Origin of the sequence: Legionella sp. PATHC035, from assembly GCF_026191115.1 — a bacterium.
Taxonomy (GTDB): domain Bacteria; phylum Pseudomonadota; class Gammaproteobacteria; order Legionellales; family Legionellaceae; genus Legionella.
This window is the reverse complement of sequence record NZ_JAPHOT010000001.1, coordinates 1,488,530-1,546,200: the sequence shown is the minus strand read 5'-3', so window position 1 is coordinate 1,546,200 and position 57,671 is coordinate 1,488,530. Positions and strand designations below refer to the sequence as shown.

The following is a 57,671-nucleotide window of genomic DNA, read 5'->3' as shown; positions in this document are numbered from 1 at the left end:
GTTGGAAAATACCCTGTTTGGTATTTTGCACTATTTAGGCGTTGTATTTGTGATGGTGGTGTATTACTTATGCTTAATCCCATCCATCTCTTTGATTAGCTATTACTATGATCAAAGTCATTATTTTACCACGATGTTTTTTGCCATACCTTTGGGCGCGATACTCTTTTTAGGATTATATTATTTATGCATAGTAATCTGTAAAAAGATCATTATGGATAAGATAAAACCTGGCGAATACCCTTTGAAGAGTTTTTATTATTTCCGCCATTGGATCATGGTGAAATTATTAGATGGCGATGAAATTTCAGTGATGGCAGATACTTTGTATTTGCCTATGTTTTTACGCCTGTTGGGTGCAAAGCTGGGTAAAGGCGTCGAACTGGGAGAGACCCCTCATATTATTCCTGATCTAGTTACCATTGAAGAAGGTGGCTTTGCCGCCAGTTCAGTCGCTTTGGCTTGGCCCAGCGTCTGTAATGGTTTCATTTCTTTTGCTCCTGTAACTGTTGGGCGAAGAGCTTTTGTAGGTAATGTAAGTTTATTACCAGCAGGTAAATCAATGGGGGAAGGTGCTTTATTAGGATGTTTATCGGTGACACCACCAGGAGACAAAGCAACAGAGCCTTACTCTGCTTGGTTGGGTTCACCAGCTGTCTTTTTGCCAAAACGCGAATTATTTGTTGGTTTTTCTGATAAGGATACATTTTATCCTTCTAAAAAACTGTACTGTATGCGTTTAGCCATTGAGTTTATGCGAATTATTTTACCGTCAACTTTTTCATTGATTGCATTATTCAATATGCTTTACGTTTTAGACTATATGTTAAGCGAATATTCTTGGTTTGCTACCGCGTTGGTTCTACCACCAGCCGAAATGTTCTTTACAGTTTGTCTCGTTGGAGTATTGGTTGCTCTTAAGTGGTTGATGTTGGGTAGATTGAAGCCTTTAACTAAACCGATTTGGGATCCTTTTATTTGGAAAAATGATGTTATTGAGTACTCGTATAACTACTATACAAATCCCCATTTAACGAACAAAGTTTTGGGAACTCCTTTCGCACTTTGGATACATCGTTGTCTTGGAACTAAAGCGGGTAAACGAGTTTTTACTGACAGCGCTGAGTTTTCAGAATTTGACCTCATTACTATAGGTAATGATGTATGTATCAATGCAGAGACCATCATTCAAACTCATCTTTATGAAGATAGAATATTCAAAGTCTCTAATGTGACTATTGGCTCAGGGTGCAATATAGGGGTAGGTTCAATCGTTCTCTACAATACATTAATGGAAGAGAACTCTTGTCTAGGAAGCCTTTCTTTGTTAATGAAAGGGGAGCGCTTACCTGAAAATACTCATTGGGCTGGTATTCCTGCACAATCAACGGCGCTTGGAACCCAGTATCAGCAAGTTGCTCCGCAGCCGGCAATTACGGAAGAAGTTCCAGGCGAGCCGATTCCGGAATTATTGTAGCCTGGTTGCAAGCAACCAGGAACTTCCAGAGGGTTTTCATGGGCTTTGAGCCTTTCTTACCTGTATCAACAAACCTATTGAGCAATAGCGGATATGCAGACAATAATGCGGTCAATCGATTAAAATTCGACTGGTTCTATTCAGATATATTAGTCTTTATGAAGGATTAATTTGAATAAAAACTGGGTTTCGCTGCCGCTCAACCCAGACTGCAGTTTTGAAAGGACTCAAAATTATTCTAAAGAATAATTATCAATTAACCGGATCTGATCAATTCGTATTGCAGCAAAACGACGATTTTGATGTTCTTCAACATATTCTACAGCAATCCCTTTTGCAGTTAATTGTTCGGTGATTTGTGCACAGCTGAGCTCCTTTTGTTGAAATAGTGCGGCAAATTGTTCCGCTAAAGCTTTTTGTTCCTTATTGAGTCGATTGTTACGGGAACTGTAGGCCAAACCACTTGCCTCACGAATGGTGGGGCAGGCTTTAATTTCTATATCCATAAAAAAAGCCTGAACCATGCCTTGAATTAACAGGTATTGTTGATAATCTTTTTCACCGAAATAAGCTCTGTGCGGTTTAACCAGGTTGAATAACTTCATTACTATCGTTAATACGCCATTAAAATGGCCTGGCCTATGTTTTCCTTCCATCAGTTGGCAAAGTTGATTTTCGTGTACCTGGTAATGGTATTGATCTGCATACATTGATTGTTCATTAGGAAGAATACAAAAATCAACGCCAGAATCTTCCATAATCTGAAGATCTGCTTCTAAAGTGCGGGGATAATTCTTAAAGTCGTCTGCTTGATTAAATTGCGTCGGATTGACAAATAAACTTGAAACAGTATGTTGATTTTCCTTTTGGCTCGCTAAAAATAAAGAGGCATGCCCTGCATGTAAATTACCCATTGTTGGTGCAAAGCCAAGAGTTAGAGCGGGAGATAATGTTTTACGAAAGCTTATCCATTCATCAAGGTTGTGGAAAATTTGCATAACTTGCTCCTACAGATTTAACCCTATTAGTTAAATGATTCAACACATTTTTAATTAATGTGGTTCAATATAACAATCGCGGTTGTTGAACAACATAAAAGGCACTTATATGCCTTCTATGTCGGATTCTCGTTAATTAAAATGAATGTTCAGCCGTTGGGAAACTCACTTGCTGTACCTGTTGTGCATAGGCATTTAATGCATTCAGGAGAATGTCCTTGCCTTGGATGAATCGTTTAACAAACTTTGGATTAAAGTCAGTTTGTAAACCCAACATATCATGCCAAACAAGGACTTGACCATCAGTATCAGAGCCTGCGCCTATACCAATAGTAGGTATAGCCAATGACTGAGTTATGGTTTGTGCTAATTTTTGGGGTACGCATTCGATGACAAGAGCAAAACAACCAGCGGCCTCTAAATCAAGCGCTTGTTGGATAAGCTTTTCTGCTTGATCTTGATTTTTTCCTTGCACTTTATAGCCACCCAATTGATGAATGGATTGAGGTGTTAAACCGATATGGCCTATAACAGGGATCCCTGCGTTGACCAAATAGGAAATAGTATTACAGGTATCTCTATCTCCTCCTTCAATTTTCACTGCCTGTGCCCCGGCTTGTAATAGGCGCTTTACATGTTCAACAGTTTGAGCCATTGAGGTTTTATGGCTTAAAAAGGGGAGATCACTGATTAAAAATTGCTGTTTTAATCCACGAGCTACAGCTTGAGTATGCAGCGTCATCATCTCGATAGTCGCCATGATGGTTGTTTCATGGCCATGAACTGCCATCGCGACAGAATCGCCAACGAGAACGCAATCAATATTGGATTCAGCTACAATGCAGGCGGATGGATAATCGTAGCAGGTAATCATGGAAATTTTCTGTTTTTCTTCTTTTTTACGTTTAAAATCATGGATCTTCATGATGCTTTACCCCTTAAAAAATTGAAGCAAGCATAATGATGAAAAGCAAGACACACTCTAGGTACCTGTCGCATGGATCAAGTCCTCCAAAAAAGTTAAAAAAAAGTCACTGCCAACAAGGGTCAGTGCATTTCACCTCGTTCTAAACTTACTGAGAAAGTGAAGGAATGAGGTTTAATAGGAGCAGCGAGTTTGCTGACTCACTGGAGCTATCATATTTCAAATTCAGGAAGTTGAGAAGTAGTTGATTTTTTGGACGGTGGTCTAAGCAAAAACAAAAGTGGAAACGCACATAATACCAACCACATCATGAAGCGAAAATCTTGTAAGTAGGCAAGTAATACAGCTTGTTTGGTTACCGTTGCATCAAGAATGGCCAGTCCTTGTGTAGACTGGAGATTAAATACTCCTAGCTCGCTTGCATGGTTTAAACTGATGTTAAATGGAGTAATAAAATGGGCAAAGGCAGAATGATTTGCCTGGGTGTTTTGGGCTAATTTGGTCATGACTATGGAAATACCGATACTGCTGCCGATATTTCTGAGTAAGCTAAATAATGAAGTGCCGTCATTGCGATACTGAGGGGGTAAGCTCGCGAACGTAAGTGTCGATAACGGAACAAAAATAAAACCCAGCCCCAATCCTTGAATAACTCCTGAACAAATGATGTCGCTATTGCTGATGTTCACATTGAATAAGGTCATAAGCCATAAAGAATAATCCGTTAAAATTAATCCCAAACCAATTTGATAACGCGCATCAATTTTTCCAGATAACTTGCTTACGATCATCATCGCCATCATCGTGCCTACTCCTCTAGGAGCTAAGAGTAGGCCTACGTCAATTACCGGATAATTCATTAAACCTTGCATGTATGGCGGTAGTAAGGCCATAGTAGCCAGTAAAATAATGCCAATAATAAAAATAAAAGTCAGGCCTACGCTAAAATTTCGATCTTTAAACATGGATGGATCAATAAAAGGGGTCCTTGACGTGAGTATATGGGCAATAAACAAATACAAGCAGATAAGGGCCACTAATCCCTCAATAATTATTTCATTACTATTTAGCCAATCCAGCGACTCACCGCGGTCAAGAAATAGCTGCAATGAGCCGATTGCAATACTTAAAAAGGCGAATCCCATTAAATCAAAATGTTTTTCAGTTTTTAGCTTATTTTCCTGAAGAAACATCGTCAAACCAATCCAGGCCAGTGCACCGAAGGGCAGATTAATATAAAAGACCCATCGCCAGTTGTAGTATTCAGTAAGCCATCCGCCTAGAGAGGGGCCAAGAATGGGGCCAACCATAACCCCCATACCCCAAATAGCCATTGCCGAACCGTGCTTTTCTGGAGGATTTGAATCTAAAAGTATGGATTGGGATATTGGAATCAAACTGGCGCCACAAATACCTTGAAGTAAACGGAATAACACAATTTGTGACAAACTCTGCGCCGCCCCACAAAGCATGGAGGCTATGGTGAAACCAATTACGGACCAAATAAAAATTCGTTTTCTTCCAAAGCGGTCACCGAGAAATCCCGTCAAAGGGGTGAATATCGCTGCGGCAACAATGTAGGAGGTAAGAACCCAAGAAATTTGTTCTTGAGTTGCGCCCATCCCGCCTTGCATGCGGGGTAAGGCTACATTAGCAATGGTTGTATCCAATGACTGCATTACTGTTGCAAGCATGACCGACAAAGTAATGAATACTCTTTGTGATCCTTGGGGTGCTTGATTTGTTTTAATCATCGAGTTCACTAAATCTATCGTTAAAATGGATTCCGGTTGCTGCGAAATAATGCTGCGTCATATTAAAACGCTCCTCCCCAATGATGGGCGAGGGGCAAGGTGAGGGAATAGAGTAAATACCCTCATCCGCCCTATCTGGCACCTTCTTCCCATGAGGGGAGAAGGGAATGCAGCAGAGCTTGCTTTGCTTATCCGGAGTACATCGGTTAGTTTTAACCCTCTCCTAATTTGGGCAGAGGAGGATTTTTAAATGAATATCTTTTACGTCCTGTATCAATTTCTACCCAGGAACTGAGTCCCGCACGCAGTGGTGGACTGTTCGGGTCAGGTTGCAGCTGGATTCGGACTGCAATGCGTTGAGCAATTTTAACCCAGTTTCCGGTGGCATTTTGCGCCGGAATAATGGAAAACTCCGAACCGGTTGCAGGACTTAAACTTTGGACAATACCTTCCCATTTTTTTCCGGGATAAATATCGATGGTAGTAATTACCTTTTGACCCGGACGGACATAGGTCAACTCTTTTTCAGTAAAGTTTGCTTCAATCCAGGGGTGATCATTAGCAACCAAAGTCATTGTAATTGAGCCTTTACTGACGAATTGTCCATTTTTGGGAGGAGCACTAATGGTTCCTGCTGCTGGAGCTTTAATTTCAGTACGGAGTAGGTCCAATTTTGCTTGTTCATATTCTGCCTTTGCCACTAAATAAGAAGGATGTGACGCTACAGGTTCGTCAATACTGCCTGCAAGGGATGCTGCCAAACTTTGCAAATTATGTTGCGAAGTGACTATCTGTTGTGCCGCAAGTTCCGCACCTTCATTGGCCTCGTCTAAACTGGATAATGAAACAAAATGTTTCTCTGCAAGATCCATCTGACGCTTTTTATTGCGCAGAGAAAAATTATATTTGGTACGAGCCAGCTCTAATTCCGCCTGCTTTTCACGATAATTGGCTTTCATTGCCAAAATATCAATGCGGACTTGAGCTAACTTCGATTCGGCTTTTGTCAATGCCACTTTAAAAGGTTCTGGATCAATGCGATAGAGGAGTTGATCCTTTGTTACACGCTGGTTCTCGATGACAAAAACCTCTTGAACCACACCGGATACCTGCGGGCTTAAAGGAATCATATCCGCTTTGACATAGGCATTGTCAGTAGCCACATAACGGCCACCAAGCAGATAAAGAATTACTCCGATAAGTACAAAAACTGCCGGAATTATAATTAAAAAAATAAAACGTTTGGAAAAAGGGAGGTTTTTAGTTATTGGCGTTGCTTCTTTTTGCTCTTTATGCATTTTGTTCATCTATAATTCGAGTTATCATTCGGGCTTCACGCAGCTGCCTTCTTGGTGTAGCGGATCAGTAAGGTGGATGTGAATACCCTTACTCTAGACCCTCTTCCAGTGAGTGGCAGAGGGGATTTTGTGTTCTTCACCTCAAACCATGAGGAAAGAAAGATTTGCCTTATCCCTATTAGGGAGAAGGTGCCCATCAGGGCGACGAAGGTTATGCCCCCACTTCATAGGCGTAACTGCATGAAATATGTACTTATGATAACAGGTTTTTTATGCAAATCACTGAAAAATTAACTGTCCCAGGTGAACATGCCTTATTTTTGCAGGGAGCTGTTGGGAAATTAGAAGCAGTTTTAACTGTCCCAGAGCAAAATAACTCGGTCTTTATTGCTTTTTTGGGGCATCCTCATTCACTGCAAGGCGGCACGATGAATAATAAAGTGGTTACCACTTTAGCACGTGTTTTTAAAGAGTTAGGTATTCCTTCGTTACGCTTTAATTTTCGCGGAGTAGGGCAATCTGACGGTGATTATGATGCGGGTCTTGGTGAGAGTGAAGATATGCTGGCCTTAGTTCGTGAGTGGCAAAAAGAACAGCCGGAAAAGAAACTTATTTTTGCTGGTTTTTCTTTTGGTTCTTACGTAGCTTATCGAGCCGCGTCACAATCGGATGCACAATTGTTAATTACAGTGGCTCCTGCAATACATCATTATAATTATGGTGAATTTAATCCGGCACCTCATCCCTGGCTTATTGTGCAAGGGGACGAAGATGAGGTAGTTCCTCCCCATTTGGTTTTTGAGTTTGCTGCACAGGCTCATCCTGAACTCCCGGTGATTCGTTTTGCCAATACGGGACATTTTTTTCATGGGAAATTAATCGAGCTCAAAGCTAAACTCATAGAATACATTCATTCTCAGGTTGTTTTATGATGAATTTGATTCGCCAATATGAAGCGGCAATACATCGTGGTGAAATTGATGATGATCCGTTGCAGCGAGAAATATTAGCACAGATGCAATGTCTAGCGGATGAGGTAAAAAAATCGAACTCATCTTGGTTCTATCCCTTCCATAAAACGCGAATTAAAGGGGTGTATCTCTATGGTCCCGTTGGGGTGGGAAAAACGTACTTAATTGATTTATTTTATGATTGTCTTGAAGAGAAAAAGAAAGCACGTTTTCATTTCCATCATTTTATGCAACAAGTTGACTCACAATTAAGACGAGTGCAAGGACAAAAGAATCCGCTTCGCAAAATCGCTAAGGAATTAGCCAAAACAACGCGAGTGCTTTGTTTTGATGAATTTATGGTTCATGACGTTGCTTATGCCATGATTTTAGCGGAATTATTGCAAGCGTTAATTGCGCATGGGGTTATTTTAGTGATTTCTTCGAACATCCCTCCGGATGAGTTGTATCGAAACGGGGTTCATCGAAATCGATTTTTACCTGCCATTACAGCAATTAAAGAGCATTGCGAGGTATTGCATTTAAATGAACAAAGAGATTATCGGGTCGGGAGAGCTCCTTTACTTGATGCTTATTTATTTCCATTGAATGCGCAGACGGCTTTGACTATGGAGAAGCAATTCATGCTGTTAACCAAAGAATTTAAGGAAAATGGTTTTATTACAATCCAAAACCGTGAAATTCCTTATCTTAAGATTGCGGAACAGTCGATTTGGTTTTCTTTTGATATCCTGTGTAATTTGCCTCGTAGCCAATTGGACTACTTGGAACTTGCAGATAAATTCGACACCATTTTTTTAAGTAACATCCCTTCATTAACCGTAAATCATACCTTACAAGCAATTATGTTTATTCACTTTATTGATGTGATGTATGACCGTGGAATCAATATTATTATTTCCGCGGAAGTGGCCGTTGAAGAGTTGTATGTTGAAGGTGAAATGAAAGATACCTTCAAGCGTACATTAAGCCGTTTGCTGGAAATGCAATCGGTGGATTATTTAGCACGTCATCCCAAAAGAAAACTTAAAGAGTTGATTGATGGTAATTCTTAATAGGGGTTTCGGTAGCGGGAGCAAAATTCCCCGAATTCTGCTTCATTTTGCCCAGGCTATAAGTTGATTCAAAATTGAATTAATGTATAATTTTTTTCTTAATTGAGAATGATTCTCGATTTCATTTGTGCTAAGATTAAAATTATTTCACTATTTGCTGTTAGGACATGATAAAAATTACAGAATTAGTACCCGGTGATAAAGTACGATTAACCAGTTTTGGTACAACTGAGATGCAATACAGACGTAGACTTTTGTCTTTGGGCGTGACCTGTGGCACGGAGCTTTTGGTGGTCCGAATTGCTCCCTTAGGATGCCCTATCCAAATTGAAGTCAGAGGAACTGCCTTAACTTTGCGTAAGGACGAAGCGAGTCAATTGATTTTGGAGCGTATATGACTCATGTGTTATTAGTAGGTAATCCTAATTGTGGTAAGACCACCTTATTTAACGCATTAACTGGTGACAACCAGCGAATAGGAAATTGGCCAGGTGTTACGGTTGAAAAGAAAACTGGACAGTTCTTCGTAGGTCAACAACGTATTGAAGTTACGGATTTGCCTGGGGTTTATTCACTAGTGGCGAATGCAGATGGCGTGAGCCAAGATGAACACATCGCTGCCCACTCTGTGGCAACGATGGAGACAGATTGTATTATCAACGTGATTGATGCCTGTCATTTGGAGCGGCATTTATATCTGACTACACAAATTTTGGAATTAGGCAAACCGGTACTGCTCGCACTGAATATGATGGATATCGCTCAGCAACGCGGTATCTCCATAGATATCAATGCCTTGTCGCAACAATTAGGTTGTCCTGTTATTCCCATTCAAGCACATAAAAAAGTTGGGATTCCACAGTTAATGCAGGCACTAACTCACCTGCCTCAAAAGCATATCCCCTGGATACTGCCTATCCCCCAAGCGGTACAACGAACATTGACAACGCTGGAAAACACTTTAGTTCATGAGGGGTATAGCCAATCTCTTGCGTATTATTATGCGCGTAGGATTGCAGAGGGAGATGAGTTGTTATTCGATAAAAAGCTTACCAAAAACTTGCCTTTACTCAACGAAGCAGAGCCTAGTCTGGATATCTTATTAGCGGATGCTCGATATCAGAAAATACATGCAATGGTGACCGCTGTGCAGAAAAAGCGAAGTGATGCCAGTGAGGATTTTACTGCGAAGCTTGATAAGATTATGTTGCATCGTTTTTTTGCCCTCCCTATATTTTTTGCCATGATGTATTTGATGTTTTTATTTGCGATTAATGTAGGTGGTGCGTTTCAGGATTTTTTTGATATCAGTACGGATACGATATTTGTTCAAGGTACTGCCTGGTTATTGCACCAGGTTCATGCCCCTAATTGGCTGATTGCTTTATTGGCCAACGGAGTTGGTAAAGGCATCAATACCACCTTAACGTTTATCCCTGTCATTGCGGCGATGTTCTTCTTTTTATCCCTATTAGAGACCTCAGGATATATGGCCAGAGCAGCTTTTGTTGTCGATAAAGCAATGCGGATGATGGGTTTACCGGGAAAATCTTTTGTACCGATGATCGTTGGTTTTGGTTGCAACGTTCCCGCGATTATGGCAGCGCGAACTCTGGATTCAGAACGTGATCGGTTGCTCACTGTGATGATGAGTCCTTTTATGTCCTGCAGTGCGCGTTTGGCGATTTATGCAGTATTTGTCGCTGCGTTTTTCCCCTCGGGCGGCCAAAATGTCGTGTTTTCTTTGTATCTGGTAGGGATTTTGATGGCGGTATTAACCGGGTTCATCTTGCGCAAATCCACTTTAAAAGGACATGCTTCCCCCTTAATTTTGGAGTTGCCTGCTTATCATAAACCTGCTCTCAAGCGATTATTTAAAGAAACCTTTATGCGATTACGTTTTTTTGTAGTACGGGCGGGGAAATTAATCGTACCTATTTGTGTTCTTTTAGGTGGTTTAAACGCCATTACCTTGGGCGGTGGAATTAACTCAGGCGAAGCCAGTACTCAATCATTGCTTTCTTTGATGGGACAGTGGATTACCCCGCTATTTGCACCTATGGGAATACATCAGGACAATTGGCCGGCAACGGTGGGATTGTTAACGGGTATGTTAGCTAAAGAGGTAGTGGTTGGTACTCTCAATTCACTTTATGCCCAAGTAGGTCATGTAGGTGAACTTGCCGCCGCACATTTTGATTTCTGGGCAGGCATCAAAGCCGCTTTGTGGTCTGTTCCTCAGAATTTAGCTCAACTCGGTTCTGCTTTGACGAATCCTATATTGGCTAGTGCAGCGGATAATCCCGTCTCTCAGTCGGTATATGGAATTATGGCGCAACGTTTTGATGGAAAAATAGGCGCCTATGCCTATCTATTGTTTGTTCTTCTTTATATCCCTTGTGTATCGACAATGGCGGTAATTCGCCAAGAAGCAAATCGAAAATATATGTGGATTTCTGTGGTTTGGTCTTTTGTGATTGCCTATGCCGCCGCAGTTCTATTTTATCAATCTGCCCAGTGGATACAGCGTTCTGAACAAAGTGTTCTCGAGATCATCGTGTTCTTATTGGTTTTAGTGGTTGTTATCGGGTTACGCCAATACACCAAACGAAATATGCGGAGGAATAATGCTGTTGCAAATACGTGATTACATTTGTCGTCAAGGTGTAGTGAGTACCCAGCAGTTGACTCGAGAGTTTCGTTTGGATCTTCAAGCATTACAGCCTATGCTTGATTTATGGATTGGTAAGGGGGTAATACGTAAATGCCAGGAAAAAGCAAATTGCCAAAGTACATGCTTTAAATGTCATTCTAATGCACCCGAATACTATCAATTTATTTAGGTTTTTTTGCAATTCGATTCATCCGGTCTTGTCATCCCTCGTTGTACATCGGGATGTTGTGTCTACTCTTGCTGGTTACATTTTTTTACAAGTTTTTTACTTCAGCAGATTTAACTTTCGTGCTCATTCATAAAATTTGGGCTAATATAACCATATAAGCTTGATTTATATGTGGTATGCAAATGGCTGATGAACCAGGTTTCCCTACTGCTGATGAAAACCCAGAGTATCTTGAAGATTTGGATAACATTGATAACGAGAACAGTCTCGACTTGCGTAAGCTGCAAATGGAAGAGGATTTAAATGATCCGATAACCTTAGTGGAGCGCGTCTATCAAATCTGGTGGCGTTGGGCTGATTTTGAACTTTATATTGTGTCTCCAACTATAGAGCCTATTTCTCCTCCTGCATTAATCAAACCAGAAATAATTGCAGGGACACAAGAGTTGGAATTTGTGTATTCTATTCTTGATGCGGGATCAAAATTGTCTACTTCCAAAAGTGAAGAAATGTTTTCCGCAGGCATGTCGATGTATAAGCTCTATATGACTATCGAAAAAATGATCTTTATACTGGTTGAGCGTCTGAAAGAGGAAGGTATTGATAAAGAAACAGAAGTGCAAGTTTCCTTTGGCGGACATTTGCTTCCCCAAAGAAAAGCCTTTGAATCAATTATTAATTTACCCTATAACGTGGTAGTCACTAACTTTGATCCCGGTGAATGGGGTGAGCGTTATTTACAAATTGTCAAACAAAATGCGGATAAATACGGATATCCACTTGAGGCCCCGCGTGATACCTATAAGCAGCCTAGAACATCTACGATGCGGCCTAAATAAAAAAAAGCCTCCATTCAAAGGGGGCTTTTGTTCCTATTCAAACTAAGAAAATCACAGTTCGGCTTTTAGTGAAGGAGCCTCTTCGATTTTACCGCAGTGTGCTTTAATGAAATCAACACGGCCTATTAATTCTTTATTATCACCTAAAATTTGTTTTAAGGACTGCACGACATCAAGTACGGCTCTGTTTCTTGCATTTTCATCATGCTCTTGAGCAGTTGTGCGTTTTACTTGCGTAAGGACATTTTTCACCCCTTTCACTTGAGCACTAAATAAACTACTTCCTATAAACGAATGATCAACATAATCTTGAAGTATGGCTTGGGTTAGTGCTAAAGGATCTTTTCCCAAATTATTTTGATGGATTAACTCACAAGCCAGATAATTGGCAATTTCATGATGTCCTGTACGTTTTGCTTCTTTCATTGCTCTTTTAATATTACTCGCATTAGGCATATTTTCTTGAGACAAATTACAAAGCTGTTTCACTGCATCATATTGCCCTGCTTGTACCGCTGAAAAGAGCAGGTTACCGGCCATTTTCCAATCAGGCTCATGATGATTTAACAGTTTCATAAAAACTGGCCAATCATTATGACTTGCCGCGACTCTTAAGGTAAAACTGATTGCAATCTGAGATGGTTTTGTTACCCTGTCGCTTTCAAGATAATCAAAAACTGAATCCCAATCCTCTTTTTTCATTTTATCTTTGATCAAGTTCGTAAATTCGTTATCGCATAAATTTTGATTATACTTTTTATGTTCAGCCAGTGCTTTTGTAACAAGTTTTGCACTAGGTTGCGGTAGCCCTTTGGGTATATTTCATAATAACGTGATAATTCCCCATTGCTTATTAATTCGCTCACCTGGCTCTGCTTCCTTGGAGGTTGCTGTCTTTAATGCACTTTCTGATGCTTTATCGAGAGTTTCTGGTTGAATTTTCTGAATTTGATTTATATCATTAATAATAACTTTTACCGTTTTAACCAGACCTTTTGAGACACAATAAGTCAACCGTTCATTTGGATCGTTAGAGATAGCCATAATTGATGTCCAATACAATGAATGTATATTAATTATACCAATAAAATAACAAGTTGATAAAAATGTAACCAATGAAATATTTTTTATTATTAATTTTAAGAGCTTATCGAGTAGCAAGAGCCTTTTAGAGAATAGAGATAACCGACAAATATATTTGATTTAGAGATAGACAAGTTACATTTTGATTAGAATCCATGCCGACTTAATCTTGCGCGATAACAACAGAGTGCTATACTTCGCATTTGTGCTTTATTTAATTAACTTTTCTAATTAAGGAAGAAACTCACAGTGAACAAAAAAAGACCCGTTAATCTGGATTTGGGTAGTTTAAATTATCCCCCTATGGCGATAGCGTCCATTTTACATAGGATCTCAGGGGTAGTTTTATTTTTACTGTTACCCATAATGCTTTATATTTTTGGCCAATCAATGCAATCTGAAGAAGCCTTTACACAAGTGAAAAGTTTGTTGTCTCATCCTGCTTACAAAATGATCTTGTGGGCATTTGGTGCGGCAATGATTTATCACATACTGGCAGGGATTAGACATCTTTTGATGGATATGGGGTTTGGTGAGCATCTTAATGCTGGTCGGCGTTCCGCTGTTTTAGTCATTATTCTTGCCATTATTTTGTCAATTTTTCTAGGAATCTGGATATGGTAAATAATGTCACCAGCTTAACAGGTAATGGGCTAAAGGATTGGTTGATTCAACGAGTCACCGCGGTTTATTTTGCTGTTTATTCTTTCTTTATTATTGGATTTTTGTTATTGCATCCTGAACTAGGTTTTGCACAATGGCATGCTCTTTTTTCCAATACTTTAGTTCGGATCGCATCACTTATTGCATTGTTTGCTCTCTCATTGCATGCATGGATAGGTATTTGGACAGTAACTACCGATTATATGAAGTGTACTGCTCTGCGTTTATCAGTACAAATGTTAGTCGTTTTATGGCTCCTGAGTCAATTTACTTGGGGCTTAATGATCCTTTGGGGGCGGTAGCATGGCAATTGCACGTAACACATTTGATGCAGTAATTATTGGCGCAGGCGGAGCTGGAATGCGGGCTGCGCTGCAGATGGCAAATTCTGGTTTGAAAGTTGCTCTCTTATCCAAAGTATTTCCAACCCGGTCACATACGGTATCAGCCCAAGGCGGGATTACTTGTGCCTTAGGAAATGCCCATGAGGATGATTGGCGTTGGCATATGTACGATACCGTGAAGGGTGCTGATTATATCGGCGACCAGGATTCGATTGAGTACCTCTGTAAAACAGGCCCAGAAGCTGTCTATGAACTCGAACATATGGGCTTGCCTTTTTCTCGCATGGATAACGGACGAATCTATCAACGCCAATTTGGTGGCCAATCAAAAAATTTTGGTGGCGAACAAGCTGCCCGCACTTGTGCTGCAGCAGATAGAACAGGACACGCTTTACTTCATACCCTGTATCAACAAAATTTAAAAGCCAAAACACATGTATTCAGTGAATGGTATGCTCTTGATCTCGTTAAAGATGCTCATGGTCACATATCTGGTGTAACGGCAATGTGTATTGAGACAGGAGAAGTAGTATTTTTCCAATCCCGGGTATGTATTTTAGCAACCGGGGGCGCAGGCCGTATTTATCAATCCACAACCAATGCGTTCATTAATACTGGGGATGGTTTTGGTATGGCCCTTAGAGCCGGTATTCCTTTGCAAGATATGGAAATGTGGCAATTCCATCCCACCGGTATTGCTGGGGCTGGTGTTTTAGTGACTGAAGGTTGTCGTGGTGAGGGTGGTTATTTAATTAATAAAGACGGTGAACGTTTTATGGAACGTTATGCACCTCGGGTTAAGGATCTTGCTTCTCGCGATGTCGTTGCCCGCTCTATGGCTCTCGAAATACGTGCAGGTAAAGGTTTTGATCCAAAAGGGGTTGATCACGTTAAATTAAAATTGGATCATCTGGGGGCCGATCTTATTAAGTCGCGTTTACCAGGAATACGTGAATTATCGATGAAATTTGCTGGAGTTGACCCAATCATTGAGCCGATCCCTGTTGTTCCTACATGCCACTACAGTATGGGCGGAATACCAACGAATATGTATGGTCAAGTGCTTACTAAAACGAATGGCGTCGAGCATGTCGTTGATGGGTTATATGCGGTAGGAGAATGTGCTTGTGTTTCGGTCCATGGTGCGAACCGTCTAGGTGGTAATTCGTTACTGGACTTAGTTGTATTTGGTCGGGCAGCTGGATTGCACGTTGAAGAGTTATGGCTCGCAAATCAATTGCCTGAACTGACTTATATCAGTGACGATGATCTTGCGCCATCGTTACATCGCTTTAATCGTTGGAATGATTCAACAGAAGGCGAAAGCCCTGCTGTGATTCATGATGAAATGCAACGTGTCATGCAAGAAGACTTTGGTGTATTCCGCACCGGTGAAGTGATGGCCTCTGGCTTAAAACGGTTACAAGCTTTACGTGAGCGATTGGCCCATGCCAAATTAGAAGATAAAAGCAAGATCTTTAATACAGAACGAGTCAGTGCCTTAGAGTTGGATAATTTAATGGCAACTGCATACGCAACAGCGCAGTCTGCAATTGTTCGTACTGAAAGTCGTGGGGCTCATAGCCGTGAGGATTACCCAAAACGTGATGATGAGAACTGGATTAAACATACGCTCTATTTTGAGGAAGGTGAGAAAATTGATTTTCGTCCAGTTAATGCATCACCTAAGCATGTCGAGCCTTTTGCGCCGAAAGAACGCGTTTACTAAAGAGGATAGATTACATGGCAGATAGTAAAAAATTGACCCTATCAATATATCGCTATAATCCTGAGGTGGATGCTAAGCCTTATATGAAAGATTATGAGCTGGAGATCCCGGTTAAAAGTGATCCCATGTTGCTTACCTTGCTTGAGCGTTTAAAGGCAGAGCAGGATCCCTCTCTAACCTACAGACGCTCATGCCGTGAGGGCGTATGCGGTTCAGATGGCATGAATATTAATGGAACCAATGCCTTGGCATGCATTACCCACGTGTCTCAATTGAAAACCGACAAAATTGTGATTCGACCCTTGCCTGGATTTCCTGTAATCCGTGATTTGGCTGTTGATATGTCCCAGTTTTATCAACAGTATGAGCGCATTGAACCCTATTTACAAAATGATGGAGTTGCACCAGCTCGTGAGCGCTTACAATCTCCAGAGGAACGTGCACAGCTTGATGGATTATATGAATGTATTTTATGTGCGTGTTGTAGCAGTTCATGTCCTTCATATTGGTGGAATCCAGAAAAATATGTAGGGCCTGCCGGATTATTACAGGCAAGACGATTTTTAGCAGACAGTCGTGATACCGCAACAGCGCATCGCTTGGATAAATTGCAAGATCCATTTAGTGTGTTCCGTTGCCGAAGCGTCATGAATTGTACCAGTGTCTGCCCGAAAGGTCTCAATCCCATGAAAGCAATTGCTGAGATTCGCCAGCAAATGCTGACAAAAGAAACCTAACGGTACTTTGTCATGATTAATGGTACTTGGTAAAAGTCATTAAAAAATAGGAATATTTAATTCTCTAAAATGAGAATTATCCTGAAATGATCTCGAAACCAGAATAAGGATGGATCCCCGCTCTTGCGGGGATAGCTGTTTTATCCACGGGGATGAGTGGAATAGCCAATTTAAGTAAGGGCTCAGGTCTCCTATGTTAAGATGTATTCGAACGGTTGGATTTGAGCGCAGGTTGTGAGAAAATTTTTCTGATAAGCGCAGCACAATCAGTTTGCGCGTTGATCAGCAGAATGGTCTTGCTCCATGTGTCGAATAGGGTCGTTCCCTGATAGGGGCTGAGTACTTACCAGTTTAATGGTGGTAGTGATTAATACCCCTTTGGAGAAAATGAAAATGAGCAGTTCCGATCTGCAAAAAGAATGGGCTTCCTCCTATTTATCTGGCGGAAGTATGGCATATGTTGATAGCCTATATGAAGATTATCTTGCTGATCCTAGTTCGGTTTCATCGGATTGGCGAGCAGTATTTAGTGCTTTGCCCATGGTTAATGGTGCTGAAAAGGAACGTTCTCACAGAGAGATACGCGACTATTTTTTGCAGAACGCAGATAAAAAAGCAATACCGGTAATCCAATCTTCAGATAGCCAACAATTTCGCATTGCAGATTTAATTAATTCATACCGCGCATTAGGACATCATGCCGCTAAACTTGATCCTCTCGAAATGACCGAGCGTACTCCAGTACCCGCATTGGAATTAGAGTATCACCACTTATCGGATGTTGATCGAAGCCGTAAATTTTTTGCAGGCACTAAATTTAATGGTCCAGAAATGACTCTGGATGAAATATACCGCGCACTGCGGGAAACATATTGCGGCAGTATTGGTATTGAGTACATGCACATTTCTAATACCGAAGAGGTTGAATGGATCCAAGAGCGGATGGAGTCTGTGCGTGGCCGCTTGAAACTGGATGCAACCAAAAAACGACAAATTTTAAAAGACTTAATTGCTGCAGACGGGTTAGAGCGTTATTTAGGTACACGCTATGTGGGACAAAAACGATTCTCTCTTGAAGGGGGCGATTCGTTAATTCCCATGATGAAAGAGCTCATTGAGTGCTCTGGAAGAGATAATGTTAAGGAAGTGGTCATCGGTATGGCTCATCGTGGCCGTTTGAATGTGCTGGTTAATGTGTTAGGTAAAGAACCGAACCAGCTTTTTCAAGAATTTGAAGGGAAAATCAAATATGAACGCACTGGTGATGTGAAATATCATTTAGGGTTTTCTTCAGATATAAAAACAGGTTCAGGCTCCGTAGTGCATTTGGCTTTGGCCTTCAATCCCTCGCACTTGGAAATTATTGGCCCCGTAGTCGAAGGGTCAGTACGTTCTCGTTTAGGCCGACGCAATGATTTAGTGAAAAAGGAAAAAGTTGTCCCTGTGGTTATTCATGGTGATGCGGCATTCGCTGGCCAAGGCGTTGTGATGGAAACGTTTAATTTCTCTCAAGCACGTGGTTATTGTACTGGCGGTACAGTGCACATTGTGATTAACAACCAAATAGGCTTTACTACCAGCAATCCTTTGGATGCACGTTCTACTTTGTATTGCACCGATGTTGCGAAAATGGTGCAGGCACCGGTTATTCACGTGAATGGTGATGATCCTGAAGCAGTGGTATTTGCGACTAAATTAGCGTTTGATTTCAGAATGAAATTTAAACGAGATGTGGTTGTTGATTTGGTTTGTTATCGTCGTCATGGTCATAATGAGGCAGATGAGCCAGCAGTAACTCAACCGTCCATGTACCGAAAAATTAAATCCATGCGTCCATTACGCGAAATTTATGCCGAACAACTCATTCAAGAGGGAATAGTTACCAGCAAAGAGTTTGAAGAATTAGTCGATGCTTATCGTGACTCTTTGGATCAAGGTAAGGCAGTGGTGGATTTAGTTCATGGAGATTATGAGGGGAAATATGCAGTAGATTGGACCCCTTATATGAATGCAAAATGGACAGATAAAGTCGATACCACTATCTCTAAAGAGAACTTAGCTCAATTAGCGAAACAATTAAACGAACTGCCGGAGGGATTTTCCTTACACCCAGTAGTACAGCGCTTGTTAAATGAGCGTGATAAAATGACTGCCGGTGAGTTACCGATGAACTGGGGTTATGCTGAAATTATGGCCTATGCCAGCCTAGTTCAAGAAGGTTATGGTGTGCGTTTGTCGGGCCAAGACTCTGGAAGAGGAACTTTTGCTCATCGACATGCGGTATTACATGATGTCGAGACAGGCGAGACGTGTGTTCCTTTGGAGAAAATAACCAATGAACTCAATCGACCTTTTTCTGTAATCGATTCAGTGCTTTCAGAAGAAGCCGTGTTAGCTTTTGAATATGGTTTTTCAGCTTCTGCTCCGAATTTCTTGGTGCTTTGGGAAGCTCAATTTGGTGATTTTGCCAACGGCGCACAGGTTGTTATCGATCAGTTCATTAGTTCTGGTGAACAAAAATGGGGGCGTTTATGCGGTCTGGTGATGTTATTACCCCATGGCTATGAAGGACAAGGTCCTGAGCATTCATCTGCACGCCTGGAGCGATACATGCAGCTTTGTGCTCAGCATAATATGCAAGTGTGTACGCCAACTACACCAGCCCAAATTTTCCATTTATTAAGAAGACAAGTTATTCGTAATTTCCGAAAGCCATTAATTGTAATGACTCCCAAGAGCCTGTTACGTCATAAACTGGCAGTTTCTCCTTTAGACGACTTATTTAACGGTAAGTTCCATACGATTATTCCGGAAATTGATGCACTGGATGCAAAAAAAGTGACTAAGGTAGTGCTGTGCTGTGGAAAGGTTTATTATGATTTACTGCAAATGCGTCGCGATAAAGAATTAAATCACGTGGCCATCGTGCGAATCGAACAATTATATCCGTTTCCTAAAAAGGCACTGTCGACTGAGCTCAATAAATATCCTCAGGCCAAGCAAGTGATTTGGTGTCAGGAAGAACCACAAAATCAGGGAGTATGGTTCTCTTCTCAGCATAACATAGTAGATTGTTTGCTTCCTGAACAAACCTTGCACTATGCCGGAAGAGAGTTTGCTGCTGCACCTGCTGTAGGAAGTCCCGCACTGCATGCACAGCAGCAACAAGCTTTAGTTGAGCAAGCTTTATTGGGCTGAATTTGAGTTATCGTGGTCTGAGATAAACAATTTTTTTTAACTCAGACTACAGAGTGTTAACGAATTTAATAAAATAAGAAGGTATAACCATGTCTATTGAAGTCAAAGTACCTGTTTTGCCGGAATCAGTTGCTGATGCAACTGTGGCTGCATGGCATAAAAAAGTAGGTGATAAAGTTACCCGTGATGAAAATTTACTGGATCTAGAAACAGATAAAGTTGTTTTAGAAGTTCCAGCCCCAGCAGATGGCATACTGGCTGAAATCATGTTTCAAGAAGGCGACACCGTCAATTCTGGTCAATTATTGGCAAAAATAAAAGAAGGTGCTGGTTCTGAAGCTAAAGAAGAAACGAAAACGGAAACTGCGAAGGGACGGGACGAGGCAGAAACTGATAAGGTAAGTGCGAAGGAAGATAAGTCAACCAGTCCTGTAGTACGACGAATGATGGCAGAACATGATCTGCAATCAGCACAAATCCAAGGTAGTGGTAAAGATGGTCGTATTACCAAAGAAGATGTTCTCGCTTATATCGAATCTACTCGAGAGAAAACCTCAAAATCCCCTGAAGCTCACAAAGAGCAACAACCAAAAGCACCCATGGGATTACGCGAAGAGCGCCGAGTACCCATGACACGTTTAAGAGCTAAAATTGCTGAGCGTCTATTAGAGGCACAGCATAATGCAGCCATGTTGACAACCTTTAATGAAGTTAATCTAAAAGCTGTAATGGATATGCGCGCTCAGTATAAAGACAGTTTTGAGAAGAAACATGGTGTTAAACTCGGATTTATGTCGTTTTTTACTAAAGCGGTCGTTGAGTCATTAAAACGCTTCCCTGCCGTAAATGCTTCTATTGACGGTCAGGATGTGGTCTATCATGGTTTTTATGATATTGGAATTGCGGTATCAACGGAGCGAGGATTAGTCGTCCCTGTGATCCGTGATGCAGATCAAATGAGCATGGCTGAAATAGAATTGGCTATTAATGATGCAGCAACAAAAGCCAGACAAGGTAAATTGGCGATGGAAGATATGCAAGGCGGGACCTTTACCATTACTAATGGTGGGGTATTCGGTTCTTTATTGGCTACTCCAATTATTAATCCACCCCAAACAGGAATTTTGGGAATGCATAAAATTGAAGATAGACCTGTAGTGGAAAAAGGACAAATTGTGATTCGTCCGATGATGTATGTCGCGTTGTCTTATGACCATCGATTGATTGATGGTAAAGATTCTGTACAGTTTTTGGTGAGCGTTAAAGAGTTATTGGAAGATCCAGCTCGTCTTTTACTTAATGTTTAACGAAATGTAACAGCGAAATACGCAATGACACATCAATGTATTCTGAGTGAAAGCTTCTAATGATACTGATGTGTGTTGACGAATTTCGCTTTTTTTAGAAAGGTAATGGCAATGAATTTACATGAATACCAGGCTAAACAATTATTTGCTCACTACGACCTTCCTGTTCCTAAGGGTGAGGTAGCTTATAGTGTTGAAGACGCAATACAAGTCGCGTCACAGTTATCTACTGACCGTTGGGTGGTTAAAGCGCAAGTTCATGCTGGTGGTAGAGGAAAAGCAGGTGGCGTGAAATTAGTCTCCAACAAAGACGAATTAGCTACAGCGGTGAAAGCATTATTAGGTACTCGGTTAGTTACCTATCAAACAGATGCTCATGGTCAACCCGTCAATACTGTTCTCATTGAAGAAACGTGTGACATTGGCAGAGAGCTATATCTTGGTGCTGTTGTGGATCGCGCTACTCGTCGTGTGGTGTTCATGGCTTCCACTGAAGGCGGTGTTGAAATAGAAAAGGTGGCTGAAGAGACCCCTGAGAAAATTTTCAAGGTTATTGTAGATCCGTTAGTTGGAGTCATGCCCTTCCAATGTCGTGACGTGGGTTTTAAACTGGGTCTACAGGATGAGCAAATAAAGCAATTTACTCATTTGATGATGGGCTTGGGTAAAATGTTTGTTGATTGCGATTTGAGCTTATTAGAAATCAATCCTTTAGTTGTAACCAAGCAGGGTCAATTAATTTGTTTGGATGGAAAAATTAATATTGATGGCAACGCATTATATCGTCAACCTAAGTTAAAAAGCATGCGTGACACAACTCAAGAAGATGAACGCGAAAATCGTGCGAGTGACTGGGAATTAAATTATATTCCTCTAGATGGGACTATAGGGTGTATGGTCAATGGCGCGGGTTTGGCAATGGCGACTATGGACGTGATTAAACTTCATGGTGGAGAACCAGCAAACTTCCTAGATGTAGGGGGGGGCGCTACCAAGGAACGAGTCAGTGAAGCATTGAAAATTATTGTCTCAGATGAAAAAGTCAAAGGTATTTTAGTCAATATTTTTGGTGGTATCGTTCGTTGTGACCTCATTGCCGATGGTATTCTTGCTGCAGTGAAAGAAGTTGATGTGAAAATTCCTGTAGTCGTACGTCTTGAAGGTAATAATGCGCAACTTGGTGCTGATATTTTAAATAAAAGTGATTTGAATGTGATTGCTGCAACCAGTTTAACTGATGCTGCGAAGAAGATTGTGGCAGCTGTTGCCTAATCCTAAAAACTGCAGTTGAATCGACTCCTCTCAATAATTCAACTGCGGTTTTTAGGTTAATTACTAAAATTCGAGGTTAACAATGAGTGTATTGGTAAATAAACATACTAAAGTACTGTGTCAGGGTTTTACTGGAAAACAAGGAACATATCATTCAGAACAAGCGATTGCTTATGGCACACGTATGGTTGGTGGCGTGACGCCAGGAAAAGGTGGGCAGAAGCATCTGGGCTTGCCGGTATTTAATACGATGCGTGAAGCTGTTGAAGAAACTAAAGCGGAAGCCAGTGTAATATACGTTCCAGCGCCATTTTGCAAAGATTCTATTTTGGAAGCAGCAGACGCTGGCATTCAATTAATTGTTTGCATCACCGAGGGTGTTCCTGTTTTAGACATGTTGCAAGTAAAAGTCTATTTAGAAAATAATACCCAAGCCCGTTTAATTGGGCCAAACTGCCCTGGAATTATAACTCCAGGTGAATGCAAAATTGGGATTATGCCAGGTTCAATTCATTTGCCTGGTAAAGTTGGTATCGTCTCACGTTCTGGTACACTAACCTATGAAGCAGTAAAGCAAACCACCGATAAAGGATTTGGTCAAAGTACCTGTATTGGTATAGGTGGTGATCCAATTCCTGGAACCAGTTTTATTGATGCATTAGCTTTGTTTGAGCAAGACTCTCAAACACAAGCCATTATCATGGTTGGTGAAATTGGCGGCTCTGCAGAAGAAGAGGCTGCTGAATACATTAAATCACATGTAAGTAAGCCAGTCGTTTCCTATATAGCTGGGGTTACCGCGCCCGCTGGCAAGCGTATGGGGCATGCTGGGGCAATTATCTCTGGTGGTAAAGGAACTGCAGCTGAAAAGTATAAAGCATTAGAAGCCGCTGGGGTAAAAACTGTACGTTCACCAGCGGATTTAGGCGATGCAATTGCCGAAGTAACTGGTTGGTAGTCAATTCAGGCTATAGCTTGAGTTAAGTTCCAAGCCAGCGGCCATTGAGTTAATAATTTTGTCATTCCCGCGCAGGCGGGAATCCATTTCTAAACGAGGTAGTGAGTTGCTCTGAAAATGGATCTCCGCTTTTGCGGAGATGACAAAGGTTAAAAGTCCATTCATACTAATGGTCGCAGGTAGAGCCAAAACTGAGGAATATCGAATCGTTCACTATAACTGGGTTCACTGACCCAATTTTTTTATGGTATTTCATGACAAATTTTCGAAGCATTGCGGATATAAGACGTGAGTATGGGGATCTCAATTTAAGTGAGGAATCACTTCCAGATGATCCGCTTGTCCAATTTAAGCTTTGGTTTGAAGATGTTTTAAAAAATGAAAAAAACGATCCGACCGCTATGGTTCTTTCAACGGTAGATAATCGCGGTTACCCTGACTCCCGAGTTGTTTTGTTAAAGGGTGTTGATGACGGGACGTTTGTTTTTTATACCAACTATCAAAGTACTAAATCAAAACAAATTCAAAATAACCCTCATGTGGCGCTTAATTTTTATTGGCCACAAATGGCGAGGCAAGTACGGGTTCGTGGTCAAATCAAGCAAGTTGATGAGGAGCAGTCTGATCTATATTTTTCCTCAAGACCTATTAAAAGCCAATTCAGCGCGATTATTTCTCCTCAAAGCCATGAGGTTACAGGAAGAGAGTCGTTGGAGAAAGCCCTCAATGATTTAATACAAAAGCATGGACAAGAACCCGTATTACGTCCCAGCTACTGGGGTGGTTATATGGTTATTCCTGACGAAATCGAGTTTTGGCAAGGACGAGATAATCGCTTACATGATCGCATTCATTACTATCAACATGATGGACAATGGAAGCATCATCGGTTAGCTCCTTAACCATATACAGGATAACAGCACAAAGCATCACAGAAGCTAAAAAATTAGCCTCCTGGCTCAGTGCTTTATGCCGAGTTAATACACTTTGAATGCTCCTTGTTTAAATGAAGTAGAAACGGTACTGGCGGCAAAATTTGCCGGCAAAAAGGTAAGTTCTGCCACAAATATATATTTTTTCCCTCTTTCTGTTCTTACTCTATTTTTTGTGTTTTTTAAAGAGACAAAAAAAAGATTGGCATAGTAATTGCTACATAAATATATAGAAATAACAACAAAATTGATCTAGAACGTTATTTTTTCTGAGTTAAAAAAAAATTTGTCAAGAATTAGTAAATGTTTTTATTTGGTAAATAAGCGTTAACATAAAGTCGTAAAATAATCTTAAATGTAGAAATTATTAACAGTATTCAAAATTCATGTACTGTATAAATAGAGGGTATAATCATGAACGACATAACAGCCTTACTACCACATATTAAATTACGTTTTAACATCGAACATCCAACTTATGAAGACAGTTATTCATTTGGTTACGAATGTGCACTTGCCGATGTGACTGAAGAAGATAATCCTTTCCGTAAGGGGACTCAACAAGCAGAACATTGGTTAGAGGGCTGGTGGGATGCAATTGAGGGCGAAGAACCTTTATTCGAGTTAAATAAGACCGACAATGAAGAACTGTCTCCATGCGAGGAAGGAGCTGCAAACGATCAAGAGTATGGTCATAAGCACAGCTTTTTATCTCTAGTTATTGAAATCAGTGGTGCCATAGCTGCTTCAGCTATAGTTGGATATCAATTATTCGAATTGGTAGCATAGAACTTACCCTCTAGTGAAGTTTGAAAGAAGATTTAGCTTCACCCATGTCGGATTATGCTGCTGAACCCTCATGAGTACCTTCTCCCAGTCAGGGAGAAGTATACCCAAGAAACATTGTGAGGTCTTATCCAGTTTCTTGGGTATTTACTTCAATCCTTGAAAAATTTTAATACCATGGAACGCATTCGCGCTGTTTCCGATGGGTTGAATTCTTTGTATATATCGCTACCGATGTTAAGGCATACTGTTACATTCTCACCCAGTCCTTTAAGTAAATCCACACCCGATAATTTAAGAAGTTTTATGTCGGTAGCGATGTCACCAGCCCACGTATCAAGATAACTCATTTCAGAAAACACAGGAAGAAAAATGTGTCCTTGCTCTTGTAAAAACAATACCTTAGGTTGATTGTCATCTGAATTTTTTTCAATGGGTATAATAAAATTTGCTTTAATAAACTCAAGATAGGCTTTATTCGCTTCTTTGTTATTTCCAGCTGCATTAAGTGCCTCTTTTATTGCATGATTAAGAGCATTCATTTTTAGCCTTAGTAATAAATAGATCAGTTTGTGATATTTGTTTACAAAATTGGATATTAAGTTTGTAAATTATAACCATTTTCTATACCTATGAAAATGAAATCAAACTATGTGTTGAAATAAATGACAACACCAGTATAATGTAGGTTTTGTTTTGCTGAATTATTGCTCATTTTTTGGATAAGTATATTAGGGTTTGATTCTATTTCATACCGTTAAAGATGTACTAGTGAACTCGGAATGTAAATGGAATGGTAACAAACTCTATCCTGGAGGTTTGTTTTTGATGTGTCTACCAGTTAGTACCTTTTCAATCGAACAAAACTAATTAGGATTTTTATTAGTGTAGAGAGTTTATGAACAAAATACATGAGTCTAGAGTAGAAATTTATAACCAAAAAAATTATTTAGGATTTGCTTGGTTAGTATGGGGGTTGGCTGCTGCGTTCTATTTTTCTGATTATATGGCTCGTGTTGCACCCGGCGTAATGCATCGATACTTGCAAATGGATTTTGGGATTAATGAAGCGGGTTTTGGGATAATCACTGCATCATTTTATGTCCCCTATATTTTAATGCAAATCCCTGTAGGTCTTACGGTAGACCGATTAAGTATCCGTTGGCTACTCACAGTAATGTCATTAGTTACTGCGTTCGGATGTTGTGTTTTTGGTCTTGCAGATGGCTTGTTCATGGCCTCAATAGGTAGAATGCTCATAGGCTTCAGTGCGGCATTTGCTTTTATCTGCTCATTAAGATTAGCTACATCCTGGTTTCCACCTACCATGCTCGGTTTATTAGCCGGTTTAACCCAGGCATTAGGAATGCTAGGGGCTGCTGCTGGTGAAGCGCCTGTTTCATTTTTAGTTACTAATGTGGGTTGGCGCCACAGTATGTTGATTATTGCTTTTCTATTTATCGCACTTGCCGCCTTGTTGTATCAATTCGTACAAGATAAACCGGGAGAGCATCGTAGCGAAGTCCACTCTGTGAATCAGCTCAGTATTCTCCAGAGCTTAAAAATTGTATTATCGTGCAGACAAACATGGCTCAATGCATTATATGCGGGGTTTTTATTTGGCCCAACCGCGGTGATTGGAGAAGCAATTGGTCCTGCGTACTTACAATTCGGCAGGGGACTTGGGGCGCATGCAGCAGCTTTTGCTACAGGATTAATTTTTATTGGTTGGGGTATTAGCGGTCCTTTATCAGGATGGCTTTCAGACAAGATGGGGCGTCGTAAGCCTTTGATGATACTTTCCGCAGTTTTTGGCGTTATTCTTACCTCTCTCTATGTATTCAGTCCTGTTCTAAGCCAAACCTCAGCATACCTGCTCTTCTTCTTTTTCGGCGTAACAAATACTGGTGTTGCCATAGCCTATGCGGTCTCAACTGAGATACATGACAGAACTGTGGTCGGAACTTCTATTGCGTTTACCAATATGATATCGATCTTTGTCGGTGCATTATTGCAGCCTCTGGTTGGACGATTGGTCGATATGGTTTCAGGTGCTCGTGCTTATAATGTTGAAACTTTATTACTCTCTGATTTTCAAGCGGGCTTAAGGATACTTCCTCTTTGTTCCATTATTGCACTCATATTAGCTTTTACAGTTAAGGAAACTTATTGTAAGCCTAAAAATCATGCCTAAAGCCGTAGGGACTTTTTAGGCCTTATTTTCCAAGCCAATATTAATCGTTAATTTGTCATCCTGGTGTACGCGCCGGGATGACGTCACGTTGTGATCATCAAGCACATTTGAAAAAAATCAGTCAGCAAAAAAAATAGTTATTGCTGTTTTTTTATAAGCTTATCGCACTCCGATGTTATTTGCTGTTATACTTTGAGCTGCAGTTTTGCTGCTTGCGAATTAATAACATGGAGAACAGAATGAAAAAATTTACAGGATTAGTAATTATCCTGGCCGTTCTAATTCTAGGCGGATATTATGGCATGGGAGTTCTTACTGAAAAAACAATCAGAAAGAATGTAGAAGTAATTGACCAATCTAATGGCTTATATGCTGAAATTGAGCAATACCATAAAGGATTATTTAGTTCTGAAGCCAAAATCAAATGGAACTTACATATTCCAGAACGCGTTGTTAAAGATGAAAACGGACAACCTCAAACTCTTCCTGCCCAAGATTTTAATTCAGAGATGCCTCTAACAATCCATCATGGTCCAGTTATTTTTGCAAATAAACGTTTGCGCTTTGGCTTGGGCTATGCTGAAACAGTTTTCCCGTTTCCATCGCAATATAACGAACAATTTGATGCCCAATTCTCTAAAGACTCTGTTAAGCCACAGTTGGATTTAAGTATCTTTGTGAACTACTTAAACGAAAGCACTGTCGATTTCAAAGTACCTAATTTTAAATTAATTGCCAAAGATGGTACTGGTAACTTTGAATGGTTGGGTATGGACTCAAGTACAACCATGTCTTCTGGTATGGGAAAGGTTGAGGGGAAAATCAAGTTGGATGGCTTAAATGCTACCAAAGATGATACTAAAATTACTTTAAGTAAAGTATCGAGCGATTATGATTTGCATGAAACACCGGCCGGATTGTATCTTGGTGATGCAAACTTCAGCCTGCCGTCTTTTGTTGTCTTAGTTAAAGATCAAAAAATGTTTGAGCTTATCGATCTGGTAATTAAGTCAGACAGTGATATCGAGCAACATCTTTTTAATACTAATTTTAATGTGACTCTAAAATCGCTATTAGCAAATGGTCAAAATTATGGTCCAGGAGATTTGGAAGTTGCTTTAAGAAATCTCGATGCGGATGTATTGGCTAAAATTAATCAGCAAACAACAGCGATGCAAAACGGTAATGACATGCAACGCCAACAAGCAATGCTTGCGTTGCTTCCTGAACTACCCAAATTATTTAATAAAGGTGCGGAATTTGAAATCTCTAAACTGAGTTTAAAGATTCCACAAGGACAGATTGAAGGAAATCTTTTTGTCACTTTGCCTAAAGGTGAAAATGCCAACCCATTTGAAATGATGCAAAAAATTCAGGGTAAAGCGAAATTACAAGTTCCCGCAGAAGCTGTGAAACAGATTATGAAGCAATCAGTGATTCAACAAATCGCCAAAAAACCTGAATTGCAACAAACCTTAACGCAACAATTGCAAGCGAACCAAACAGCCGCTCAAACAAATCAACCTGCCCCTACGGTTGAGCAACTCGCTGAAATGCAAACCAACAAACAAATAAATGCATTGCAGCAAAGTGGCTTAATTACAGTTCAAGGAACTGATTTTGTGATTGAAGCCAGTTTGGACCAGGGTAAATTCACAATTAATGGCAAACCCTATGACCCTTCAATGATGAAATTTTAAGAAGTAATTGGAGTAATTTTGTAAGGAGGAGTGTGTAAAAAACAACTCACTCCTTATAAACACTCCTTGCGCTGCGAATGAACATTATATATTGATTTTTAATGCAGTTTTTTCTGTTCTGCCCTTGTCTCAATGGGCTTGTTTCGGTAATATACTGTTTTTAAAAGGAGGAGCTGATAATAATGACAACAATCAGTAACGAAGTAGTGGATAACACCGCTTCTCTGGCCGAAAGCGTAACCCTTTCAGTGCAAAAATATTTTTCTGAGCTTAAGGGAACTGATCCTGTTGACTTATACCAATTTGTACTTGAAGAGATTGAAACACCTTTGTTTCGCGCAGTGATGGAACATTGCAAGTACAATCAGTCACGTGCAGCAATTATGCTGGGGATTAGCCGTGGTACTTTGAGAACTAAATTGCGTCGATATTTCGATGATAAATATGTTGGTACTCGAGACTAACGGAACATTGAATTTAAGAAGAGGAGCGTACGAGCTCCTTTTTTTTAATATAAATTTATGAAATAAGCTCATGCAGCATAGGTTAAAAATCCCTGCTTTCAATCTGCAGACTCTTTATGACATTCCGATAAAGAAAAATTAGAGCCCTAAGTGGACAGTGGAAAAAATAAGGATTAGGTTGGGCCTTGGCCCAACATCAAAACATTATGAAGCTTTTTGTCGGCCAAAGCCCAACTACAATTTGCACAAAGAGTAGCAAGTAATAACGGTACTGTTACTCAGCAAACATTGAGCTTACAGACTCTTCAATATTCACCCGTTTAATTGCCTGAGCGAGCATGTCTGATAAACTGACAACGCGAATTTTTTCACATTCCCGTGCTTCATCAGATAAGGGAATAGTATCGGTCACTACAATTTCATCGAGTCCTGAATTTTTAATATTATTGATTGCAGGGCCAGATAAAACGGGGTGTGTTATATAGGCTCTAACGCTGTGAGCGCCATTTTTCTTAAGCTCATGAGCCGCAGAGCAAAGAGTTCCTGCCGTATCAACAATATCATCGACAATAATGCAGTCTTTATTCTTTGGCTCACCAATAATGTGCATTACTTCAGATTTATTAGGGCCACTGCGGCGCTTGTCTATGATACACAATTCAGCATGGTCAAGACGCTTCGCTACCGCTCGAGCTCTAACAACACCTCCGACATCGGGCGAAACAACCATAATGCTGTTTAGATTCTGCCTTTTTATGTCTTCGAGAAGTATCGGAGTTGCATAAACGTTATCGACTGGCATATAGAAAAAGCCTTGAATTTGGTCTGCATGAAGGTCTACTGTAAGAACACGGCAAATGCCTACGGATGCCATCATATCAGCAACGACTTTTGCTGTAATAGGCACACGTGCAGAGCGTACTCGTCGATCCTGACGTGCATAACCAAAATAAGGAACTACAGCGGTGATACGAGCAGCAGAAGATCTTCGTAGCGCATCAGCCATGGTCAAAAGTTCCATGAGGTTATTACTAGCAGGTGCGCAAGTTGATTGAATGATAAAAACGTCCCTACCGCGAACATTTTCAAGAATTTCAATCATGGTTTCCCCATCGCTGAAAGTACCGACAGTAGCCTGGCCAATAGGTATTTGCAGATGAGAAGAGATTTGTTGAGCTAATTCCGGATTTGCATTTCCGGCAAAAATCATCATTGTGGACATGTGTAAAAAGCCTTTAGATTTAGGTTTAATCATTTAACTTAAACACATAGCAGAAGACAGCCAAAAAGATATTATTATTATTTGAGCATTACAAGAACGCATCCTTCCAGGTTATCTTCTGCTGTCTGTTTACTTGAATCAACAAGAATGTGGCAGGGGTGCTAGGATTCGAACCTAGGTATGCAGGGATCAAAACCCTGTGCCTTACCGCTTGGCGACACCCCTAAATTTGCAGATTCTTACAATCATCCATTATAAAATTGCGTTCATCCCTGCAAATGTGCTGCGTATTTTGCAGTGCTTTTGGAAACATGTCAACTTTGAAAGCAATAATTTTTTATATTTTTAAATGGAAGCAGGAGTTGACATTAGAACAAGAATATCATATGGAACTAAAACTAATCATTTAAAAAGCAAGATTTAGATAATGTGAAGTTCTAAATCTTGCTTTTAACCCATTCTAGCTTGGACTTATATAGTCCAATTTTGAATCACCACCTTAACCATAACCCCATTGCCTTCAAGACGAATCATGCTTGGCAAATCAATACCTTTGACGGAAGTATATTTAGTGAAATTAATGGTATAACCATTTTGTTTCATTGCGACTAGGTGATTGTACTTATCTCGGTGTTCCGCTTGAACAGGCCCTGGGGCAGGGAGTCCTCTCACCCAATAATAAAGGTTGTTCACCGGAAGACGAATTCCTGTTTGTTCTACTAATAATTCGTCCGCATTATGTGAGCTGATCTTTTTGGGGCCATCTTGGTAGGTAATGGTATTTCCTTTTTTGTCGATAAGGACTGTTCCGCTCCCTAATGGGCCCATAAGTCGGATTTGATACGCATTGGGTCCTTCCTGCCTCCAATTCATGGCAGCTGACCAGCCTTTGTTTTTATTTTTTGCTGCCATGGCCCCGCGAAGTTCCCATGAGGAAACCGTCTCTGTTTTTGCTTTACGTTGTTCTACAGGCATGACTTTATTTTCGGGTAATTCTGCTGCAGGCCGCGGAGGCGCGCAGGCGGTTAACAAAAAGGGGGTTATCATTATTATTAATCGTTTTATATTATTCATTGGTCACCTCAAGTCCTTTTTTGTAGTTTTTCAATTAACAATACGCTAGACTGTTCGCATATGCAATTAGTGTTAATGATTATGAAATTAAAAGCAATTTATCCTGGAACTTTTGATCCTGTTACCAATGGACATGTTGATATCATTAGTCGTGCCGCTACGATTTTCCCTGAAATTATTGTTGCCGTAGCGAGCAATAAAGCGAAACGCCCTTTTTTGCCACTGGAGACTCGAATTGAACTTGTTGAGGAGGCCATTGCTCATTTGCCTGGAGTACGTGTACTGGGGTTTGATAACCTGTTAATTGATTTTGCATTAGAACACAATGCAGGGGTCGTGTTACGCGGCTTGCGCGCAGTGTCTGATTTTGAATATGAATTTCAACTGGCCGGAATGAATCGAAAATTATCCAAACAAATCGAAACAATTTTTTTAACCCCCTCAGAAAATTTTATGTATATTTCTTCTACTCTAGTACGTGAAATTGCGCTTCTGAAAGGAGATATATCTCAGTTCGTTCCTTCGTGTGTCGTCAGAGAACTCCAAAAGAGGCAACATGAACATGGAACCTAGAAGACTGTTTAATGGTTTTTTCCTGATTACGAGTAGCATCCTTTTTCTCTATTTTCCTACTCATGCGCTTGCCCAGCAAAATAACCCCCTTCCTCCTGGTTATGCAGTAGCCAGTGCAAATCCATTAGCAACTAATGCCGGACTCGAAATTTTAGCCAATGGTGGAAATGCCTTTGATGCAGCAATTGCTGTAACTGCAGCGTTAGCTGTTGTTGAACCATATCATTCAGGACTGGGTGGGGGAGGCTTTTGGTTGCTGCACCAAGAAAATCAGCATAAAAACATCTTTATTGATGGACGAGAGGTGGCACCTCAAGCCGCAAAAGCAGACATGTATCTGGGGGCTGATGGGCATGTGATACCCGGACTGTCCTTAAATGGAGGGCTAGCCGCGGCAATTCCTGGTGAGCCAGCAGCATTGGTCTACATTGCCAAGAATTTTGGACGATTACCTTTAGCGCAATCGCTTGCTCCAGCAATAAAATTAGCACAAGAGGGCTTTGAGGTTGATAAGCAATTAAGCTCATTCTTAAAAAACGAGGACCGGCTGGAGCAAATTAAAAAATATCCTTCTACAGCGAAAATCTTCTTGAACAATGGACGTCCTTATGGCATTGGGGAGCGATTAATTCAAACGGATTTGGGAAATACCCTTAAGTTAATCGCCGAGAAGGGCGAAGCCGGCTTTTATACTGGAGCCGTTGCAGAACGTTTGGTTAAGGGTGTCAATGCCGCGGGAGGAATTTGGACTCTTGAGGATTTAGCGAAGTATAAAATCAAAGTGAGGGAACCATTAATTGGTGCCTATCATAACATGCTAATTATAACCGCACCGCCACCTTCAGCAGGAGGTGTTGCATTATTGACCATGCTCAATATATTGTCTAACTATTCTTTATCTTCATTCTCAAAAATTCAATGGATACATTACCTGGTAGAGTCTATGCGTTTGGCCTATTGGCAGCGCGAGCAGTTTTTGGGGGATCCTGATTTTGTGACTATTCCCATTGGGAATTTAATTTCTGCAGAGAACGCGAAAAAGTTAAGTACCTTAATCCCACCCCATAAAACACTCCCTAGTGCCGTTTTGCGGGGACAGGTTAAAAAACAATCAGCAATGCAACCTGAGACTCCGAATACTACGCATATCTCTATTATTGATGCGGAGGGTAATCGGGTTTCTGCAACGATGTCCATCAATTATATTTTTGGCTCCAGTGTGGTAGCCGAGGGTACCGGTGTTTTGCTAAACGATGAAATGGATGATTTTTCTACTAAAGTGGGCGAGGAAAATGTTTTTGGTATTGTTGGCGGCGATAAAAATGCTATCGCTCCCGGCAAAAGACCATTATCCAGCATGACACCTACCTTCCTTGAATTACCACAGCGTGTTGCTATTTTAGGGACTCCGGGAGGTAGTCGTATTCCCACTATGGTTTTGATTGCATCATTAGTATTCCACGATGCGTACGGAGCAATTAGTATGGTTTCAGCGATGCGCTTTCATCATCAGTATTTACCTGATGCACTGCAGTTTGAACCGGATACTTTTCCGCCAGCGATTCAAGAAGCATTAAAAGCAATGGGGTATCGTCTAATGCCCTTAGAGCGATACTATGGTGACATGCAAGCGATTACCTGGGATAAGCAAACGAATATCCTTACCGCGGCATCAGATCCGAGAGCTATTGGATTAGCTGCATCTGTAGTGAACGCGCCAAGCGGATATGGGCATGGAGCACGCTTCTAACCGAAAAAGCCATGAGCGAAAAGGGATTCTCAAAAATGCTCACATAGTTAGCTATACTGCGCTTTTTTGAGAATCACTTTTCACTCAACCGGCACTCAAATCTGTTTTTTTTCTAGATTTTTACTTGTGGCTACTACTCTATTGTCTGAGCTGATCTTCTCCAACCAGTTCTTTGATTACTGAATAAGTTTGTTGAATCAATTGTTCTTTATTTTCAATGGTGAATTGTGAGGCATCGATTGGTTTGCCAATATGTATTTCTGCTTTTTGTTTCAGATGAAAATTAAAGGTCCGTGCGGGTAAAATATTGTTAGCACCACGTATTCCTATAGGAATAATCGTTGCTTTGGATTGAATGGCAGTGATAAAGCCCCCTTTTTTAAACGCCCCAAGTTTCCCATCTTTGGAGCGAGTTCCCTCTGGGGCAATCCACATAATGATCCCACTCTCCATGAGTTGCTGTGCATAGGCCAAGTCCTTAATGGCTTGATATTTATTTTTCCTATCTATAAAAGGAAATTCTGCAGCGACCATTGCTTTACCCATTAGGGGAACTTTTGCGAGTTCTTTTTTAGAGAGCATGCGAATGGAGTGATTTGGAAAGGCCTTGAATGCAAGTGGAATATCGTAGGCACTTGAATGATTGCACATTAGAATTGTAGCCCTTCCTTCTTGGGGCTGGACATTAAAAGGATTAATCACTTTATATTCTACTTGTACTGCATTGAGCAATTGATCAACCCAATGATGGATCGCTTTATCGGTCCATTTTCGATTTATGGTGCTAAAAAAATATTTAAAAATACAGCGCGTACTGGTCACTGCCGTATAAAACATGATATTACAAAGAACAAATGCGGTTCGTAATTGATTGATTTTCATTAGTGCCAGAGTTAAGTAAAGTAGCGGTAATATAGCGCAAGTTCATACGAATGCCCAGATAGTTTTTAAAGAGTCTCATTCACGTTGGAAATGTTGATTCAACATATAAAGTTTAGCCTACTGAGTAAAAAAATATACTTGCTGTGCCAGGTGACGAACTCACTGGAGCTCAATCTTACGTTCCTGCTCAACACGAAGGCCTCTGGATGAACACCATGAATACCAAAAACATTGGCGATCGTTTTTTCGTACTCACGTTTGAGCATTAAAAAAACTAATTTTGGCATGTAGGGCAAAAAAAAGAATTACGTCCGGCAATTATTAGCGATTCAATAGGGCGTTGGCAGCACAAACAAGGTTGATTTTTTCGGCCATAAACTTTGAGTGATATACTGAAATAACCGGGTTTGCCATCAAAAGCATAAAAATCGCGCAAGGTTGTTCCCCCCGAGATGATGGCTTGTTTCAACACTTCTTTTATCTGTGTCGTGAGCCTGTCACACTGTTCTTCAGAAAGCATTTTTGCGGGAGTATTAGGATGTATATTCGCTAAAAATAGACTTTCTGATGCATAAATATTTCCAACTCCTACCACAATGTCATTATCCATAATCAATGATTTGATGGGTTTATTTTTATTTTTGGCTCTTTGAAATAAATAAAGGCCATTAAATTCGTCCAAAAGAGGTTCCGGGCCTAAATGTGCAAGCAATTGATGTTGGTATGGGTTTTCCTGGATATAAAGAAATAAACCAAAACGTCTGGGATCACAAAACCGTAATTCCAGACCGTTGTCTAGCATCATCATAATGTGATCGTGTTTGTCGGGTTTGCTCTGAGCCGATACAATGCGTAAATGCCCCGACATGCCAAGATGAATTAAAAGATGTCCTGTTGAGAGCTGCATTAGAATATACTTGGCTCTTCGGGTAACGGCGATTATTTTTTTACCGACACAAAATGAAGCCAAATTATCAGGCACAGGGATTCGCAGCTTGGGATTACGAACGATAACCCCTTGAATTGTTTGACCTTCAAGATGGGGTTTAATTCCTTCTTTAGTCGTTTCAACCTCAGGTAGTTCAGGCATTATTTTTTATCGTCATGCTCAATGATGCGGCCCTCGTTTTTTTTAATCACTTCTTTTTTAGTCGAGCTGCTTGGGAACAGGTATTGTTTGATTGTGGCAACAAGCCAGAGGATAGCCCCTATAATGATTCCCCAAACTAAAACGTAGGAGAACATAAATAACAAACCAAAAAATAGGGCGATAGCACAACCTGCTATAATAAAAGGCACCAAATTTTCAAAGATTTTTCCCAGCTGGAATTTATCGTTCATCGCTTGATTCCATAGTTTATTCATTATTCACTATTAATTATCGGCTACATAATGAAATGTTGCAACGTAAAGAGTAAAATTGTGGTATCCTTAATATGAGATAAGGATTTTCTGGAATTCTTACAAGAGGTACCCAACTAAAGGATGAGTTTTTTCTTAATTTGCATTTTTGCATTTTTGCATTTGAAGTGGAGCTATTATGGTTTTTGGTTATTTAAACCTGTCTTTTTGGGGATATGTGATTGCGACGTTGATTTTCACGCAAATTACTATCGCGGCGGTAACAATATATCTTCATCGAAATCAAACCCACCGCGCGTTAACTCTGCACCCTATTATCAGTCATTTTTTTCGTTTTTGGTTGTGGTTAACTACGGGAATGGTTACGGCAGATTGGGTTGCTATCCATCGTAAACATCATGCATCATCAGATGTTGAGGGTGATCCTCACAGTCCGGTAGTTTTTGGCATTAAAAAAGTATTTTGGCAAGGAGCTGAACTGTACAAAGCAGCTCGTAAAGATAAAGAAATGATCGCCAAATATTCTCATGGTACTCCTACAGACTGGCTTGAGCGAAAAGTTTATTCCCCTCATTCTGCCAAGGGAATTTTGCTCATGTTACTTATTGATTTATTTTTGTTTGGTGTCCCTGGAATTACTATTTGGGCCATTCAGATGATGTGGATACCATTTCATGCTGCTGGAGTGATTAACGGGATCGGCCATCACTGGGGGTATCGAAATTTTGAATGCCTGGATGCTGCAAGAAATATTTTCCCTTGGGGTTTTTGGATAGGCGGCGAAGAGTTGCATAACAATCATCATACGTTTGCTTCTTCAGCAAAGTTTTCTATTAAATGGTGGGAGTTTGATATAGGTTGGATGTATATCCGTATCTTGTCCTTTTTAGGTCTTGCCAAAGTGAAAAAGCTACCCCCTAAATTGGCTATGGACGAGGGCAAGCTGCAGGTCGATATAGACACCGTAAAGGCAGTGATTGGAAATCGCTTTCAGGTGATGTCTAATTATTATAAAAGTGTGATTCGACCGATACTCAAGCAAGAAAAAAACAGCAGCATTGAAAGTAAAGAGGGCAAAAAACTTTTTGCGCGCGCTGGAAGTTTATTGCGTCGGGAAAATCGTCTATTGAACTCGAAAGCAAAAATGCGTTTATCGAATTTGCTTGAAGCCCGTGAACAATTACGTGTTGTTTACGCCTACAAACAGTCACTGCAAAATATTTGGTTAAAAACTGCATCCACACAAAAAGAGTTAATCGAAGCCTTGCAACAATGGTGTAGACAAGCAGAAGAATCAGGCCTTGATGTATTGAGACAATTTGCGCAACAAATCAAAGGATATGTGCCGGTATATAGGTAATCCTTTTATCATTTTGAATTTGCGCGCCCATCTCACGGAAAGGAGTTGAGGGGGGCATCAGGCTAAGAATATGGTCATTCCCGTACAGACGGAAGTCTCATCCCTGAATTGGCTTTGCTGATAGAGATGGATTCTCCCCTAGGCGGGAATGACCATTTTACATAGGCATGGAGCTTAATGGCAGTGAAGAGGATATTTGACTTTTAGTCTCGATTTTCTATAGTAGTATTTTAATATCGCAATAACAGGGAGTTGGTTATGATGAAAGGTGTAGCAATAGTTACTGGTGGAACTGGTGGTATCGGCACAACCATTTGTCAACGTTTAGCTGCCGATTTTCAAGTAGTCGCGTGTTATTTCAAGCATGGAAACCATGAAGAAGCGAAGCAATGGCAAGCAGAGCAAAAAAAGCTAGGCTATGATATTGATATCGTGTATGGGGATATCGCGCAATTTGCAGATTGTGAAAAAATAATGTCTCTAATCATGGAGCGTTATGGTCGTGTTGATGTCCTGGTGAACAATGCGGGAATCACTCAGGATTGTAGTTTACGCAAAATGACTCCAGAACAATGGCAAAATGTGATCGATGCGAATTTGACTAGCGTATTCAATATGACCCGCAATGTCATTCCCGTGATGATCGAGAAAGGTTATGGTCGCATCATCAGCATCTCTTCAATTAATGGCCGAAAAGGCCAATTCGGGCAATGTAACTATGCTTCTACCAAGTCTGCTTTGTATGGTTTTAGCAAAAGCTTGGCATTAGAAGTAGCCAATAAAGGCATAACCGTGAACACGGTTTCTCCTGGCTATATAGAAACGCCCATGCTTGCTTCTCTAAAAGAAGAGGTATTAAAGTCTATTATTTCAAGTATTCCTGTTGGTCGTTTAGGCCATTCAAAAGAAGTTGCTGATGCAGTTGCTTTTTTAGCATCTCCAGACAGTGGATTTATTACTGGCGCGAACTTGGATGTGAATGGTGGTCAATATATGTAAATGCGCGCCAGGGTTTGCTGTTAAGAATCTGGGGCATTGTAGTTGTTTTATTCTCAAACTCCTAACTTATAGAGAATCTCATGCAACATAATAATATCGTTTTGATTACTGGTGGTACCGGGGATATAGGCACAGCAATTGCGAAAGAATTAAATTCATCTTACAAACATGTTTTTGCTCTTGATTTAATTACAGAAGAGGAGGGTAAAGCATGGAAAAAAGAGCTGATGGATGAAGGATATAAAAATATTCATTTTCGTCATATGGATGTAACTGATTATGATCAATGCGGGGAGGTTATTTCTTCCATTATTGAGCAGTTTGGTAATATTGATGTGTTAATTAATAACGCGGGTATCACTCGCGATGCTGTATTTACAAAAATGACCAAGAAGCAATGGGATGAAGTATTAACGGTTAATCTTGATGGCATGTTTAATGTAACTCGTCATGTCGTTGAAAACATGAGAGAGCACGAATCAGGACGAATTGTTAATGTTTCTTCAGTGAATGCCCAAAAAGGACAATTTTCGCAAGCAAATTATGCAGCATCTAAAGCGGGTGTCTACGGTTTTACTAAAAGTTTGGCTCAGGAATTAATGAGTAAGAACATCACTGTCAATAGTCTATCACCTGGGTATGTGGATACTCGTTTAATGAAAGGTATAAGACCCGATATTCTGGATGCGATTATTGCTCAAATTCCTGCAAAGCGTTTGGCGCAAACACAAGAAATTGCCTGGGCTGTAGAGTTCTTAATTAGCGAGAAGAGTCGATATATTACAGGAGCTAATCTCAGCGTCAATGGCGGCCTTCATATGTATTAAAACCCTATGTACTTTATAAAAATTCCCTCTTCTACATGTGGGAGAGGGTAGTGGTGAGGGATTATTTGCCACAATCAATACCCTCATCCGCCCTAGCGGACACCTTCTCTCCAAGCCGAGAAGGGATATTTCCTCTTAATGGAATAGCACCTAAAATCAAGAGAAAACTATGACTCGATTAATAAAAAAATACAAAAACCGTCGGCTGTATGATACTGAGACAAGCCAATATATAACCCTTGAAGACTTACAGCGTTATGTTGTGGAGGGTATGCAATTTAAAGTAGAGGATTCGCTAACTGGTAACGATTTAACGAACTCGATCTTGTTGCAAATTATTGTGGAGATGGAAGCAGGTTCCACTCAATTTTTATCTTCCGACATTTTGCGGCAGATCATTGCTCTAGCAAATCATCCGATGCATGCTTCTTTAAAACAAATGATGGAACAAATGTTCCAAGTTATGGAAAAACCATTGCAAAATAATCCTTATCTTCAGGCAACTGAAAATTGGAATCAACAAATGCAAAAGATGATGCAACAATGGCAAAGTATATTTAAAAGTTAAAATATCAGTACTGGCGTGATGATAAAGGATTTCAATAGTGGTTGATTTTTATGGTGCATTGCAAAAAAATATTTACTTAACCCATTGACAAATTTGTTATGAATAGACTAATATTAAATTGTGCGATGCAACATAGTGGAGAATATCATGAGTCAACAAAATTTTGAAAGATGGACCGAAGCGGCTAAAAAATTTCAAGAACCTTTTCAAGCAATGGCTGAATTGAACGTGAAAACGCTGCAAAGTTTGAATTATCTGAAGCCTGAAGAACTGTCTAATATTAAAAAGCCTGAAGAATTATTAGAAAAGCAAGTTAATCTCGCTGTTGAAAATGGAAAAAAGGCTTTGGATTACATGCAAAAATCATTTCAAATTCTTGAAAAAGCAATGTTAGGTTTCGTCCAGGAAGCTAAAAAAGCTACCGAGGTAAAACATTAATTAAAAATCTTATTTTAAAGCAGTCGAAGCGATGAAGCCTAGGCTGCTTTTTTATATTTGAACTCTTTATTCCATCCCAATCCAATGCTGAAGGAGGGCTTTTACGCACTCCTTATATAAATTTATTAGTCAATTGATTAAATGACAATTAAATCAACTCAAGAACCTATTGTTCCAAGGTACGGTTAGAAAAGGCTTTTTTAGTTTCTTGCAAGAGGATACAATGCTTTAAGGTTAGAAAATAATTAGAAAAGGTTATTAAAATAGGGGCATTGGGTGATTATTTTTCGTTATTTAGCCAAAGAAGTGTTTCTCACTTTAATTGCGCTCACCTCCATACTCGTATTAATTTTTCTGAGTAACCAATTTATTCAATACCTCAATCGCGCAGCCTCTGGAAATATCCCAGGTGTCATTATTATGAAGCTCATGATGCTTGAGCTACCCACTTTACTGAGTCTATTGGTTCCATTAGGTTTTTATACTGCCATGTTGCTCGCATATGGTCGTTTGTATGCTGAGAGTGAGATGACCGTATTGCGTGCTTGTGGCTATGGGCCAAATCAATTATTAAAACACAGTTTTATTATGGCGACTGTCGTAGCGATTATTGTGGCTGTGATTATGATTTGGGGAAGTCCTTTAATTTATATTGAACGAGCGAAGTTGTTGCGAACTACAGGGATAAAAACTCTGGTACAAACGATTATGCCTGGGCGTTTTCATGCGATTAATGAAGGTCAAGAAGTGTTTTATGTCCAATCGATGAGTCGTGATCATACCAAAGCGGAACAGGTATTTTTGGCAAAGCGTAGTTCGGTCAATGATCAAATTCGTTGGGATATCCTATGGGCCGATCAAGCTTTTGCAGAAACTGATGCAAAAACAGGAGAGGACTATATCATTTTGCAAAAAGGCAAAGAATATCAAGGAATTCCAGGGCAGGCAGATTATCAAGTCGCGGAATTTGGAGAGTATAAAGCCCGGTTGCCACATCCTGTTGTCAATATATCGCAAGATCTACGGACCATGAGTACGACCAGTTTACTCCCTTTCAACAACGAAGATCCTGCCAAGGCAGCAGAGTTGCAGTGGCGTTTGTCGGTACCGATTATGGTATTCACTTTGACTTTAATCGCGGTTCCTTTGAGTCGTATTAATCCGCGTTCAGGGAAATATGCTAAATTATTTCCCGCAATCATCATTTATATTTTATATGCGAATTTGTTATTTGTTGCCCGTGATGCAATGGTTTCTGGAAAAACACCTCAATGGCTCGGTTTATGGTGGGTGCATCTTATCGTAGTTGCCTTCGGTTTGTTCTTAATCGGGCGTAAGCAGGCGAAATTGGCATGATGAACATATTAGATCGCTATATTGCAAAAACGGTTCTTGGCTCAATTGGGTTAGTAACGCTCATGCTCGTAGGGCTACAAATTTTCATTTTATTTGTCGACCAATTAAATGACTTAGGCCGCGTGGATTATGGGATTACGCAAGCTGCTTTTTTTGTTTTATTGCAAATGCCCTACCAAGTCTATTTATTTTTTCCTATGGCAAGCCTCCTTGGCTGCTTGATTGGCCTTGGAATTTTAGCCAATCACAGTGAGTTGGTGGTCATGCGCGCATCAGGAATGTCTATAGGGCAGATTACTATGGCGGTATTAAAAGCCTCCATTGTACTGATTGTGTTGGTCACTGCATTAGGAGAAACTGTAATTCCATACTTATCGCATTATGCCAATGACTATAAGACTGCTGCAGTCAGTGGCGGACAAACATTAAGAACTTCAAAGGGATCTTGGTTACGGTATGGCAATGATTTCATTTCCGTGGGTTTAATCCTCCCTAATAATATTTTAAATAATATTTATCAATTTCGTTTTGATAATCATCATCATTTAAAAATGTCTCGATTTATTGCCGAAGCCCGCTATACCCCTACAGGTTGGGTTGCATATAATGTACAGCAAACTGATTTTGAAGCAGATAAAACCAAAACACAGACAGTTGCCTCACTTCCCTGGGATGTCTCTGTAAAACCAAAAATTTTGACAATAAGCAGTATTGAACCGGATGAAATGACCTTAAAAGAACTGAATCGTTACATACGAGAACAAAAGCGTAATCATCAAAATGTACATAATTATCAGTTTGCTTTTTTACAACGGATTATTCAACCATTTACGACTATGGTGATGATGATCCTTTCCATCCCATTCATTTTTGGACCATTGCGTTCAACGACTATGGGCTCAAAACTCTTGGTTGGCGCAGCAGTAGGATTCAGCTTTAATATTTTGAGCCGTTTTTTTGGTCCACTGAGTACCGTATTTCAATTACCGCCCGAGTTAGCTGCTTTAGGGCCTACTTTTATTTTTGCTTTATTGGGTTTGTACTTAATGAAAAGAGTAAGGTAATCGGGTTATTTAACAATAATGAATGTTTTCCACCGTGTTAGCCTCTTGCATCCCCGCTACTTATTTAATGTTCTGCCCCTTTTTTTATGGTAAAATATTGTCCATATCGTATTAAAATACTAATAATATGAAAATCCAGTGTAAGTTTTGCCGACAGCGGATGGAACCCACGGTGTGTTGGGAAAAAAGATTAATCACAACGGACCAAGCCGTTTATTATTGCAGTTTATGCAAAAAACAATTATTTGTACTGGGCGGTTTTTTAGATAAACCATTTTGGCAACGCCCTATCTATTTATGGTTTTGCGGCTCGTTGATCATTGATCTGATCGACTATTGGGAAAAAGCGAAAAATCTTTTAAGTGATAGGCATGTTGGTAAATGTTTATACCTTGTTTTATCCATCGTTTTAACAATTATTGTTTACTTTTTTTTATGATAACCGCCGCCTCTATAACCAATAAAATCGACGTCGCTTGAGCCTTGGCTGGACAAAAGCTCCATAACACGTTGGTATCAAAATGAAGTTCAGCCAAGGCTCAAGCCATGTCTGCAATAATCATTGATTACAAAATGCCAAGTATAGGATTTAGACTACTTGCCCTGCGGCCCATCCTGAGGACCATGCCCATTGAAAATTGTAGCCGCCTAACCAACCGGTGACGTCTAAGGCTTCGCCAATAAAATAAAGTCCAGGGACCTCTTGAGCCTCCATGGTTTTTGATGAAATCGCATGACAATCTACACCGCCAATGGTTACTTCAGCAGTACGGTACCCTTCTGTACCATTAGGTTTAACCTGCCAAGAGTTGAGTTGTTTCGCCACAGACTCCAAATCACGATTTGAGAGCTCAGCAAGTTTTTTGTCGATAAGCTCAGGTGCAATAAAGTGTTCGATAACTCGTTTCGGTAAGTGCATGGACAAGATTGAATTTAATTGTTTTTGTGGTTTATCTACGCGTGCAGTTTTTAAATAGTCCAGAAGATTCATTTCAGGTAATAAATTAATACTAATGCTCTCGCCTGCATGCCAATAAGAAGACAATTGCAAAATGGCAGGGCCACTCAAACCGCGATGAGTGAATAGCGTATTCTCACGAAACTCAATGCGTTTATTTGATACTAAGCTGTCAACACTAATCCCTGAAAGCGGGGCTATTTTTTCTTTCTCGACAACATCCAAAGTAAAAGGAACTAATCCGGCACGGGTAGGCCATACTTTGATACCAAATTGCTCTGCAACTTTATAAGCAAAAGGGGTGGCTCCCATCGTGGGTATGGATAAACCCCCACTGGCAATAACCAAGGACTGACAGGAAACAATTCCTTTATTGGTTTTTATTTTAAAATGTTGTGATTTTTGAATGGATTCTATGTTGGTATTTAATTGGATTGCAACGCCTGCCGCATCACATTCTTTAAGCAACATATCGACAATATCTTTTGATTTATTATCACAAAATAATTGCCCTAAGGTTTTTTCATGAAAGGGAATCTTATATTTTTTTACAAGTTTAATAAAATCCCATTGGGTATAACGAGTTAAAGCAGACTTAAAAAAATGGGGATTATGGGAGTTGTATTTTTCAGGTTCAATGTAATAATTAGTAAAGTTACAACGACCACCACCTGACATTAAGATCTTTTTTCCAACTTTATTGGCGTGGTCGAGTATCAAAACCCTACGGTGACGTTTGCCTGCTTCAATGGCACACATCAACCCGGCGGCACCGGCACCTACAATGACGACATCTACTACTTCCATTGGATTTGACTTGTATAAAAGAAACGGTTGCAAGGGTAACATGCATCATCGGTAATGCAAAGCGTGAGCCTTGATCGTAGTGAGATTTTTTTATACGATTGGTTAACTCACTCTTATCAAAGCGTTTTATGTTACTTCTGAAGCATCTTCTGGCAATCTTGTTGGGTACAACTGTTTTACCTTTACGTGTTCTGGTAAATAATGCCTTTTATGCAATAGCAGCGCTCTTTTTGGGAGTGGCCGCTCTCATCGTACTCCCCATGGATTTGGCGTATACCCTTAAAGATAAGGGAGTATCGAACAGGGCGAATTTACTAATCACGGGTTTGATTTTTTTTCCGCTACTCACTGCAATGACTGCAGTTGCCCTGGCAGGGATAGCCGTTTATCTAACCTTCAATACTGTAGTTAATATGCTTGAGTCATTCTGGGTTGGTTTTAAAAATGGCCTACTCTATGGTATGGACGGTTTTGAGAATGCATTAGCCTCACAACGACTTTTCAACCTCATCCCCTCTGAGAGCGTTTTGCGGACTGGAGTAAACCCAGAGCACGCAATTAATGAGGTCGATTTTAATGGATTTCAACGCGTTAATATTGAGGACTTGCAGGATGTTCCTGTAGCCCGTAAGCCATTGGATGTTCCCGATCTGGAAAGCAAAGAAGGGCAGGCGTCCACTCAATTGTTAACTGAAAATCAATTAAAACAAATCCAGAGACTCATTGATGAATTACCCAAGCTTAAAGATCCTTTGCCTCCCCTGGCGAAACAGCAATTTGAATTGTTACAAAAGTTACATACCCAATATCAAGATCTATCACTCAAGCTGGAAAAAGTACGAGTTGCTTTAGAACAAGATGATAAAAGCCAAATCAAGGATGAACTGATTGTCGATATGGAAGTGGACACACCTATTTTGCTGGTCAAACAATATCAGGATGGCCAAAAATGGCTTAACATCCCTGCAACCAGTTATGTTACCGATAAAGATAATTTGTTAAATTGGTTGCAACATAGTCCGGTTCATCCTCTAAATAAGGATCTTTTGAAAGAACCTGGGGATTATAATGGCAAAAAAACAAGATATATTTGGTATCTGCTGACAAAAGATAATTGCTCTTCCCAAGAGCTTGATGAGGCTGCTGTGCAAATTCGCTTTTTAGTCAATGCATTGTCCATTAGATTAACAGAAAAGCAAAAACTAGATTTAGGGCTAGGTTTATCGTCACAAGCATTTTTTGCTCCCGTAGTTCAGGATAATTCTGAACTTTCTCAAGGTAACCATCAATCAATGAATTTTGGCTCAGGTTAGTAGTGTGAACTATAGCCCAAAGAGGACCACCGCTTATTTCTAAAATAAAGGCAATTGTTTTTTTTCTTGTTTAATTCATCACTCAAAAGGACAATTTAAGCTTATACTGTAGATAGGTAAAATGATTCTTTTAAGGGACCAAGATCATGAATGAACTTGATATTTTGCGATTATTTTATGACGAGATGAAAAATCGTGGAACAACTCGAGATCAAGTATTTTTGAGTATGGAAGAGGATGCAGCGGCGATGCTTTCTCAAAAAATACAAAGACCTGTCTCTGTAGAAGAGGTACAAAAATTAACGGACATTTGCATTGCTAATGAATGGTTGGAACGAACCACAGCGGATCCACATTATAAATATTTATCGTTAACTGAGGCGGGATTACAAATTATTTTAGCTAATCGATACAGTTAATTGTTCCTCAAGGGTATAAACTTTAAGCAAAAGTAGGTAAAATACGTCAATTTTACTCTTTTTTGTTGTCAATATGCCAAAACGAACTGATATTAAATCCATTCTTATCCTCGGAGCAGGCCCTATCGTAATAGGACAAGCTTGTGAATTTGATTATTCTGGTACCCAAGCTGTACGCGCCCTCAGGGAGGAAGGGTATCGAGTAATTTTAGTCAATTCTAATCCAGCAACCATTATGACCGATCCAGAACTTGCAGATGCAACTTATGTTGAGCCTGTGTCCTGGAAAGAGGTAGCACGGATCATTGAAATTGAGCGTCCAGATGCTCTTTTACCTACCATGGGTGGACAAACAGCGCTGAATTGTGCGCTGGATCTGGTGCGTGAAGGGATATTGACAAAGTATCAAGTGGAAATGATTGGTGCAACACGTGAAGCAATTGATCGCGCTGAAGATAGAGAAAAATTTCGTCAATTAATGATTAAAATTGGTTTGGATATGCCACGCTCGGCAATTGCTCATAGTATGGAAGAAGCAATCCAGGTGCAAGCACAATTAGGTTACCCAGCTATTATTCGTCCTTCATTTACTATGGGTGGCAGTGGGGGCGGTATTGCTTATAACCGAGAAGAATTTGAAGAAATTTGCATGCGCGGTTTAGAGTTGTCACCAACCCATGAATTATTGATCGATGAGTCAGTGCTGGGTTGGAAAGAGTATGAAATGGAGGTTGTGCGCGACAAAAATGATAATTGCATTATTGTCTGTACCATTGAGAACTTTGATCCCATGGGGGTCCATACCGGTGATTCGATTACTGTGGCACCCGCGCAAACACTCACTGATAAAGAATACCAACGCATGCGTGACGCTGCGATTAAGGTATTAAGGGCGGTAGGCGTTGATACAGGCGGGTCGAACGTACAATTTGCCGTCAATCCTGAAGATGGACGAATGCTGGTTGTAGAAATGAACCCCAGAGTTTCTCGAAGTTCCGCTTTGGCTTCCAAGGCCACTGGTTTTCCGATCGCGAAGGTCGCTGCAAAATTAGCTGTAGGCTACACTCTTGATGAGTTAAAAAATGAAATTACTGGGGGCAAAACGCCTGCGTCATTTGAACCAAGTATCGATTATGTCGTGACTAAAGTGCCTCGGTTTAATTTCGATAAATTCCCACAAACTTCCAATACATTGACGACGCAAATGAAGTCTGTAGGGGAAGTGATGGCCATCGGTTCCAATTTCCAAGAGTCATTACAAAAAGCAATCCGTGGGTTAGAAATCGGTCGTTGTGGTTTGCATCCTTTATTCCAAAAAGGGGATTTAGCACGTCTCAGAGGACATTTACGAGAACCGACGCCAGATCGACTCTGGTACATTGCCGATGCATTTAGAAGCAATATGTCGCTTGAGGAAATTCATCAGGAAAGTCGTGTTGACCCCTGGTTTTTAGCGCAAATCGAAGAATTGATTGCCTTGGAACGGTCCATGGCAGGAAAAAAACTCTCCGATGTGGATGTCGTGACGTTGCGCTTACTGAAGCAACGTGGTTTTGCTGATGCTTATTTGGCTAAAATTTGGTCATGCACCGAAGAGCAAGTTCGCACGCGACGTAAAGAATTAGGCATTGTGCCTGTTTATAAACGTATTGATTCTTGTGCTGGTGAGTTCCCCAGCGATACGGCCTATATGTATTCTTGTTATGAAACCCGATGTGAGGCTCGCCCCGATAAGCATAAGAAAAAAATTATGATTCTCGGTGGGGGACCTAATCGTATTGGTCAGGGTATTGAGTTTGATTATTGCTGTGTACATGCTGCTATGGCGCTTAGAGATGCAGGTTGTCAGACCATCATGGTCAATTGCAACCCCGAAACAGTATCTACTGATTTTGATACCTCAGATCGCTTATATTTTGAGCCTGTGACTTTAGAGGATGTATTGGGTATTGTCGATGTAGAAAAACCGGATGGAGTGATTGTTCATTACGGTGGCCAGACCCCCTTAAAATTAGCCCGTGCTTTAGAAGCAAATGGGGTTAAGATTATTGGAACTTCTCCTGATGCCATCGATAGAGCTGAGGATAGAGATCGGTTTCAAAAATTGGTGACTGAGTTGAAATTGCATCAGCCCGATAATGGTACGGTACGTAGTGAAGCAGAAGCGATTACTTTAGCCAATAAGATTGGTTATCCATTGGTGGTTCGCCCTTCCTATGTGCTTGGAGGCCGAGCAATGGAGGTTGTATACCAAGAGGATGATTTACGTCATTATCTCTCGCATGCGGTGGCTGTATCTAATGATTCTCCCGTACTCTTGGATAAATTTTTAAATGACGCTATTGAAGTCGATATTGATGCTGTTTGTGATGGGAAGGAGGTATTGATTGGTGCCGTAATGGAGCACATAGAACAGGCTGGCATTCATTCAGGAGATTCGGCGTGTACGTTGCCTCCTTTCAGCTTGAGTGTGGTGGTACAACAAGATTTAATGGAGCAAATGCGTCAAATGGCATTGAATTTAGGCGTAGTGGGTTTGATTAATGCGCAATTTGCGATTCAAGCGGATGACATTTATGTTCTAGAAGTTAATCCAAGGGCTTCAAGGACTGTTCCCTTTGTTTCCAAAGCTACTGGGCTGCCTTTGGCTAAAATTGCAGCGCTTTGCAAGTTGGGAATTAGTTTAAAAGAACAAGGCTTAAGTCAAAATCATCATATGCCCTCATTTTATTCAATTAAACTTCCCGTTTTTCCTTTTATCAAATTTTCCGGAGTAGATTCTATTCTTGGCCCTGAAATGAAATCAACCGGTGAAGTGATGGGTATTGCCAGACGTTTTGGACAAGCTTACGCTAAGGCACAATTGGGTGCTGGTTCTAATATACCTAAGAGACGGCGTGCGTTTGTCTCAGTGCGCGATGCGGATAAAACACGAGTCGGTGAAATTGCAAAGCGATTGATTGAATTGGGTTTTGAAATCATTGCAACGCGCGGTACGGCGTTGGCTTTGCAGGCTGCTGGAGTCGATTGTCGCAGGGTATTTAAGGTCAATGAAGGTAGACCTCACGTTTTGGATTTTATAAAAAATAATGAAATTGATTTTATTGTAAATACAACCGAGGGTAAGCAAGCAATCGCCGATTCTTTTGCAATCAGGCGCAATGCATTACAACATAAGGTCAGCTATACTACGACTTTATCAGGCGCTGAAGCGGCTTGTTTGGCTATGAAATATGAGGATAGAGAGACTGTAACCCGATTACAGGATTTACACTAGGGAACATAAAAATTGTAGCCTAGGTTAAGGCGCAATGATGTCAACTCAATGATGCACTATGGTCTAGGCAAAGTCGTCATCTTAAGGATGCATCCCCGTTTTATGCTTTGCGCTGATTCGGTCTAGGTATAAAGCTTAATTGACATCATTGGATGAAGGTCTTAACTTAATGCGCAAAGCTCTTTCTCTTGTTGTATTGGAGAAAAAGTAGAATTACCAGGGAATTATTTTTTTGAGGTAGATATGAGTAAACACCCCATGACAGTAGAAGGTGCGGAAGCACTGAAAGAAGAATTACAACGTTTAAAATTTGTTGATAGACCTCGTATCGTTGAAGCGATTGCTACAGCACGGGCTCATGGTGATTTGAAAGAAAACGCCGAATATCATGCTGCTCGCGAACAGCAAAGTTTTAATGAGGGCCGTATTCAGGAGTTAGAAGCAAAATTATCACATGCACAAATAATTGATATCAGTAAATTACCTAACAATGGCAAAGTAGTTTTTGGTTCTACTGTTACCGTCAGTCATATAGCAACAGATGCGCAAGTTACTTACAAAATCGTTGGTGAAGATGAAGCTGATATTAAACAGAATAAAATCTCTTACAGCTCTCCTATGGGTCGTGCCTTAATTGGTAAAGAATTAGATGACTCAGTCATTGTTAACACGCCAGGCGGTATGGTGGAATACGAAATTATTGATGTGCAGTACGTTTAATACTTGGACGTGCCCTGCGCGGGCACGTTGATGCTTAGGGAAATGAGTACGCAATATGACGTTTTCTGTACGTAAAAAGTGTCAAAAAGGTCTATAATCAATTAGAGCATTTTGAATAAATGCCTTAAGTGATTCACCGCTAAAAAATATAATTAATCTTTGTGTTACTATTACAGGAAGTAATAATGGACACTTTTTCTGAATGGTTTCAAACGACTCCAATTCCGGTTGATGTAATAACGGGTCACTATGATGTAAAGTTAGTGATCTTATCCTATATAATCGCCGTTTTTGCTTCTTATGTGGCTTTAAATCTGGTAGGCAGGCTTCGTGCTACAAAAAATAAACATGCGCGAACCTACTGGCTTGCAGGTGGTGCTTTTGCCATGGGGGCAGGAATATGGTCGATGCATTTTGTTGGCATGTTAGCTTTTATCATGCCTATGCCCATGGAGTATGATTTAAGTTGGACGGCAGCCTCCCTAATTGTTGCCATCCTTGCCTCTGCGTTAGCTTTGTTTATTCTACAGAAAAAAGATTATTCCCTTTTGCATTTTGCTTTGGGTGGCTTCATCGTTGGTCTTGCTATATCCAGCATGCACTATATGGGCATGGAGGCAATGAAGGTTCATGTAACGATTCATTATTTACCGACTTTATTTTTTCTTTCTATTCTTATTGGAATTGCTGCCGCAGAAGCGGCTATTTGGCTTGCCTTAGAAAGCAATTATGGTTCAAGTAAAAGACAATTTAATTTAAAAATCATCAGCTCCTTGCTCATGGGACTTGCTATTTGTGGCATGCATTATACAGGGATGTCAGCCGCAGTATTTACCCCTAATTTATCCCATGTGATGATAAACGAAAATGCAGGGATACAACCTAGCTATTTAGCCTTTTTCATTGCAGGCGTTAGTGGATTGATTTGTGCTCTTGCACTGACGGTATCCAATTATTACAAAAAAATGGTCACGGCGATCTCAAATGAGAAGGAATTTCTCAATGCGATGCTGGATAACTTAGAAGATGGGATTATCGCATGTAATGCTGAGGGGCGAATTACTGTCTTGAATCATACGATTCAAAAATACATTAACTCAGACAAGTCAAATAAAAACATCAATAACATCTTGGATTATTTTAGTCTTTACACGACCAATAATAATCCCATTAACCCTGAGGATTTTCCTCTTAAACGGGCTTTAAATGGTGAACGAGTGCGCGCTGTTGAACTCCTGATGCATATTAAAAATAATGGGATTCGCAATGTAGTCATTGATGGGCAAAAAATAATTAATTCAGAGGGAAAGAACCTAGGGGCGGTGATTGTAATCCATGATGTTACTGATTTGAAACAAACTGAACGATTAAAGAATGAATTTGTTTCGATAGTGAGTCACGAGTTACGCACACCACTTACATCCATCCGGGGGTCTTTGGGACTTTTAGTAAGTGGGGTTATGGGTAAATTTCCCGAAAAAATAATGAAATTGCTTGCAATAGCCAATAATAACTGTGAACGTCTATTGTTGTTAATAAATGATATTTTGGATATTGAAAAAATTGAAGCCGGAAAAATGGATTTTGAATTAAAGGTAACCAGCTTAAATGAAATAGTTCAGGAATCAATCGATGTTAATAAAATGTATGCTGATAAGTTCGGGGTACAAATTGAATTAATTCCGCCTGAAAAAGAGTATTTAGTCACCGTTGATTCAGGTCGTTTAATGCAAGTTTTGGCCAATTTGGTTTCTAATGCTTGTAAATTTTCTTATGAAAAGGAGAAGATTACCCTAAGTATCCAACAAATTGATTCATCGGTGCGTGTCTCCATTACCAATAAGGGTACGGGAATATCACCTGAATTCCAGCATCGAATTTTTCAAAAATTTTCTCAAGGCGACTCTTCAACGACCCGAGGAAAGGGGGGGACTGGTTTAGGATTAAACATCAGCAAGACCATTATCGAGAAAATGGGAGGATGCTTAAGTTTTGAAAGTAAGCCTAATGATCTCACTACCTTTTATTTCGATTTACCAATAGCACACCAATTGCTTATTAGCCAAGAAAAAAATCAAATAGCTGCCCTAGAGTCTAGAAAGAGGTTACTTGTTTGTGAAGACGATAGTGATCAATCAAATTACATCAAATTACTATTAGAATCAGCGGGTTTTCTTGTGGAGGTGGCAAATACTGCAAAAGAGACACGAGAAATGTTAGAAAAACAGGAATACCATGCGCTCTTGTTGGATCTCATATTACCGGATCAAGATGGAGTTTCGTTTATTAGAGAACTGCGCACCAATAACAAAACAAAAAATTTACCCATTATCGTGCTTTCTGTCATTGCTGAAACAGGAAGAGAATTATCTAATGGTGACGCTGTTTCAATAGTTGATTGGTTGGATAAACCAATAGATTTTAATAAGCTACTGTTCACAATCAGCAAAATACAAAAAAATAACCGCCAAAGCAAACCTCATATATTGCATGTTGAAGATAATAAAGATACCCAAAAAATTTTAGAAGTGCTGCTGGAAAAATATGCGAACGTGACAACCGCGAATAATTTAGACGAAGCAAAAAAAAGGCTTCAAAATGAGAAATATAATTTAGTGATTTTAGATTTATTGTTGCCCGATGGAAATGGTGCCGACATTCTTCCTTTAATATCGAAATATCATGCGCCGGTTCTTGTATTTTCTGATACTAAACTAAATGAAGATTCTTCTAAGTATGTCAGCCAAGCATTGCTTAAATCGAGCTCCTCAAATGAAATTTTATTAAATACGATTAAAAACCTTCTCTAACTCGTTGATTAAAGGAATGGAAGATGGCTGATAAAGAACTTAAAAGGATTTTATATGCTGAAGACGAAGAGGATATAAGAGCTATCGCCCAAATTGCTTTGGAAGATATTGGTGGGTTTACGGTGAGGTATTGTTCTAATGGAAAAAAAATTCTCGAAGAAGCAATAGAATACATCCCTGATTTGCTTTTGTTGGATGTCATGATGCCGGAAATGGATGGGCCTACGACCTTACGAGAATTACGTAAGAATCCAAATTTTATAAAAATACCCGCTATATTTATGACTGCTAAAATACAAAATAATGAGATAGAAGATTATAAGTCGATTGGAGCAATTGATGTCATTAAAAAACCTTTTGATCCTTTGACGCTTGCGACGTCAATAAAAAATGCATGGTTGAAATATAATGGATGAAAAAATTCAGAAAAAATTACATGATCTTTTTGTTCTCTACAGCAAGAATTTACCAGAAAAAATTCACAGTATAGAGATCCAATGGCATGCGCTACTCAAAAAATGGGATTTAGCAGGCTTTCAAAACTTTCATCGCGATGTCCACAGTTTATGTGGCTCAGCGGGAACCTATGGTTATACCGAATTAAGTAAAACAGCACGCCGGATGGAAATATCATTAAAGGAAATTTTAGTTAATGGACTATTAACTCCTGAGGATCAGGAACTAATTAATTCTTTTTTTGCCCAATTAAAAAGTGTATTGGCTAAAGAGGCTCCTAAAAAACCACTAATTTTTACCGACATAACGGAGCTTACCGACAATAAATTAGTGTATATCTTAGAGCAGGAAACTGATTTAGTTCATGAACTAAGTGAAAATCTTAAACACGCTGGCTACCATGCACAACCTGTAGATGATATCGGGTCTTTATTGAGTTCGGTTCAAAAAAAACAACCAGTTGCAATAATTGTTGATACCAATTATTTAAAAAAGTCAGCACTGGATCAACTGATTGCGATACAAAAAAAGCAAAAAACCCCAGTTCAATTATTTTGTATCGTTCCAAATGCTGATTTAGCACCGCGACTTACCGCAATACGTGCCGGTTGTGTGGCTTATTTTCAAAAGCCTCTTGATGTAACGTATTTAGTACAAGAGTTAAACATAAATTGCAGTTCAATGGTTAATGAAGCATACCGCATTTTAATTCTGGATGATTCTAAGTCACTTGCTGAATATTATTCGCTGATTTTAAAACAAGCGGATATGATTACTCGCGCCATTACCAATCCATTAAATTTATTAAAAGAGCTTGAAACATTTCAGCCCGATCTATTATTGATGGATATATATATGCCAGAATGTTCGGGTATGGAGCTTGCTGCGTTACTGCGCAAGGATAGAAGATATACTAAAATGCCAATTATCTTCCTCTCTACAGAGGATGACAAAAATAAAAAATTAGCAGCGATTAGTTTGGGCGGAGATGATTTTCTTACCAAACCGGTTTCTCCACATGATTTGGTTTCGGCGGTACGTTCACGATCAAACCGTGCAAGCATTTTAAATTATTACATGACTACAGATAGTCTGACGGGTTTATTAAACCATTCGAGTATTTTAAATCGTTTAAATATTGAAGTGGCTAGAGCGAAACAACAGAACTCACCTGTATCTTTCATCATGATCGATATTGATCATTTTAAATCGATTAATGATACCTATGGTCATCCTTTTGGTGATCTGGTAATTAAAAAGTTGGCCTCATTATTTATGGTAAGTTTACGCAATCGAGACATTATTGGACGATATGGCGGGGAAGAGTTTGCAATCATATTGCCCGGTGCTGATCTGCAAAGCAGTCTAAAAATTTGTAATGATTTACGGCTTCAATTTTCCAGAAATTATTTTACTGTAAATGAGCAAAAGGTTCATGTGACGATTAGTGTTGGCATTTCATATTTTAATGGCAATCATGATATCAACAGCATTGTGATCCAGGCAGATAAGGCTTTATATAAGGCGAAGGAAAGGGGGCGAAATCAAGTAGTTGTCTATGATGAAACACTGATTGAGAATTAGTGTTCTGCCTCGATCGAAATTCCTAGCCTGAATTTGCCATGCAGTTAAAATTCGCGCCAACTTGTGGGTTGCGGACGGAGGGCGTAGGTATAGTCGCTGCAATCAATGCGTCAACAGGAGCGACCTCTTCCCCTTTGTTCTCGTCATTCTAAGCTTAGCGAGGGAACTTCTCGTTTTAGAAAGTGCTCAAGGAGAGATATCTCTCTTAGCACTGCGGATGATGGGATGGAGGGAGAAGGGAGATTCTCTATACCTTTGGAAATGACCCTAGGATGAAGAGGGATGAACCTGGGTTTTGCAGAATCCCCAGGTTCATCTTCTATTAGGGTTGAAATACGTCTTGTTGAATTCCACCCACAACCCATTGAGGACTGTTAGGGAATTGACGGAAGTGCCAAATTTCATCAAGCTGGCTTGGTTCATCATTTTCTTTAATAGAGCCAGTAAAGCGAACACTCGCGATTAGAGAATTAGATTGTCTTGAAACATCAAGTAATTCCGCGTCTAAACGGATGACTTCTGTTTTATTGGGCGCATCTCCCCGCTCATCCAATTGCATTTTAATTTCTGCAAATACCTCGGGTGCGGTGAACTCACTCATGTCTTGAAGATTCTTTTGATCGTAAGCTGCTTGTAATCGATTAAATGTCACCTTTGCTTCACGTAAAAAGGCCTCAGGTACAAAGCCTGCAGGGTATTCAGCAACGCCATTATCGCCATAACCGCCTGAACTGCTGCTATTGAAGGTTTGGGTAAAATTACTGAAGGGATTTTGGTTAAAGGAACTGCTTTGGCTTTGTCCTGACTGAAAGCCGGGTTGCATTCTTTTGCGGAAAAAACCGACAATGAAGAAAATAATCGCACCTACAATGAGCCATGACAAGAGGCCACTGGTAAGACCATGTCCCATAAATAAGCTGGTCAGTAAGCCGCCAATTAATAAACCACTGAGTAAGCCCCCCCATCTGCTTGGATTTTTGGTGCTTTGTCCCATTACACTGGATTTCTGTACTTTATTTTGGGAAAACAGGGCATTTTGTGAACGCTGTATGCCAAAACTTCTACCTGCGCCAAAACGCTTGGCAGAGGCTTCATTAACGAGCAGGCCAAAACTGAATAATGCAATAAGCAAATAGGAAATAAACGTACGCATAAAATAGACCTTTGTTTTTTCAATTGAGATAAAGAGTATATATGAAATCCAAGGAATCTGCCTCTTTGTTGTTAAAATTTTAACTATACTTAACATAAAAAGTCGAATGGATTTTAAAAAATTGGCCTCAGCCAAGTAGGATTGGACAGGATGCAATAATCATTTGAATTGCCAACTGTATCTGAATTATAGGGAGATAAATATGTCTGAGCATCAAAAAGAAAATAAGGGTGGTATTGGCCTTTTTGCTTCTCTAAAAGCACCGCCAAAAAATACTCTTGAGTCACAATTTCAGAGTTTAGTGAATCGTATTGAAGATGAAATAACCTATTGCAAGCAGCAAAAGGAAAAACACCCAAGGTTTCAAAACTATTCGGATCAAATATCCGTATTAAATGCGACCAGGAATTTTATGTATGACAATATAGGGTTTAATCTTTTAGAAGAATACATGAGGATCTATCCTAAATGGGATAAATCTTTTGAAGCCTCCACTACAAAGATACTGATTCATGAAGCAATCGCTTATAAAAATGGTCAATAACAACCTTCGTCAATGAGCTTAGGCAACTAGGCTTTTCCCTAATGCTGCAAGGACGGTGGGTTGCTTCTTGAATCGTTGCTTCTCTCCTCATTTACTCGCGGTTTTCGGCTCTATGCCTTTTCGCACTTTGCTTTTACCACGGATTTGGAGAGAGGTCGTGTCCTTAACAAGGTTCAGAACTAGACTATCGAGTCACGCAAGGTAAATCCATTTAAAATGCCTGGTGTGAATGGATTAACTTGATTGTTTGTTTTTAATAAGTAACGTCCCGAGTTACTGTTAATTTCAAAGAGAATTTGCAGGCTGGAACTGTCTTGCTCATCAACCAGAACATTTACTTTTTCCAGCAGTTTAAATAAGGCCCAGGTACCTTGCTCTGCCAGTTCGTAATGATTACCTTCGATGGAGTCCAGTGCAAGTTTTGCATTGGGTTGCGGCCAGGAAAAACGAATTACTGAATCACTGCCTTGATTATCAGTTAATTTGGTGCCGCCAATCTCAAGTTCTAGATTAGCCACTACAGGGTCAAGACTGATTTTTTGCAAACTAAAATCAATTTTGCTTTCTTCACCATGATCAGGGAAGAACATATTGGTAATAATATTCGCTCGGATGAGCGCATCTAATG

Annotated in this window: 53 protein-coding genes and 1 tRNA gene (2 of these 54 running past the window's edge); 38 read left to right on the top strand and 16 right to left on the bottom strand. The window is 40.0% G+C overall.

Translation table 11 applies throughout. The features are described from left to right. A protein-coding gene (locus OQJ13_RS06835) for a Pls/PosA family non-ribosomal peptide synthetase (protein ID WP_265710107.1) crosses the window boundary here: on the top strand, positions 1-1,477 show its 3' end. It extends 2,528 nt beyond the left edge of the window; only the last 1,477 of its 4,005 coding nucleotides appear in the window; the start codon falls outside the window, past its left edge; the stop codon is at positions 1,475-1,477. 233 nt (positions 1,478-1,710) lie between these two features. Here the strand turns inward: OQJ13_RS06835 and panC are convergent, their stop codons facing one another. From panC to OQJ13_RS06815, 4 genes are all read right to left on the bottom strand, one after another. Then, positions 1,711-2,475, bottom strand: coding sequence for a pantoate--beta-alanine ligase (panC, locus tag OQJ13_RS06830; protein ID WP_265710106.1), 765 nt, complete (start codon positions 2,473-2,475; stop codon positions 1,711-1,713). A gap of 136 nt (positions 2,476-2,611) precedes the next feature. Further along, positions 2,612-3,400, bottom strand: a complete 789-nt coding sequence (gene panB, locus OQJ13_RS06825; RefSeq protein WP_265710104.1) for a 3-methyl-2-oxobutanoate hydroxymethyltransferase — start codon at positions 3,398-3,400, stop codon at positions 2,612-2,614. Positions 3,401-3,612: 212 nt separating this feature from the next. After that, the gene (locus OQJ13_RS06820) at positions 3,613-5,154 is read right to left on the bottom strand and encodes a DHA2 family efflux MFS transporter permease subunit (protein WP_265710103.1); all 1,542 of its coding nucleotides are present in this window, start codon (positions 5,152-5,154) and stop codon (positions 3,613-3,615) included. Positions 5,155-5,366: 212 nt separating this feature from the next. After that, on the bottom strand, positions 5,367-6,452 hold the full coding sequence (locus tag OQJ13_RS06815) for an HlyD family secretion protein (RefSeq protein WP_265710102.1): 1,086 nt from the start codon (positions 6,450-6,452) through the stop codon (positions 5,367-5,369). A gap of 272 nt (positions 6,453-6,724) precedes the next feature. Between OQJ13_RS06815 and OQJ13_RS06810 the strand changes: the two genes are divergently transcribed. The 6 genes from OQJ13_RS06810 (at position 6,725) to OQJ13_RS06785 (ending at position 12,160) form a co-directional block, all read left to right on the top strand. Next, positions 6,725-7,384, top strand: a complete 660-nt coding sequence (locus tag OQJ13_RS06810; RefSeq protein WP_265710101.1) for an alpha/beta hydrolase — start codon at positions 6,725-6,727, stop codon at positions 7,382-7,384. Continuing rightward, positions 7,384-8,478: a cell division protein ZapE gene (gene zapE, locus OQJ13_RS06805; RefSeq protein ID WP_265711906.1), complete on the top strand. Its 1,095-nt coding sequence runs from the start codon at positions 7,384-7,386 to the stop codon at positions 8,476-8,478. Before OQJ13_RS06810 ends, zapE begins: the two co-directional genes overlap by 1 nt. Positions 8,479-8,645: 167 nt before the next feature. Then, positions 8,646-8,876: a FeoA family protein gene (locus OQJ13_RS06800; protein WP_035900703.1), complete on the top strand. Its 231-nt coding sequence runs from the start codon at positions 8,646-8,648 to the stop codon at positions 8,874-8,876. Continuing rightward, positions 8,873-11,125, top strand: coding sequence for a Fe(2+) transporter permease subunit FeoB (feoB, locus tag OQJ13_RS06795; protein WP_265710100.1), 2,253 nt, complete (start codon positions 8,873-8,875; stop codon positions 11,123-11,125). Before OQJ13_RS06800 ends, feoB begins: the two co-directional genes overlap by 4 nt. Continuing rightward, positions 11,106-11,321, top strand: coding sequence for a FeoC-like transcriptional regulator (locus OQJ13_RS06790; protein WP_265710099.1), 216 nt, complete (start codon positions 11,106-11,108; stop codon positions 11,319-11,321). The genes feoB and OQJ13_RS06790 overlap by 20 nt, the downstream gene beginning before the upstream one ends. Positions 11,322-11,503: 182 nt before the next feature. Beyond that, on the top strand, positions 11,504-12,160 hold the full coding sequence (locus OQJ13_RS06785; protein ID WP_265710098.1) for a virulence factor: 657 nt from the start codon (positions 11,504-11,506) through the stop codon (positions 12,158-12,160). A 51-nt stretch (positions 12,161-12,211) separates the two neighbouring features. Here OQJ13_RS06785 and OQJ13_RS06780 read toward each other — a convergent pair whose 3' ends face one another. Further along, positions 12,212-12,862 (bottom strand): hypothetical protein, encoded by a 651-nt coding sequence (locus OQJ13_RS06780; RefSeq protein ID WP_265710097.1) that lies wholly within the window; start codon positions 12,860-12,862, stop codon positions 12,212-12,214. 120 nt (positions 12,863-12,982) lie between these two features. Continuing rightward, positions 12,983-13,204 (bottom strand): hypothetical protein, encoded by a 222-nt coding sequence (locus OQJ13_RS06775; protein WP_265710095.1) that lies wholly within the window; start codon positions 13,202-13,204, stop codon positions 12,983-12,985. A gap of 288 nt (positions 13,205-13,492) precedes the next feature. On the opposite strand from OQJ13_RS06775, the gene sdhC reads away from it, so the two are divergent. From sdhC to OQJ13_RS06725, 10 genes are all read left to right on the top strand, one after another. Next, complete coding sequence (gene sdhC / locus OQJ13_RS06770; protein ID WP_265710094.1) at positions 13,493-13,867, top strand: succinate dehydrogenase, cytochrome b556 subunit; 375 nt, start codon at positions 13,493-13,495, stop codon at positions 13,865-13,867. Beyond that, complete coding sequence (gene sdhD / locus OQJ13_RS06765; protein ID WP_028380758.1) at positions 13,861-14,208, top strand: succinate dehydrogenase, hydrophobic membrane anchor protein; 348 nt, start codon at positions 13,861-13,863, stop codon at positions 14,206-14,208. The genes sdhC and sdhD overlap by 7 nt, the downstream gene beginning before the upstream one ends. Position 14,209: 1 nt before the next feature. Further along, complete coding sequence (gene sdhA, locus OQJ13_RS06760) at positions 14,210-15,979, top strand: succinate dehydrogenase flavoprotein subunit (protein ID WP_265710093.1); 1,770 nt, start codon at positions 14,210-14,212, stop codon at positions 15,977-15,979. Between the two features lie 14 nt (positions 15,980-15,993). Beyond that, the gene (locus OQJ13_RS06755; RefSeq protein ID WP_265710091.1) at positions 15,994-16,716 is read left to right on the top strand and encodes a succinate dehydrogenase iron-sulfur subunit; all 723 of its coding nucleotides are present in this window, start codon (positions 15,994-15,996) and stop codon (positions 16,714-16,716) included. A gap of 393 nt (positions 16,717-17,109) precedes the next feature. Then, a complete protein-coding gene (locus OQJ13_RS06750) occupies positions 17,110-19,914 on the top strand; it encodes a 2-oxoglutarate dehydrogenase E1 component (protein WP_265710090.1) in 2,805 nt (934 codons plus the stop codon). Positions 19,915-20,003: 89 nt separating this feature from the next. Then, entirely contained in the window at positions 20,004-21,221 is a 1,218-nt protein-coding gene (gene odhB / locus OQJ13_RS06745; protein WP_265710089.1) for a 2-oxoglutarate dehydrogenase complex dihydrolipoyllysine-residue succinyltransferase, read from the top strand. A gap of 111 nt (positions 21,222-21,332) precedes the next feature. Next, entirely contained in the window at positions 21,333-22,493 is a 1,161-nt protein-coding gene (gene sucC, locus OQJ13_RS06740) for an ADP-forming succinate--CoA ligase subunit beta (protein WP_265710087.1), read from the top strand. Positions 22,494-22,575: 82 nt separating this feature from the next. Further along, positions 22,576-23,451: a succinate--CoA ligase subunit alpha gene (gene sucD / locus OQJ13_RS06735; RefSeq protein ID WP_265710086.1), complete on the top strand. Its 876-nt coding sequence runs from the start codon at positions 22,576-22,578 to the stop codon at positions 23,449-23,451. A 254-nt stretch (positions 23,452-23,705) separates the two neighbouring features. Then, positions 23,706-24,353: a pyridoxamine 5'-phosphate oxidase gene (pdxH, locus tag OQJ13_RS06730; RefSeq protein WP_265710084.1), complete on the top strand. Its 648-nt coding sequence runs from the start codon at positions 23,706-23,708 to the stop codon at positions 24,351-24,353. Positions 24,354-24,797: 444 nt separating this feature from the next. Further along, positions 24,798-25,172 (top strand): transmission trait enhancer LetE, encoded by a 375-nt coding sequence (locus OQJ13_RS06725; RefSeq protein WP_265710082.1) that lies wholly within the window; start codon positions 24,798-24,800, stop codon positions 25,170-25,172. Positions 25,173-25,321: 149 nt separating this feature from the next. On the opposite strand, the gene OQJ13_RS06720 is transcribed toward OQJ13_RS06725, so the two are convergent. Next, positions 25,322-25,711, bottom strand: a complete 390-nt coding sequence (locus OQJ13_RS06720) for an SseB family protein (protein ID WP_265710081.1) — start codon at positions 25,709-25,711, stop codon at positions 25,322-25,324. A 356-nt stretch (positions 25,712-26,067) separates the two neighbouring features. Here OQJ13_RS06720 and OQJ13_RS06715 point away from each other — a divergent pair, with 356 nt between their 5' ends. The 3 genes from OQJ13_RS06715 to OQJ13_RS06705 all read left to right on the top strand — a co-directional run bounded on the left by OQJ13_RS06715 (position 26,068) and on the right by OQJ13_RS06705 (position 29,527). Further along, positions 26,068-27,363 (top strand): MFS transporter, encoded by a 1,296-nt coding sequence (locus tag OQJ13_RS06715; RefSeq protein ID WP_265710080.1) that lies wholly within the window; start codon positions 26,068-26,070, stop codon positions 27,361-27,363. A 239-nt stretch (positions 27,364-27,602) separates the two neighbouring features. Then, positions 27,603-29,063 carry a YdgA family protein gene (locus tag OQJ13_RS06710; protein WP_265710079.1) on the top strand — a complete coding sequence of 487 codons (1,461 nt, stop codon included), beginning with the start codon at positions 27,603-27,605 and terminating at the stop codon, positions 29,061-29,063. Positions 29,064-29,245: 182 nt separating this feature from the next. Beyond that, positions 29,246-29,527, top strand: a complete 282-nt coding sequence (locus OQJ13_RS06705) for a helix-turn-helix domain-containing protein (protein ID WP_003633193.1) — start codon at positions 29,246-29,248, stop codon at positions 29,525-29,527. A 274-nt stretch (positions 29,528-29,801) separates the two neighbouring features. Here OQJ13_RS06705 and OQJ13_RS06700 read toward each other — a convergent pair whose 3' ends face one another. From OQJ13_RS06700 to lolB, 3 genes are all read right to left on the bottom strand, one after another. Then, on the bottom strand, positions 29,802-30,749 hold the full coding sequence (locus OQJ13_RS06700; protein WP_265710077.1) for a ribose-phosphate pyrophosphokinase: 948 nt from the start codon (positions 30,747-30,749) through the stop codon (positions 29,802-29,804). Between the two features lie 150 nt (positions 30,750-30,899). Further along, positions 30,900-30,974: transfer RNA gene (locus tag OQJ13_RS06695), tRNA-Gln, on the bottom strand. Between the two features lie 246 nt (positions 30,975-31,220). Next, positions 31,221-31,823 carry a lipoprotein insertase outer membrane protein LolB gene (gene lolB / locus OQJ13_RS06690; protein ID WP_028380771.1) on the bottom strand — a complete coding sequence of 201 codons (603 nt, stop codon included), beginning with the start codon at positions 31,821-31,823 and terminating at the stop codon, positions 31,221-31,223. A 60-nt stretch (positions 31,824-31,883) separates the two neighbouring features. On the opposite strand from lolB, the gene coaD reads away from it, so the two are divergent. Together coaD and ggt are read left to right on the top strand one after the other, a co-directional pair. After that, a complete protein-coding gene (gene coaD, locus OQJ13_RS06685; RefSeq protein ID WP_265710076.1) occupies positions 31,884-32,396 on the top strand; it encodes a pantetheine-phosphate adenylyltransferase in 513 nt (170 codons plus the stop codon). Beyond that, positions 32,386-34,146 carry a gamma-glutamyltransferase gene (gene ggt, locus OQJ13_RS06680; protein WP_265711905.1) on the top strand — a complete coding sequence of 587 codons (1,761 nt, stop codon included), beginning with the start codon at positions 32,386-32,388 and terminating at the stop codon, positions 34,144-34,146. Before coaD ends, ggt begins: the two co-directional genes overlap by 11 nt. A gap of 138 nt (positions 34,147-34,284) precedes the next feature. Here ggt and OQJ13_RS06675 read toward each other — a convergent pair whose 3' ends face one another. The 3 genes from OQJ13_RS06675 to OQJ13_RS06665 all read right to left on the bottom strand — a co-directional run bounded on the left by OQJ13_RS06675 (position 34,285) and on the right by OQJ13_RS06665 (position 36,369). Further along, positions 34,285-35,028: a lysophospholipid acyltransferase family protein gene (locus OQJ13_RS06675; protein WP_265710075.1), complete on the bottom strand. Its 744-nt coding sequence runs from the start codon at positions 35,026-35,028 to the stop codon at positions 34,285-34,287. Between the two features lie 274 nt (positions 35,029-35,302). After that, positions 35,303-36,118, bottom strand: a complete 816-nt coding sequence (mutM, locus tag OQJ13_RS06670) for a bifunctional DNA-formamidopyrimidine glycosylase/DNA-(apurinic or apyrimidinic site) lyase (RefSeq protein ID WP_265710074.1) — start codon at positions 36,116-36,118, stop codon at positions 35,303-35,305. Next, positions 36,118-36,369, bottom strand: coding sequence for a hypothetical protein (locus tag OQJ13_RS06665; RefSeq protein ID WP_265710073.1), 252 nt, complete (start codon positions 36,367-36,369; stop codon positions 36,118-36,120). The genes mutM and OQJ13_RS06665 overlap by 1 nt, the downstream gene beginning before the upstream one ends. Positions 36,370-36,568: 199 nt before the next feature. Here OQJ13_RS06665 and OQJ13_RS06660 point away from each other — a divergent pair, with 199 nt between their 5' ends. The 8 genes from OQJ13_RS06660 (at position 36,569) to OQJ13_RS06625 (ending at position 43,441) form a co-directional block, all read left to right on the top strand. After that, a complete protein-coding gene (locus OQJ13_RS06660) occupies positions 36,569-37,750 on the top strand; it encodes a fatty acid desaturase (protein WP_265710072.1) in 1,182 nt (393 codons plus the stop codon). 258 nt (positions 37,751-38,008) lie between these two features. After that, the gene (gene phbB / locus OQJ13_RS06655) at positions 38,009-38,749 is read left to right on the top strand and encodes an acetoacetyl-CoA reductase (protein ID WP_028380778.1); all 741 of its coding nucleotides are present in this window, start codon (positions 38,009-38,011) and stop codon (positions 38,747-38,749) included. Positions 38,750-38,829: 80 nt separating this feature from the next. Continuing rightward, entirely contained in the window at positions 38,830-39,576 is a 747-nt protein-coding gene (gene phbB / locus OQJ13_RS06650; protein WP_265710071.1) for an acetoacetyl-CoA reductase, read from the top strand. Positions 39,577-39,745: 169 nt separating this feature from the next. Continuing rightward, positions 39,746-40,144, top strand: a complete 399-nt coding sequence (locus tag OQJ13_RS06645) for a polyhydroxyalkanoate synthesis regulator DNA-binding domain-containing protein (RefSeq protein ID WP_265703154.1) — start codon at positions 39,746-39,748, stop codon at positions 40,142-40,144. A 147-nt stretch (positions 40,145-40,291) separates the two neighbouring features. After that, positions 40,292-40,582, top strand: a complete 291-nt coding sequence (locus tag OQJ13_RS06640; protein ID WP_265710069.1) for a phasin family protein — start codon at positions 40,292-40,294, stop codon at positions 40,580-40,582. Positions 40,583-40,858: 276 nt separating this feature from the next. After that, positions 40,859-41,938 (top strand): LPS export ABC transporter permease LptF, encoded by a 1,080-nt coding sequence (lptF, locus tag OQJ13_RS06635; RefSeq protein ID WP_265710067.1) that lies wholly within the window; start codon positions 40,859-40,861, stop codon positions 41,936-41,938. Next, positions 41,938-43,002, top strand: a complete 1,065-nt coding sequence (gene lptG / locus OQJ13_RS06630) for an LPS export ABC transporter permease LptG (protein WP_265711904.1) — start codon at positions 41,938-41,940, stop codon at positions 43,000-43,002. Before lptF ends, lptG begins: the two co-directional genes overlap by 1 nt. A gap of 172 nt (positions 43,003-43,174) precedes the next feature. Continuing rightward, positions 43,175-43,441, top strand: a complete 267-nt coding sequence (locus OQJ13_RS06625) for a hypothetical protein (RefSeq protein ID WP_265710066.1) — start codon at positions 43,175-43,177, stop codon at positions 43,439-43,441. A gap of 150 nt (positions 43,442-43,591) precedes the next feature. On the opposite strand, the gene OQJ13_RS06620 is transcribed toward OQJ13_RS06625, so the two are convergent. Continuing rightward, positions 43,592-44,767, bottom strand: coding sequence for an NAD(P)/FAD-dependent oxidoreductase (locus tag OQJ13_RS06620; RefSeq protein WP_265710064.1), 1,176 nt, complete (start codon positions 44,765-44,767; stop codon positions 43,592-43,594). 128 nt (positions 44,768-44,895) lie between these two features. Between OQJ13_RS06620 and OQJ13_RS06615 the strand changes: the two genes are divergently transcribed. The 7 genes from OQJ13_RS06615 (at position 44,896) to OQJ13_RS06585 (ending at position 55,346) form a co-directional block, all read left to right on the top strand. Continuing rightward, positions 44,896-46,080: a coiled coil protein gene (locus tag OQJ13_RS06615; RefSeq protein WP_265710063.1), complete on the top strand. Its 1,185-nt coding sequence runs from the start codon at positions 44,896-44,898 to the stop codon at positions 46,078-46,080. Between the two features lie 146 nt (positions 46,081-46,226). Continuing rightward, positions 46,227-46,499: a hypothetical protein gene (locus OQJ13_RS06610; RefSeq protein ID WP_265703164.1), complete on the top strand. Its 273-nt coding sequence runs from the start codon at positions 46,227-46,229 to the stop codon at positions 46,497-46,499. Positions 46,500-46,572: 73 nt separating this feature from the next. Further along, positions 46,573-49,776, top strand: a complete 3,204-nt coding sequence (gene carB, locus OQJ13_RS06605; RefSeq protein ID WP_265710061.1) for a carbamoyl-phosphate synthase large subunit — start codon at positions 46,573-46,575, stop codon at positions 49,774-49,776. Between the two features lie 243 nt (positions 49,777-50,019). Beyond that, positions 50,020-50,496: a transcription elongation factor GreA gene (gene greA, locus OQJ13_RS06600; RefSeq protein ID WP_265710059.1), complete on the top strand. Its 477-nt coding sequence runs from the start codon at positions 50,020-50,022 to the stop codon at positions 50,494-50,496. A gap of 185 nt (positions 50,497-50,681) precedes the next feature. Next, positions 50,682-53,306: an MHYT domain-containing protein gene (locus tag OQJ13_RS06595; RefSeq protein WP_265710056.1), complete on the top strand. Its 2,625-nt coding sequence runs from the start codon at positions 50,682-50,684 to the stop codon at positions 53,304-53,306. Positions 53,307-53,329: 23 nt separating this feature from the next. Next, entirely contained in the window at positions 53,330-53,722 is a 393-nt protein-coding gene (locus OQJ13_RS06590; RefSeq protein ID WP_265710054.1) for a response regulator, read from the top strand. Beyond that, complete coding sequence (locus OQJ13_RS06585; RefSeq protein WP_265710053.1) at positions 53,715-55,346, top strand: diguanylate cyclase; 1,632 nt, start codon at positions 53,715-53,717, stop codon at positions 55,344-55,346. The genes OQJ13_RS06590 and OQJ13_RS06585 overlap by 8 nt, the downstream gene beginning before the upstream one ends. Before the next feature lie 322 nt (positions 55,347-55,668). Here the strand turns inward: OQJ13_RS06585 and OQJ13_RS06580 are convergent, their stop codons facing one another. Further along, on the bottom strand, positions 55,669-56,499 hold the full coding sequence (locus OQJ13_RS06580; RefSeq protein ID WP_265710051.1) for a Tim44 domain-containing protein: 831 nt from the start codon (positions 56,497-56,499) through the stop codon (positions 55,669-55,671). A 202-nt stretch (positions 56,500-56,701) separates the two neighbouring features. Here OQJ13_RS06580 and OQJ13_RS06575 point away from each other — a divergent pair, with 202 nt between their 5' ends. Then, on the top strand, positions 56,702-57,043 hold the full coding sequence (locus OQJ13_RS06575) for a hypothetical protein (protein WP_265710049.1): 342 nt from the start codon (positions 56,702-56,704) through the stop codon (positions 57,041-57,043). Positions 57,044-57,222: 179 nt separating this feature from the next. Here the strand turns inward: OQJ13_RS06575 and icmF are convergent, their stop codons facing one another. Then, positions 57,223-57,671, bottom strand: partial view of a type IVB secretion system protein IcmF gene (gene icmF, locus OQJ13_RS06570; RefSeq protein ID WP_265710048.1) — the final stretch only. The gene runs 2,473 nt beyond the window's last position; 449 of the gene's 2,922 nt are visible here — the last part of the coding sequence; the start codon falls outside the window, past its right edge — the gene reads right to left on this strand; the stop codon is at positions 57,223-57,225.

Excerpts from the sequence above, each read along its gene's own strand:
- sucD (WP_265710086.1), top strand. The coding sequence starts at position 22,576 with ATGAGTGTATTGGTAAATAAACATACTAAAGTACTGTGTCAGGGTTTT.
- OQJ13_RS06660 (WP_265710072.1), top strand. The coding sequence starts at position 36,569 with ATGGTTTTTGGTTATTTAAACCTGTCTTTTTGGGGATATGTGATTGCG.
- lptG (WP_265711904.1), top strand. The coding sequence starts at position 41,938 with ATGAACATATTAGATCGCTATATTGCAAAAACGGTTCTTGGCTCAATT.
- OQJ13_RS06750 (WP_265710090.1), top strand. The coding sequence starts at position 17,110 with ATGAGCAGTTCCGATCTGCAAAAAGAATGGGCTTCCTCCTATTTATCT.
- pdxH (WP_265710084.1), top strand. The coding sequence starts at position 23,706 with ATGACAAATTTTCGAAGCATTGCGGATATAAGACGTGAGTATGGGGAT.
- sdhD (WP_028380758.1), top strand. The coding sequence starts at position 13,861 with ATGGTAAATAATGTCACCAGCTTAACAGGTAATGGGCTAAAGGATTGG.
- mutM (WP_265710074.1), bottom strand. The coding sequence starts at position 36,118 with ATGCCTGAACTACCTGAGGTTGAAACGACTAAAGAAGGAATTAAACCC.
- OQJ13_RS06715 (WP_265710080.1), top strand. The coding sequence starts at position 26,068 with ATGAACAAAATACATGAGTCTAGAGTAGAAATTTATAACCAAAAAAAT.
- OQJ13_RS06800 (WP_035900703.1), top strand. The coding sequence starts at position 8,646 with ATGATAAAAATTACAGAATTAGTACCCGGTGATAAAGTACGATTAACC.
- OQJ13_RS06815 (WP_265710102.1), bottom strand. The coding sequence starts at position 6,452 with ATGCATAAAGAGCAAAAAGAAGCAACGCCAATAACTAAAAACCTCCCT.
- OQJ13_RS06820 (WP_265710103.1), bottom strand. The coding sequence starts at position 5,154 with ATGATTAAAACAAATCAAGCACCCCAAGGATCACAAAGAGTATTCATT.
- OQJ13_RS06780 (WP_265710097.1), bottom strand. The coding sequence starts at position 12,862 with ATGAAAAAAGAGGATTGGGATTCAGTTTTTGATTATCTTGAAAGCGAC.
- lolB (WP_028380771.1), bottom strand. The coding sequence starts at position 31,823 with ATGAATAATATAAAACGATTAATAATAATGATAACCCCCTTTTTGTTA.
- OQJ13_RS06710 (WP_265710079.1), top strand. The coding sequence starts at position 27,603 with ATGAAAAAATTTACAGGATTAGTAATTATCCTGGCCGTTCTAATTCTA.
- coaD (WP_265710076.1), top strand. The coding sequence starts at position 31,884 with ATGCAATTAGTGTTAATGATTATGAAATTAAAAGCAATTTATCCTGGA.
- OQJ13_RS06785 (WP_265710098.1), top strand. The coding sequence starts at position 11,504 with ATGGCTGATGAACCAGGTTTCCCTACTGCTGATGAAAACCCAGAGTAT.
- OQJ13_RS06775 (WP_265710095.1), bottom strand. The coding sequence starts at position 13,204 with ATGGCTATCTCTAACGATCCAAATGAACGGTTGACTTATTGTGTCTCA.
- OQJ13_RS06725 (WP_265710082.1), top strand. The coding sequence starts at position 24,798 with ATGAACGACATAACAGCCTTACTACCACATATTAAATTACGTTTTAAC.
- OQJ13_RS06620 (WP_265710064.1), bottom strand. The coding sequence starts at position 44,767 with ATGGAAGTAGTAGATGTCGTCATTGTAGGTGCCGGTGCCGCCGGGTTG.
- phbB (WP_028380778.1), top strand. The coding sequence starts at position 38,009 with ATGATGAAAGGTGTAGCAATAGTTACTGGTGGAACTGGTGGTATCGGC.
- ggt (WP_265711905.1), top strand. The coding sequence starts at position 32,386 with ATGGAACCTAGAAGACTGTTTAATGGTTTTTTCCTGATTACGAGTAGC.
- phbB (WP_265710071.1), top strand. The coding sequence starts at position 38,830 with ATGCAACATAATAATATCGTTTTGATTACTGGTGGTACCGGGGATATA.
- OQJ13_RS06590 (WP_265710054.1), top strand. The coding sequence starts at position 53,330 with ATGGCTGATAAAGAACTTAAAAGGATTTTATATGCTGAAGACGAAGAG.
- OQJ13_RS06755 (WP_265710091.1), top strand. The coding sequence starts at position 15,994 with ATGGCAGATAGTAAAAAATTGACCCTATCAATATATCGCTATAATCCT.
- feoB (WP_265710100.1), top strand. The coding sequence starts at position 8,873 with ATGACTCATGTGTTATTAGTAGGTAATCCTAATTGTGGTAAGACCACC.
- OQJ13_RS06610 (WP_265703164.1), top strand. The coding sequence starts at position 46,227 with ATGAATGAACTTGATATTTTGCGATTATTTTATGACGAGATGAAAAAT.
- OQJ13_RS06580 (WP_265710051.1), bottom strand. The coding sequence starts at position 56,499 with ATGCGTACGTTTATTTCCTATTTGCTTATTGCATTATTCAGTTTTGGC.
- OQJ13_RS06810 (WP_265710101.1), top strand. The coding sequence starts at position 6,725 with ATGCAAATCACTGAAAAATTAACTGTCCCAGGTGAACATGCCTTATTT.
- OQJ13_RS06700 (WP_265710077.1), bottom strand. The coding sequence starts at position 30,749 with ATGTCCACAATGATGATTTTTGCCGGAAATGCAAATCCGGAATTAGCT.
- OQJ13_RS06595 (WP_265710056.1), top strand. The coding sequence starts at position 50,682 with ATGGACACTTTTTCTGAATGGTTTCAAACGACTCCAATTCCGGTTGAT.
- OQJ13_RS06585 (WP_265710053.1), top strand. The coding sequence starts at position 53,715 with ATGGATGAAAAAATTCAGAAAAAATTACATGATCTTTTTGTTCTCTAC.
- OQJ13_RS06790 (WP_265710099.1), top strand. The coding sequence starts at position 11,106 with ATGCTGTTGCAAATACGTGATTACATTTGTCGTCAAGGTGTAGTGAGT.
- OQJ13_RS06665 (WP_265710073.1), bottom strand. The coding sequence starts at position 36,369 with ATGAACGATAAATTCCAGCTGGGAAAAATCTTTGAAAATTTGGTGCCT.
- OQJ13_RS06575 (WP_265710049.1), top strand. The coding sequence starts at position 56,702 with ATGTCTGAGCATCAAAAAGAAAATAAGGGTGGTATTGGCCTTTTTGCT.
- sucC (WP_265710087.1), top strand. The coding sequence starts at position 21,333 with ATGAATTTACATGAATACCAGGCTAAACAATTATTTGCTCACTACGAC.
- OQJ13_RS06615 (WP_265710063.1), top strand. The coding sequence starts at position 44,896 with ATGTTACTTCTGAAGCATCTTCTGGCAATCTTGTTGGGTACAACTGTT.
- panB (WP_265710104.1), bottom strand. The coding sequence starts at position 3,400 with ATGAAGATCCATGATTTTAAACGTAAAAAAGAAGAAAAACAGAAAATT.
- OQJ13_RS06675 (WP_265710075.1), bottom strand. The coding sequence starts at position 35,028 with ATGAAAATCAATCAATTACGAACCGCATTTGTTCTTTGTAATATCATG.
- OQJ13_RS06645 (WP_265703154.1), top strand. The coding sequence starts at position 39,746 with ATGACTCGATTAATAAAAAAATACAAAAACCGTCGGCTGTATGATACT.
- sdhA (WP_265710093.1), top strand. The coding sequence starts at position 14,210 with ATGGCAATTGCACGTAACACATTTGATGCAGTAATTATTGGCGCAGGC.
- panC (WP_265710106.1), bottom strand. The coding sequence starts at position 2,475 with ATGCAAATTTTCCACAACCTTGATGAATGGATAAGCTTTCGTAAAACA.
- greA (WP_265710059.1), top strand. The coding sequence starts at position 50,020 with ATGAGTAAACACCCCATGACAGTAGAAGGTGCGGAAGCACTGAAAGAA.
- zapE (WP_265711906.1), top strand. The coding sequence starts at position 7,384 with ATGAATTTGATTCGCCAATATGAAGCGGCAATACATCGTGGTGAAATT.
- odhB (WP_265710089.1), top strand. The coding sequence starts at position 20,004 with ATGTCTATTGAAGTCAAAGTACCTGTTTTGCCGGAATCAGTTGCTGAT.
- carB (WP_265710061.1), top strand. The coding sequence starts at position 46,573 with ATGCCAAAACGAACTGATATTAAATCCATTCTTATCCTCGGAGCAGGC.
- OQJ13_RS06705 (WP_003633193.1), top strand. The coding sequence starts at position 29,246 with ATGACAACAATCAGTAACGAAGTAGTGGATAACACCGCTTCTCTGGCC.
- OQJ13_RS06720 (WP_265710081.1), bottom strand. The coding sequence starts at position 25,711 with ATGAATGCTCTTAATCATGCAATAAAAGAGGCACTTAATGCAGCTGGA.
- OQJ13_RS06640 (WP_265710069.1), top strand. The coding sequence starts at position 40,292 with ATGAGTCAACAAAATTTTGAAAGATGGACCGAAGCGGCTAAAAAATTT.